This window comes from Bradyrhizobium sp. 18BD (assembly GCF_054185225.1).
The window spans coordinates 222,759-271,902 of sequence record NZ_JAVAYL010000011.1; the positions used below are offsets into that span (position 1 = coordinate 222,759).

General features: G+C 65.1%; 49 protein-coding genes and 1 tRNA gene (1 of these 50 running past the window's edge). 33 read left to right on the top strand and 17 right to left on the bottom strand.

The window, feature by feature from the left end:
* The 4 genes from RAD16_RS21395 to hisC all read left to right on the top strand — a co-directional run.
* Positions 1-709 carry the 3' portion of a c-type cytochrome gene (locus RAD16_RS21395; RefSeq protein WP_458159840.1) on the top strand. Its footprint begins 119 nt before the window's first position, so 709 of the gene's 828 nt are visible here — the last part of the coding sequence; its start codon lies beyond the left edge, outside the window; the stop codon is at positions 707-709.
* A 218-nt stretch (positions 710-927) separates the two neighbouring features.
* A complete protein-coding gene (locus RAD16_RS21400; RefSeq protein WP_458159841.1) occupies positions 928-1,716 on the top strand; it encodes an SDR family NAD(P)-dependent oxidoreductase in 789 nt (262 codons plus the stop codon).
* A gap of 9 nt (positions 1,717-1,725) precedes the next feature.
* Positions 1,726-2,025, top strand: a complete 300-nt coding sequence (locus RAD16_RS21405) for a DUF1330 domain-containing protein (RefSeq protein WP_458159842.1) — start codon at positions 1,726-1,728, stop codon at positions 2,023-2,025.
* Positions 2,026-2,048: 23 nt separating this feature from the next.
* Positions 2,049-3,107, top strand: coding sequence for a histidinol-phosphate transaminase (gene hisC, locus RAD16_RS21410; protein ID WP_458159843.1), 1,059 nt, complete (start codon positions 2,049-2,051; stop codon positions 3,105-3,107).
* Between the two features lie 164 nt (positions 3,108-3,271).
* Here the strand turns inward: hisC and RAD16_RS21415 are convergent, their stop codons facing one another.
* A complete protein-coding gene (locus RAD16_RS21415; RefSeq protein ID WP_458159844.1) occupies positions 3,272-4,285 on the bottom strand; it encodes a zinc-binding alcohol dehydrogenase family protein in 1,014 nt (337 codons plus the stop codon).
* 133 nt (positions 4,286-4,418) lie between these two features.
* On the opposite strand from RAD16_RS21415, the gene RAD16_RS21420 reads away from it, so the two are divergent.
* Positions 4,419-4,793, top strand: a complete 375-nt coding sequence (locus RAD16_RS21420; RefSeq protein ID WP_326900503.1) for a winged helix-turn-helix transcriptional regulator — start codon at positions 4,419-4,421, stop codon at positions 4,791-4,793.
* 38 nt (positions 4,794-4,831) lie between these two features.
* On the opposite strand, the gene RAD16_RS21425 is transcribed toward RAD16_RS21420, so the two are convergent.
* Positions 4,832-6,463: an OprO/OprP family phosphate-selective porin gene (locus RAD16_RS21425; protein WP_458159845.1), complete on the bottom strand. Its 1,632-nt coding sequence runs from the start codon at positions 6,461-6,463 to the stop codon at positions 4,832-4,834.
* A gap of 313 nt (positions 6,464-6,776) precedes the next feature.
* Between RAD16_RS21425 and RAD16_RS21430 the strand changes: the two genes are divergently transcribed.
* The 3 genes from RAD16_RS21430 to RAD16_RS21440 are packed head-to-tail and all read left to right on the top strand — an operon-like array spanning position 6,777 to position 10,813.
* Entirely contained in the window at positions 6,777-8,186 is a 1,410-nt protein-coding gene (locus tag RAD16_RS21430) for a DegQ family serine endoprotease (protein ID WP_458159846.1), read from the top strand.
* A complete protein-coding gene (locus RAD16_RS21435) occupies positions 8,183-9,520 on the top strand; it encodes a replication-associated recombination protein A (RefSeq protein WP_458159847.1) in 1,338 nt (445 codons plus the stop codon). The genes RAD16_RS21430 and RAD16_RS21435 overlap by 4 nt, the downstream gene beginning before the upstream one ends.
* Before the next feature lie 51 nt (positions 9,521-9,571).
* A complete protein-coding gene (locus RAD16_RS21440; protein ID WP_458159848.1) occupies positions 9,572-10,813 on the top strand; it encodes an RluA family pseudouridine synthase in 1,242 nt (413 codons plus the stop codon).
* Between the two features lie 140 nt (positions 10,814-10,953).
* On the opposite strand, the gene RAD16_RS21445 is transcribed toward RAD16_RS21440, so the two are convergent.
* Positions 10,954-11,400 (bottom strand): hypothetical protein, encoded by a 447-nt coding sequence (locus tag RAD16_RS21445; RefSeq protein ID WP_458159849.1) that lies wholly within the window; start codon positions 11,398-11,400, stop codon positions 10,954-10,956.
* 175 nt (positions 11,401-11,575) lie between these two features.
* On the opposite strand from RAD16_RS21445, the gene RAD16_RS21450 reads away from it, so the two are divergent.
* The 4 genes from RAD16_RS21450 to blaOXA all read left to right on the top strand — a co-directional run bounded on the left by RAD16_RS21450 (position 11,576) and on the right by blaOXA (position 15,276).
* Positions 11,576-12,370, top strand: coding sequence for an ATP12 family chaperone protein (locus RAD16_RS21450; protein WP_458159850.1), 795 nt, complete (start codon positions 11,576-11,578; stop codon positions 12,368-12,370).
* A gap of 58 nt (positions 12,371-12,428) precedes the next feature.
* Positions 12,429-14,051 carry a flagellar hook-length control protein FliK gene (gene fliK, locus RAD16_RS21455; RefSeq protein ID WP_458159851.1) on the top strand — a complete coding sequence of 541 codons (1,623 nt, stop codon included), beginning with the start codon at positions 12,429-12,431 and terminating at the stop codon, positions 14,049-14,051.
* Complete coding sequence (locus tag RAD16_RS21460; protein WP_458159852.1) at positions 14,048-14,311, top strand: EscU/YscU/HrcU family type III secretion system export apparatus switch protein; 264 nt, start codon at positions 14,048-14,050, stop codon at positions 14,309-14,311. The genes fliK and RAD16_RS21460 overlap by 4 nt, the downstream gene beginning before the upstream one ends.
* A gap of 107 nt (positions 14,312-14,418) precedes the next feature.
* The gene (gene blaOXA, locus RAD16_RS21465) at positions 14,419-15,276 is read left to right on the top strand and encodes a class D beta-lactamase (RefSeq protein ID WP_458159853.1); all 858 of its coding nucleotides are present in this window, start codon (positions 14,419-14,421) and stop codon (positions 15,274-15,276) included.
* A 297-nt stretch (positions 15,277-15,573) separates the two neighbouring features.
* On the opposite strand, the gene RAD16_RS21470 is transcribed toward blaOXA, so the two are convergent.
* The 3 genes from RAD16_RS21470 to RAD16_RS21480 all read right to left on the bottom strand — a co-directional run bounded on the left by RAD16_RS21470 (position 15,574) and on the right by RAD16_RS21480 (position 17,825).
* Entirely contained in the window at positions 15,574-16,578 is a 1,005-nt protein-coding gene (locus RAD16_RS21470) for a dienelactone hydrolase family protein (RefSeq protein ID WP_458159854.1), read from the bottom strand.
* A 75-nt stretch (positions 16,579-16,653) separates the two neighbouring features.
* A complete protein-coding gene (locus tag RAD16_RS21475; RefSeq protein ID WP_458159855.1) occupies positions 16,654-17,247 on the bottom strand; it encodes a hypothetical protein in 594 nt (197 codons plus the stop codon).
* A 173-nt stretch (positions 17,248-17,420) separates the two neighbouring features.
* Positions 17,421-17,825: a DUF4260 domain-containing protein gene (locus tag RAD16_RS21480; protein ID WP_458159856.1), complete on the bottom strand. Its 405-nt coding sequence runs from the start codon at positions 17,823-17,825 to the stop codon at positions 17,421-17,423.
* Positions 17,826-17,974: 149 nt separating this feature from the next.
* Between RAD16_RS21480 and RAD16_RS21485 the strand changes: the two genes are divergently transcribed.
* Positions 17,975-19,507: an acyl-CoA carboxylase subunit beta gene (locus RAD16_RS21485; RefSeq protein ID WP_458159857.1), complete on the top strand. Its 1,533-nt coding sequence runs from the start codon at positions 17,975-17,977 to the stop codon at positions 19,505-19,507.
* 404 nt (positions 19,508-19,911) lie between these two features.
* On the top strand, positions 19,912-20,259 hold the full coding sequence (locus tag RAD16_RS21490) for a hypothetical protein (RefSeq protein WP_458159858.1): 348 nt from the start codon (positions 19,912-19,914) through the stop codon (positions 20,257-20,259).
* 9 nt (positions 20,260-20,268) lie between these two features.
* Here the strand turns inward: RAD16_RS21490 and RAD16_RS21495 are convergent, their stop codons facing one another.
* From RAD16_RS21495 to RAD16_RS21510, 4 genes are all read right to left on the bottom strand, one after another.
* On the bottom strand, positions 20,269-20,421 hold the full coding sequence (locus RAD16_RS21495) for a hypothetical protein (protein ID WP_458159859.1): 153 nt from the start codon (positions 20,419-20,421) through the stop codon (positions 20,269-20,271).
* A gap of 93 nt (positions 20,422-20,514) precedes the next feature.
* Positions 20,515-21,165: a glutathione S-transferase family protein gene (locus RAD16_RS21500; RefSeq protein WP_458159860.1), complete on the bottom strand. Its 651-nt coding sequence runs from the start codon at positions 21,163-21,165 to the stop codon at positions 20,515-20,517.
* Between the two features lie 201 nt (positions 21,166-21,366).
* Entirely contained in the window at positions 21,367-21,780 is a 414-nt protein-coding gene (locus RAD16_RS21505) for a hypothetical protein (RefSeq protein ID WP_458159861.1), read from the bottom strand.
* A 247-nt stretch (positions 21,781-22,027) separates the two neighbouring features.
* A complete protein-coding gene (locus RAD16_RS21510; RefSeq protein WP_458159862.1) occupies positions 22,028-23,986 on the bottom strand; it encodes an alpha/beta hydrolase domain-containing protein in 1,959 nt (652 codons plus the stop codon).
* Positions 23,987-24,090: 104 nt separating this feature from the next.
* Here RAD16_RS21510 and RAD16_RS21515 point away from each other — a divergent pair, with 104 nt between their 5' ends.
* On the top strand, positions 24,091-24,249 hold the full coding sequence (locus RAD16_RS21515) for a hypothetical protein (protein ID WP_458159863.1): 159 nt from the start codon (positions 24,091-24,093) through the stop codon (positions 24,247-24,249).
* A gap of 212 nt (positions 24,250-24,461) precedes the next feature.
* Entirely contained in the window at positions 24,462-24,755 is a 294-nt protein-coding gene (locus RAD16_RS21520; RefSeq protein WP_458159864.1) for a twin-arginine translocation signal domain-containing protein, read from the top strand.
* Positions 24,756-24,893: 138 nt separating this feature from the next.
* Here RAD16_RS21520 and RAD16_RS21525 read toward each other — a convergent pair whose 3' ends face one another.
* The 3 genes from RAD16_RS21525 to RAD16_RS21535 all read right to left on the bottom strand — a co-directional run bounded on the left by RAD16_RS21525 (position 24,894) and on the right by RAD16_RS21535 (position 27,203).
* Positions 24,894-25,136 carry a GCG_CRPN prefix-to-repeats domain-containing protein gene (locus RAD16_RS21525; protein WP_458159865.1) on the bottom strand — a complete coding sequence of 81 codons (243 nt, stop codon included), beginning with the start codon at positions 25,134-25,136 and terminating at the stop codon, positions 24,894-24,896.
* Positions 25,137-25,328: 192 nt separating this feature from the next.
* On the bottom strand, positions 25,329-26,339 hold the full coding sequence (locus RAD16_RS21530; protein WP_458159866.1) for an alpha/beta fold hydrolase: 1,011 nt from the start codon (positions 26,337-26,339) through the stop codon (positions 25,329-25,331).
* A 165-nt stretch (positions 26,340-26,504) separates the two neighbouring features.
* On the bottom strand, positions 26,505-27,203 hold the full coding sequence (locus RAD16_RS21535; protein ID WP_458159867.1) for a metalloregulator ArsR/SmtB family transcription factor: 699 nt from the start codon (positions 27,201-27,203) through the stop codon (positions 26,505-26,507).
* Positions 27,204-27,369: 166 nt separating this feature from the next.
* On the opposite strand from RAD16_RS21535, the gene RAD16_RS21540 reads away from it, so the two are divergent.
* Genes RAD16_RS21540 through RAD16_RS21550 form a run of 3 tightly spaced genes read left to right on the top strand, consistent with a single transcriptional unit; the run spans position 27,370 to position 28,914 of the window.
* Entirely contained in the window at positions 27,370-27,678 is a 309-nt protein-coding gene (locus tag RAD16_RS21540; protein ID WP_458159868.1) for an NIPSNAP family protein, read from the top strand.
* Between the two features lie 24 nt (positions 27,679-27,702).
* Complete coding sequence (locus RAD16_RS21545; RefSeq protein WP_458159869.1) at positions 27,703-28,053, top strand: antibiotic biosynthesis monooxygenase family protein; 351 nt, start codon at positions 27,703-27,705, stop codon at positions 28,051-28,053.
* A gap of 51 nt (positions 28,054-28,104) precedes the next feature.
* Complete coding sequence (locus RAD16_RS21550; protein WP_458159870.1) at positions 28,105-28,914, top strand: isocitrate lyase/PEP mutase family protein; 810 nt, start codon at positions 28,105-28,107, stop codon at positions 28,912-28,914.
* A 67-nt stretch (positions 28,915-28,981) separates the two neighbouring features.
* On the opposite strand, the gene RAD16_RS21555 is transcribed toward RAD16_RS21550, so the two are convergent.
* Positions 28,982-29,377: a hypothetical protein gene (locus tag RAD16_RS21555; RefSeq protein WP_458159871.1), complete on the bottom strand. Its 396-nt coding sequence runs from the start codon at positions 29,375-29,377 to the stop codon at positions 28,982-28,984.
* Positions 29,378-29,543: 166 nt separating this feature from the next.
* Between RAD16_RS21555 and RAD16_RS21560 the strand changes: the two genes are divergently transcribed.
* Positions 29,544-30,188 (top strand): trimeric intracellular cation channel family protein, encoded by a 645-nt coding sequence (locus tag RAD16_RS21560; RefSeq protein WP_458159872.1) that lies wholly within the window; start codon positions 29,544-29,546, stop codon positions 30,186-30,188.
* A gap of 126 nt (positions 30,189-30,314) precedes the next feature.
* Here RAD16_RS21560 and RAD16_RS21565 read toward each other — a convergent pair whose 3' ends face one another.
* Positions 30,315-31,526 carry a c-type cytochrome gene (locus RAD16_RS21565; protein WP_458159873.1) on the bottom strand — a complete coding sequence of 404 codons (1,212 nt, stop codon included), beginning with the start codon at positions 31,524-31,526 and terminating at the stop codon, positions 30,315-30,317.
* Positions 31,527-31,820: 294 nt separating this feature from the next.
* Here RAD16_RS21565 and RAD16_RS21570 point away from each other — a divergent pair, with 294 nt between their 5' ends.
* From RAD16_RS21570 to RAD16_RS21610, 9 genes are all read left to right on the top strand, one after another.
* Positions 31,821-35,312 carry an indolepyruvate ferredoxin oxidoreductase family protein gene (locus RAD16_RS21570; RefSeq protein ID WP_458159874.1) on the top strand — a complete coding sequence of 1,164 codons (3,492 nt, stop codon included), beginning with the start codon at positions 31,821-31,823 and terminating at the stop codon, positions 35,310-35,312.
* Between the two features lie 1,013 nt (positions 35,313-36,325).
* Positions 36,326-37,483 (top strand): thiolase domain-containing protein, encoded by a 1,158-nt coding sequence (locus tag RAD16_RS21575; protein WP_018322309.1) that lies wholly within the window; start codon positions 36,326-36,328, stop codon positions 37,481-37,483.
* Positions 37,483-37,872: a Zn-ribbon domain-containing OB-fold protein gene (locus tag RAD16_RS21580; RefSeq protein ID WP_028154920.1), complete on the top strand. Its 390-nt coding sequence runs from the start codon at positions 37,483-37,485 to the stop codon at positions 37,870-37,872. Before RAD16_RS21575 ends, RAD16_RS21580 begins: the two co-directional genes overlap by 1 nt.
* A gap of 258 nt (positions 37,873-38,130) precedes the next feature.
* Positions 38,131-38,991 carry a MaoC/PaaZ C-terminal domain-containing protein gene (locus RAD16_RS21585; protein WP_458159875.1) on the top strand — a complete coding sequence of 287 codons (861 nt, stop codon included), beginning with the start codon at positions 38,131-38,133 and terminating at the stop codon, positions 38,989-38,991.
* Between the two features lie 197 nt (positions 38,992-39,188).
* The gene (locus RAD16_RS21590) at positions 39,189-40,067 is read left to right on the top strand and encodes an SDR family oxidoreductase (protein WP_212486467.1); all 879 of its coding nucleotides are present in this window, start codon (positions 39,189-39,191) and stop codon (positions 40,065-40,067) included.
* Positions 40,068-40,195: 128 nt separating this feature from the next.
* Positions 40,196-41,149 carry a dihydrodipicolinate synthase family protein gene (locus tag RAD16_RS21595; RefSeq protein ID WP_458159876.1) on the top strand — a complete coding sequence of 318 codons (954 nt, stop codon included), beginning with the start codon at positions 40,196-40,198 and terminating at the stop codon, positions 41,147-41,149.
* Between the two features lie 4 nt (positions 41,150-41,153).
* Positions 41,154-41,969, top strand: coding sequence for an NUDIX hydrolase (locus tag RAD16_RS21600; RefSeq protein ID WP_458159877.1), 816 nt, complete (start codon positions 41,154-41,156; stop codon positions 41,967-41,969).
* A gap of 79 nt (positions 41,970-42,048) precedes the next feature.
* Positions 42,049-42,963, top strand: a complete 915-nt coding sequence (locus RAD16_RS21605) for a DMT family transporter (protein ID WP_458159878.1) — start codon at positions 42,049-42,051, stop codon at positions 42,961-42,963.
* A 124-nt stretch (positions 42,964-43,087) separates the two neighbouring features.
* Positions 43,088-45,775 carry a PAS domain S-box protein gene (locus RAD16_RS21610; protein WP_458159879.1) on the top strand — a complete coding sequence of 896 codons (2,688 nt, stop codon included), beginning with the start codon at positions 43,088-43,090 and terminating at the stop codon, positions 45,773-45,775.
* 17 nt (positions 45,776-45,792) lie between these two features.
* Here the strand turns inward: RAD16_RS21610 and RAD16_RS21615 are convergent, their stop codons facing one another.
* The gene (locus tag RAD16_RS21615; RefSeq protein ID WP_458159891.1) at positions 45,793-46,146 is read right to left on the bottom strand and encodes a GrlR family regulatory protein; all 354 of its coding nucleotides are present in this window, start codon (positions 46,144-46,146) and stop codon (positions 45,793-45,795) included.
* Positions 46,147-46,405: 259 nt separating this feature from the next.
* On the opposite strand from RAD16_RS21615, the gene RAD16_RS21620 reads away from it, so the two are divergent.
* Entirely contained in the window at positions 46,406-46,903 is a 498-nt protein-coding gene (locus RAD16_RS21620) for a hypothetical protein (RefSeq protein WP_458159880.1), read from the top strand.
* Positions 46,904-46,953: 50 nt separating this feature from the next.
* Here RAD16_RS21620 and RAD16_RS21625 read toward each other — a convergent pair whose 3' ends face one another.
* The gene (locus RAD16_RS21625) at positions 46,954-47,340 is read right to left on the bottom strand and encodes a VOC family protein (protein WP_458159881.1); all 387 of its coding nucleotides are present in this window, start codon (positions 47,338-47,340) and stop codon (positions 46,954-46,956) included.
* Between the two features lie 179 nt (positions 47,341-47,519).
* Between RAD16_RS21625 and RAD16_RS21630 the strand changes: the two genes are divergently transcribed.
* The 3 genes from RAD16_RS21630 to RAD16_RS21640 all read left to right on the top strand — a co-directional run bounded on the left by RAD16_RS21630 (position 47,520) and on the right by RAD16_RS21640 (position 49,007).
* Complete coding sequence (locus tag RAD16_RS21630) at positions 47,520-48,092, top strand: hypothetical protein (protein WP_458159882.1); 573 nt, start codon at positions 47,520-47,522, stop codon at positions 48,090-48,092.
* A 172-nt stretch (positions 48,093-48,264) separates the two neighbouring features.
* Complete coding sequence (locus RAD16_RS21635) at positions 48,265-48,777, top strand: hypothetical protein (protein ID WP_458159883.1); 513 nt, start codon at positions 48,265-48,267, stop codon at positions 48,775-48,777.
* Between the two features lie 153 nt (positions 48,778-48,930).
* Positions 48,931-49,007 (top strand) — tRNA-Arg (locus RAD16_RS21640).
* The last annotated feature ends 137 nt before the right edge of the window (positions 49,008-49,144 follow it).

The following is a 49,144-nucleotide window of genomic DNA, read 5'->3' on the forward strand; positions in this document are numbered from 1 at the left end:
GCCGCGTGGGCCGCAGGGGCTCGATCTCTCGGGCGGTAGTCAGGTTTTTGACGAGCCCGCCTTCAAGGTCTCCGGCTCCAACATCACGCCGGACAAGGACACCGGCATCGGCAACTGGAGCGATGCCGAGCTGAAGCGGTTTCTCGTGAGCGGCGTCAGGCCCAACGGCACCAAGGTCGCGCCGATCATGCCGACCGCGTTCTACACGGTGCTCACCGCCCACGATCTCGAAGCGCTCGCCGCTTACCTGCGCTCGGTGCCGCCGGTGCGTCACGAGACGCCGGCGCCGGAATACAGGATCGCCTTGAAGCAGGAGGTGCCGACCTATGCGGGCAAGCAGGCGAGCGAGGGCGAGCTGTCGGACAAGCTCGCACGCGGCCGTTATCTGCTCACCATCGCGCATTGCCTCGAATGCCACACGCCGGAAGGCCCATCCGTCGTGCATGATTTCACGACCGCGAGCGGCAAGGGCGGCCGCACCTTCAAGGGGCCGTGGGGCGAATCCATTTCCCCCAACATCACCGCGGATCCCGCGGCGGGCCTTGGCCAGTGGAGCGACGACGAAATCAAACGTGCGATTGCGCAAGGCATCGCGCGCGACGGTCGCAAGCTCAAGCCGCCGATGGCTTATGCTGCCTATGCCAGCATGACGCCGCAGGATCTCGATGCCATCGTCGCCTTCGTCCGGACGCTGCCACCCAAGAAATAGGCGCGGTCGTGCCGTAGGGTGGGCAAAGGCGCAAAGCGCCGTGCCCACCATTCCATCCGTGTCCCGCGCTGACATGGTGGGCACGCTTTCGCCTTCGCTCGTCGAGCTCTGGCGGACAAGCCGCTTTGCCCGCCCCACAAACTCACGCATCGGTGAGCGATGATTGCACCCGCCGGCCCGCCGCACGATATCTCCATCAACCTCAATGGAGACGACGTATGAAGATCGACCTTTCCGGTAAGACCGCCCTCGTGACCGGCTCGACCGCCGGCATCGGCCATGCCATCGCCAGAGGCCTTGCCGGCTCAGGCGCCAGCGTGGTCATCAACGGACGCGGCCAGGACAAGGTCGATGCGGCCGTGCGCAAGCTGGAAGCAACGGGCGCCAAGGTGCGCGGCATCGCCGCCGACGTCTCGACCGCTGCGGGTTGCAAGGCCCTCGTTGCAGTGCTGCCCGAGGTCGACATCCTCATCAACAATGCCGGCATCTTCGAGCCCAAGGACTTCTTCGAGATCCCCGATGAGGACTGGAGCCGCTTCTTCGAGGTCAACGTGATGAGCGGCGTGCGGCTGTCGCGCGCGTACATGAAGGGCATGCTGAAGCGCAACTGGGGCCGCATCGTCTTCATCTCCTCGGAGTCCGGGCTGAACATTCCCGTCGAGATGATCCATTACGGCATGAGCAAGACGGCCCAGCTCTCGGTGGCGCGCGGCCTCGCGCAGCTCACCCGCGGCACCGGTGTCACGGTGAACTCGGTGCTGCCTGGCCCGACCATGTCCGAGGGCGTCGAGACCTTTGTGAAAGATCTCGCCAAGCAGAACGGCCAGTCGGTCGATGAAGCCGCCGCCAATTTCGTCAAGCAGCATCGGCCGAGCTCGCTGATCCAGCGTTTCGCCAGCGTCGACGAGATCGCCAATATGGTGGTCTATGTTTCGTCGAAAGAAGCGTCCGCCACCAACGGCGCGGCCCTGCGGGCGGAAGGCGGCATCGTCAATACGATCGCCTGAGGCACGCGCATGCCGGCCTATGTGATCTCCGAAGTCGAGATGCGTGATCCCGACGGATTTGAGGCCTATCGCGTGCTCGCCGCGAAGACGATCGCGCAGTATGACGGCCGCTATCTCGTTCGCGGCGGCAAGGCGGAACTGGCAGAAGGCAATTTGCCGCCGAAGGCCATCGTCATCGTCGAATTTCCGTCGATGGCGAGGCTGAAGCAATGGTACACTTCGCCGGAATATGCCGAGGCGTTGAAGATCCGCGCCGGCGCGCTGGAGCGCCGGCTGCTGTTCGTCGAGGGCGCGGCGCCGACGATGTAGATTGCAGGAGTCCGGGCAGAAACATGAGCCGTTTCTGGAGCAGCTTGACGCATGACTTGAAACCCTACGTGCCGGGTGAACAGCCCCGCATCGCGGACCTGGTCAAGCTCAACACCAACGAGAACCCGCTCGGTCCGTCTCCGCGGGCGCTGGACGCGATCCGCGAGGCGGCAGCCGATACGCTGCGTCTCTATCCGGACCCGCAGGCGACCGCGCTGCGGGCCTCGCTGGCCGCCTATCACGGCGTCAGACCCGAGCAGGTGTTCGTCGGCAACGGCTCGGACGAGGTGCTGGCGTATGCCTTCGTCGCCCTGCTGAAGCAGGATGCGCCGCTGCTGTTTCCCGATATCACCTACAGTTTCTATCCGGTCTATTGCCGTCTGTTCGGCATCGTCTACGAGACCGTGCCGCTCGATCCGGCCATGCGCATCCAACTCGCCGATTATCGCCGGCCGGCCGGCGCGATCGTCGTTCCAAATCCGAACGCGCCGACGGGCATCGCGCTGTCTCGCGCCGAGATCACGACGCTGCTGGAAGAGCATCCTGACGTGCCCGTGGTCGTCGACGAAGCCTATGTCGACTTCGGTGCCGAGACCGCAATTCCGCTGGTTGCTTCCCACCGGAATCTCCTGGTCGTGCAGACCATGTCCAAGTCGCGCGCTCTTGCCGGGCTTCGGGTCGGATATGCGATCGGTGATGCCGATCTGATCGATGGGCTCGTGCGTGTGAAGGACAGCTTCAATTCATATCCGCTCGGCCGGCCTGCTCAGGCCGGCGCGATCGCCTCCCTGGAGGACGAGCCCTATTTCCAGCAGGGCCGCCGTCGCGTGATCGAGGGCAGGGAGCGGCTGACCCGCGGACTGAAGGAAGCCGGCTTCGAGGTGCTGCCGTCTCTGGCCAACTTCGTCTTCGCGCGCCATCCCGCGCATGAGGGGGCCGCGCTCGCGGCGGCGCTGCGGGAGCAGGCGGTGATCGTCCGCCACTTTTCCGCACCTCGCATCTCGGACTATCTGCGGATCACCGTGGGCACGGATGAGCAGATCGATCGTCTGTTGTCGGCCGTGGCCCGGATCGTGAGATAGCGACAGAAACCATAGGGTGGGCAAAGCGGCTTGTCCGCCGGAGCTCGAAGAGCGAAGGCGGAAGCGTGGCCACCATCTCTCGACGCCATTGCGAGATGGTGGGCACGGCGCAAAGTGCGCCTTTGCCCACCCTACGAGACCGTCGCCTACTGCGAAGTCCTGACCTACCACCCCTCCAGCACGATCTTGCCGCGTGACTTGCCGCTCTCGAGCAGCGCATGGGCGCGCTTGAGATTGGCTGCGTTGATCGTGCCAAAGGTCTGGTCGAGCGTGGTGCGCAGCACGCCCTTGTCGATGAGATCGGCGACGTCGTTGAGCAGATGATGCTGCGCGATCATGTCCGCCGTCTGGAACGAGGAGCGCGTGAACATCGATTCCCAGTGCACCGAGATCGCCTTGCCCTTGAAGGTGCTCATGGTGAATTCCGGCGGATCGTCGATCAGGCCGAACCGGCCCTGCGGCGCCATGAACTCGGCGATGCTCTTGTAGTGCTGGTCGGTGAAGGTGAGGCTCGCCACCAGTGCGACCGGCGGCAGCTTCAGCTTCTCGATCTGCTCCTTCATCGGCTTGCCGTGGTCGATCACCGCATGCGCGCCGAGATCGAGGCACCATTTTTGCGATTCCGGTCGCGTCGCGGTGGCGAGCACCGTGAGGCCGGTGAGGCGGCGCGCAAGCTGGATCAGGATCGAGCCGACGCCGCCGGCGCCGCCCGTGATCAGCAGCGTACGCGGATCGACGCTCTTGCCGGGCGCCGCGCCGAGCCGGTCGAACAGCAATTCCCACGCGGTGATGGAGGTGAGGGGGAGGGCGGCGGCCTGCGCGAACGAGAGACTCTTCGGCTTGTTGCCGACGATGCGCTCGTCGACCAGGTGGAATTCGGCGTTGGTGCCCTGGCGCAGGATCGAGCCGGCGTAGAACACCTCATCGCCGGGCTTGAACAGCGTGACCTCGGGGCCGACGGCATCGACCACGCCGGCGGCATCATAGCCGAGAATCTTGGTCTCGCCCTCGGGCGGCGCGGCGCGCTTGCGCACCTTGTAATCGACCGGATTGGCCGAGATTGCCTTCACGGCGACGCGGATGTCGCGCCCCTTGGGCTCGGGTTTCGCGGTCTCGAAATCGATCAGCGCGTCCTGATCTTCGATCGGAAGCGATTTTTTATAGCCGACGGCCTTCATGGCTTGTCTCCATCAGATGGCGCCCAGCTAGTGATGTGCGCCTGACCTGCTAACTGTCCCGCTGGCTCCAATTTGGCAAGTACTGTAAATTCGGGGATATAGTCCCTGTTTGGATACTAATGGGAAAACACGCATGAAACGGCGCGACTTTGCCCGTCGTCCCGGCTGCTCGGTCGAGGCGACGCTAGATCTCATCGACGGCAAGTGGAAGGGCGTGATCCTCTATCACCTGCAAAGCGGCACCCAGCGCTTCGGCGAGTTGCGCCGCAGGATGCCCGGTATTACCCAGCGCATGCTGACCAAGCAGCTTCGCGCGCTGGAGGAGGACGACCTCGTCATCCGCAAGGTCTATGCCGAGGTGCCGCCGCGCGTGGAGTATTGCCTCTCCGAGCTCGGCGAGAGCCTCAAGCCGGTGATCGACATCCTGAAGGCCTGGGGCGAGAGCCATCAGCAGCGGCTATCCTGCGCGCCGCCGCCGGTGGTCGTGAAGAAGAAGCGCGCTGCGTGAATATCCGGGAGCGGCGTGCCGCTCCCGGATGGGAAGTTTTAGAACGCAACCTGCGTGCGCATTGCCACCGCATTGAACGACGAGCCCGTGTTCACCGCGGAGGTCGCGCTCGCCTGCTTGGAGATGTCGCCGTGCAGATAGTCGAGCATGAAGCGGACGTTGTTGTTGACGTACCAGTTCAGCGCGGCGGTGTAGATGGTCTGCCGTCCACCCGCGATGCCGGCCGCGGTCGCAAGCTGATCGTTCAGGTTCATCGTACTCACGCGCCCCGCGATTTCCCATGCGCCCCAGCCGCCACCGGCGAGTGAGAAGGGATTTGCCGGCTTGACGCCGCCGTAGGAGGCGTTCGCCGGATTGTAGGCACGACTCTCGCCGGTCAGCACGTAGCCGACCTGCGCGTAGCCGCCGTCGAATTTCAGGCTCGGCGCGCCAAACGGCGGCAGACCGGTATTCGCACTGCGATCGACATTGAACCAGTAGTATTCGCCCTGCGCGATGAACGAGCCATAGGTCGCGGCCGCCTCGACGCCGTAGACCTGTGCGCCTGATACGTTGGCGATCGCACCCGTCGATATCAGCGTTGTCGGATCGATCCGCAGCTCGGGCCGGTCGCTCAACGTCAGCGTCTGCGCCTGCGTCACCAGATTTCGCGGCGGCTGGATCAGCCATTCCGCATCGGCGCCGATATGGACGGAATAGCCGTTGCCACTGATCGGGTTGCCGGCGACACGGACGACCGCGCCATATTGCTCGCTGGTGCCTGGCGGAGAGACGCTGGAGGCGGAGTGGATCTGGCCCGTGGTCGGTCCGGTGACATAGGCGCCGATCCAGAGCTGGTCGGTCCACCAGCGGGTGCCGATCGCCGAGCGGAAATCGCCGGCTGCGATGTTCTGCGCGATGAGGCCAGACGAGGCGCGCTCCATGAACATGATGTCGTTGGAACTGGTGGATTCGTCGAGAGTCCAGGGCACATCCATGATGCCGGCCTCGATCGACATCTTGCCGCCGAACGGCTTGAGGCCGGTGTAGCTCAGATACGCATTTTCGATGCCCGATGTCCCGCCGCCCGGCAGGAAGCCCACCGCGGTGCCGCCGGCGGCGCCGGTGCCGCCGAAACCGTCGGACGAGCCGCCGAAGTCGTAGATCAGGGAGTAATTCCAGTCGCCGAAGAACTTACCGACGACGCCGATACGCGCGCGGCGGACATTCTCGCCGCTGTCGAGCTTTTGCGGCACGGTGGATGCAGTATCGGGACGATAGCTGTAGCCGCCGACATCCCAGTGCACGCGGCTCGTGATCGCGATGCAGTTCTGCTCGTCAGCCGTGCAGATGGTGGGTCGATTGTTCGGCATCGTGACGACGACGCCGGAGGCGGGCGCCGGCCCCTTGAGCGGGATCGCCGCGTTGGCGTTGGCGACGACGGCTTTCGCCTCCGAACGCGCCTCGGCCTTCGCCTCAGCCTTTGCCTCGGCCTTGGCTTTCGCAGTGGCCGCCGTGTTCGCGGCAGTCTGGCTCTGCAGCTTGTCGAGCTTCTGCTCCAGCAACTTCAATTGCTGCTTCAGCAGTGCGATCTCCTGCTCGCTGCTGCTTGCCGATTGAGCCTGGGCCTGCGAGGCCGCCAGCGCGCCGGCGAGACCAATCGCCGTGGCTGCCATTCTTGTCCTGCTCACGATACGCCTCCATTCTTTGATGAACTTCCCCAAGTCGTGGCGGAGAGCCTAGGTATGATCGATGACTGCCCCGCGACGGCGCACCACGGTTGCGTGGTTCCCACTGGTGCAAATTCGCCGCAACCGAATCCGTCACGGAACAGAATGCTGGATGATGCGCGTCATGCCAATCTATCGCGCCAGGCGACTTGCGATTTTGCACGGAGGCTTGCATTCCGGCGACACCCGGAAGGGGGGTGAATAATGCCGCCCGGCGGCCTTCTATTGGCGGGCGAACGCGCCTATATTCCGGCGTCTTTTCCGAGAGGTAGGAATGTTTCGATCGACCTGGACCGCCGCCATCGTCACGGCATTGTGCATAGCGTTTTCGGCCCACCTCCATCCTGCTGCGGCGCAGGACCGTCGTGTCCCGTCGTCGCAGGCCGAGCTGCGGCTGTCCTATGCGCCGATCGTGCAGCGGGTGCAGCCGGCGGTCGTCAACGTCTATGCCGCCAAGGTGGTGCAGAACCGCAATCCGCTGCTCGACGACCCGTTGTTCCGCCGCTTCTTCGGCGTGCCGGGCCAGCAGCAGGAGCAAGTGCAGCGCTCTCTCGGCTCGGGCGTGATCGTCGATGCTTCAGGTCTTGTCGTGACTAACGTCCACGTGATCGAAGGTGCCGATCAAGTGAGGGTCTCGCTGTCGGACAAGCGTGAGTTCGAGGCCGAGATCGTGCTGAAGGATTCGCGCACGGACCTCGCGGTCCTGCGTCTGAAGGATTCGAAAGAGAAGTTTCCGGCGCTCGAATTCACCAATTCGGACGAGCTGATGGTGGGCGACGTCGTGATGGCGATCGGCAACCCATTCGGCGTCGGTCAGACCGTGACTCACGGCATCATCTCGGCGCTTGCGCGCACGCAGGTCGGCATCACCGATTACCAGTTCTTCATCCAGACCGATGCGGCAATCAATCCCGGCAATTCCGGCGGTGCGCTGGTCGACATGAATGGCCGGCTGGCCGGCATCAACACCGCGATCTATTCGCGCTCCGGCGGCTCGCAGGGCATCGGCTTTGCGATTCCCGCCAACATGGTGCGCGTCGTCGTCGCCTCCGCCAAGAGCGGCGGCAAGGCGGTGAAGCGTCCGTGGCTCGGCGCGAAGCTGCAGGCGGTGACGCCCGAGATCGCCGAGAGCCTCGGCCTGCGCTCGCCGACCGGTGCGCTGGTCGCAAGCGTGGTGCAGAACGGCCCCGCGGCGAAGGCCGGCCTGAAATCATCCGATCTCATTACCGGCATCGACGGCCAGACCGTGGATGATCCCAACGCCTTCGACTACCGCTTCGCAACCCGTCCGCTTGGCGGCACCGCGCAGATCGACGTGCAGCGCGGCAGCAAACCGGTCAAGCTGACGGTGGCGCTGGAGACCGCGCCGGATACGGGGCGCAGCGAGCTTGTGATCACCGCGCGTTCGCCGTTCCAGGGCGCGAAGGTCTCGACCATCACGCCGGCGGTCGCCGACGAGCTGCACCTCGACGCCGACACCGAAGGCGTCGTGATCGCCGACCTCGGCGGCGACAGTGCGGCTGCCAATGTCGGCTTCCAGAAGGGCGACATCATCCTGGCCGTCAACAACCAGAAGATCAGCAAGACCGGCGATCTCGAGAAGGCCGCGGGCGAACGCCCCCGGATCTGGCGCATCACGCTGGTGCGCAACGGTCAGCAGATCAACGTCACGCTGGGCGGATGAGTTCGAAGCGACCACAGGAGACGCCAACTCTCTTTGCCGCGGCGGGGCTCGATCACGAGGCTCCGCATCCGCTGCCGGATCGGCTGCGCCCGCGCGCGCTGTCGGAGGTCGTAGGGCAGGACCACATCCTCGGGCCTGATGGCGCGCTGACGCGCATGCTGGAGACGCGCACGCTGGGCTCGCTGGTGTTCTGGGGCCCGCCCGGCACCGGAAAGACAACGGTGGCGCGGCTGCTGGCGGATGCCACCGACCTCCATTTCGAGCAGATCTCCGCAGTGTTCTCCGGCGTCGCCGATCTCAAGAAGGCGTTCGATGCCGCGCGGGCCCGCCGCGAGATGGGCAAGGGCACGCTGCTGTTCGTCGACGAGGTGCATCGCTTCAACCGTGCGCAGCAGGATTCGTTTCTGCCCGTCATGGAAGACGGCACGGTGGTGATGGTCGGCGCCACCACCGAGAACCCGTCCTTCGAGCTCAACGCGGCGCTTTTGTCGCGCGCGCGGGTGCTGGTGTTTCGCTCGCTCGATGCCGCCGCGATCGAAAAGTTGTTCGCGCACGCCGAAGAGGTCGAAGGCAGGAAGCTGCCGCTCGATGCCGAGGCGCGCGCGGTTCTGGTGCGCATGGCCGATGGTGACGGCCGCGCATCGCTGACGCTCGCCGAAGAGGTCTGGCGTTCGGCGCGCGCGGACGAGATCTTCAATGCCGCGCAGTTGCAGGACATCCTGCAGCGCCGCGCGCCGATCTACGACAAGTCCGCCGATGGCCATTACAACCTGATCTCGGCGCTGCATAAATCGGTACGCGGCTCCGATCCCGATGCGGCGCTGTATTACCTTGCGCGCATGCTCGACGCCGGCGAGGACCCGCTGTTCCTGGCCCGCCGCGTTGTGCGCATGGCGGTCGAGGACATCGGGCTCGCCGATCCGCAGGCGCTCGTCATCGCCAATGCGGCGAAAGACGCCTTCGATTTCCTCGGCCATCCCGAAGGCGAGCTCGCGATCGCGCAGGCCGTCGTCTATCTCGCCACCGCGCCGAAATCGAACGCGGTCTACACCGCCTTCGGCACGGCGATGCAGGTGGCAAAGCAGGCCGGCTCGCTGCTGCCGCCAAAGCACATCCTGAACTCGCCGACCAAGCTGATGAAGTCGGAAGGCTACGGCACCGGCTACGCATACGACCACGATGCCCCCGACGCCTTCTCCGGCCAGGACTACTTTCCGGAAGCCCTGGGTCGCCAGACCTTCTACGACCCGCCCGAGCGGGGCTTTGAGCGCGAGATCCGCAAGCGGCTGGATTACTGGGCCAAGCTGCGCAAGGAGCGGGGTGGCTCACGCTAGAACGGCCATTTCGTCGTGACGAAAGGCCGCTTTTAGGGTAGGCAGGCAACCATGAGCCGCCGCATCAAAAGAACCGATCCCAAGCCCCGTTCGCGCGATGAGCGCAAGGAATCGCGCCCGTTCAAGGCGCGGAGCGCGTCAAAGGCTGGGCCGCGTCCGGGCGGCAAGCCCAGTGATAAGCCCGGCGGCAAGCCGCCACGTTTTGCGGGCGAGCGCGCCGAGCGGCGTCCGCCCAAAGCCAAGCTGGAGAGGGCTGAGCTGGAAAGGGCCGCGCCTGAAAAGTCCGTCGAGGCGCTGCTGCCGACCAAGGTTCAGACCGTCACTGTCACGGCCGACGAGAACAACATGCGCGTCGATCGCTTCCTCGAGGCGCGCTTTCCCGGCCTGTCGTTCTCCCACATCCAGCGCGTCGTCCGCAAAGGCGAGCTGCGCGTCGACGGCAAGCGCGTCGACAGCAAGGACCGCCTGGAGGAGGGGCAGAGCGTCCGCATTCCGCCGCTGAAGCTGGATGCGCCGAAGGTCGTCGGCGAGCTCTCGGAAGCCGCGCAGAAGACGCTCAAGGCGCTGAAGGAGATGACGATCTATGAGGACGACGACGTCCTCGTCCTGAACAAGCCCGCCGGCCTTGCCGTGCAGGGCGGCTCGGGCATGACGCGCCACATCGACCAGATGCTGGAGGTGATGCGCGATTCCAAGGGCCAGAAGCCGCGCCTCGTGCACCGCATCGATCGCGAGACGTCGGGCTGCCTGCTGATCGCCAAGACGCGCTTCGCCGCCTCGCATCTGACCGGCGCGTTCCGCTCGCGCTCGGCGCGAAAGGTCTATTGGGCACTGGTGCCGGGCCTGCCGAAGCCGAAGCAGGGCCGCATCTCGACCTTCCTGGCGAAGGAAGAGAGCGAGGACGACACCATCATGCGCATCGCCCAGCATGGCGACGAGGGCGCGAGCCACGCGGTGACCTATTACGCGGTGGTCGAGACCGCCGGCAACAAGCTGACCTGGGTGTCGCTGAAGCCGGTGACGGGCCGTACCCATCAGCTCCGCGCCCACATGGAGCATATCGGCCACCCCATCGTCGGCGATCCCAAATATTTCAACATCGAGAACTGGCAGCTGCCGGGCGGCCTGCAGAACCGGCTGCATCTGCTCGCGCGCCGCATCGTCATCCCGCATCCGCGCGGCGGCTTTATCGACGCCACCGCGCCGCTGCCGCCGCACATGCAGCAGTCATGGAATCTGCTCGGGCTGGACGCCAGCCGGTTTGATCCGATCGAGAACGCGCCGGAGGAGTAGGGGCTGAGCTCCGCTGCCAGCCCCGTCATTGCGAGGAGCCCTCGCGACGAAGCAATCCAGATTGCCTCCGCGGAGACAGTCTGGATTGCTTCGCTTCGCTCGCAATGACGGCGAGGAAAGAGCGGTGGCCTCCAGCGCCCTCAATTCCGAAACTGCTCCAGAAACATCCGCAAGCTGTCATGCGGGCTCTCGACATCTGTGATCAGCCAGCCCTCGGGGCCGTTGACCAGGACGAAGTTCAGCGCAACCCGGCGGCCGTGATTGTCGAAATTCGCCGCGACATAGGTCTTGTCGAATTGCCTGCGCACGACCGCAATCGCGACGGGACCGAGCTTCCAGCTAGGGCTCTGCACCAGGAAATCGTAGGGCTCGACCTTCGGCGTGCTCCAGGCCTTGCGCAAGGGCAGATCGAAGAATTGCTGGGCAGTGGTGGCATCGCGCGGCAGGCCTTTGGACAGCTCCGGCGCGCCCTCGCCGTAATAGGCATAGACGTTGCGGACCAGCGATTCCGGGGTGCGAAAGCCGGCCTCCGCCGCGGCCAGCCAAAGCCCGGCGAACAGGGCTGCAATGCCCGCAAGTTCCCTCATGCCCGCTGCTCGCTTTATCGGCCGCCGGTCTTATCTTAAAAGCCTAAAGCGCGATGCGATTGGGAGCAATCGCCACCGCGCTTTAGCTTGTTATTTGAGCATGATCCTTTCGGAAAACCGCCACACACTTTTCCGGATCATGCTCACCATCCAGCGACCGGGACCGAAAACTCACATGCGCGAATTGTTCGAAGAAGCAGCCAGCCAACCCCCGCCGGATCCGCGGGAATCGGCGCGTGCGTCCGCGCGTACGCCGCTGCGCAAGCGCTTCTACAAGGAGGCCGGCGTCACCGAGGCCGAGGGCGGCTTTGCCATCACGCTCGACGGCAAGCCGATCCGTACACCCTCCGGCCGGCAGGTGGTGATCCCCTCGCGCGCGCTGGCCGACGCCGTGGCCGCGGAATGGGCCGCCCAGGGCGAGACGATCGACCCGGTGACCATGCCGCTGACGCGGATCGCCAACAGCGTGGTCGAGGGCGTTGTCGACCGCGTCGAGTTGGTCAGCGACGACCTTGCAAAATACTTCGAGTCCGACCTGCTGTTCTATCGCGCCGGTCACCCCGAGGGGCTGGTCGCCCGCGAAGCCGCGCATTGGGACCCCGTGCTGTTCTGGGCCGCGGAGGCGTTGGGCGCGCATTTCATCCTGTCCGAAGGCGTCATGCACGTGAAGCAGCCGGACGAGGCCCTTCAGGCCGCCCGCGGCGCGCTGCCGGGGGATGCCTGGTCGGTCGCAGCCCTCCACATCGTGACGACCCTGACCGGCTCGGCGCTGCTGGCGCTGGCGCTGGCCCATGGCGTGTGCGATGCCGGCCAAGTCTGGGCCGCCGCCCACGTCGACGAGGACTGGAACGCCGAGAAATGGGGCGTGGACGAGGAGGCGGCCGCCCGCCGCGCTGCCCGCCTGAAGGATTTTGAGGCCGCCGTGGCGGTGCTGGCGGCCGTGAACGCGCCGGCAGCCAAAGGTCCTTAACGAGAGGTTTACGAGGGCGGCCTTAGGGTGGGACCAGCGTTCCCCGGGCCCCCTTGAGATGCCGACGCCGATAAGCTCAATCGTCCCCGTCAGTGCCGCCAGCCCCGTGGCTGATGCGACGACGCCCGATCTCGCGCTCCAGGCCGGCAGCGTCGTCGACGCCAGGGTGGTCAGCGTGCTCGCCGACAATCTGGTGCGGATCGCGATCGCCAACCTCTCGATGGACGTGATGTCGGAGGTGTCGCTGACACCGGGGCAGAACCTCCAACTCGCGGTGTCGCAGAATGACGGCACCATCCGGCTCGCCGTCATGAACGGCGCAGGCGAGGCGACCGCCGACCAGATCACGCTGACGCCGCGCGCGGCGTCGCTCATCGACAGCCCGTCGCTCGCACCATCCGCGACCGCGCCCCGCAATCCGCTGACGCCGCTGGAGCAAATTGCCGTCACCGCCGCCTCGGCCGAGGCGGTGACAAAGCAGGGCAGCCAGGCGCCGCTGTTCGCCAATCTTGCCTCCGTTGTCACCGGCAGCGACCTGCCGGCGGGACTGAAGCAGGCGGTGCTGGACGTGCTGGTGCAGCAGACGCCGCTCAACACCGCCCTTGATGGCGGCGATATCGAATCCGCGTTCCAGAAGTCCGGACTGTTCCTCGAGGCTTCGCTTGCCGCCGGCGCAACGCCGTCCTCCGGCACTGTGCCGGATTTGAAGGCCGCGCTGCTGGTGCTGCGCCAGACGCTGGCGACGCTCGAGGCCGCCGCGCCTCAGGCGCAGAGCGGCGCGCTTCCGGCGAACGCCACGGCCACACCGCAGGTCGCCGTCGCGCCGGCTCTGGTCGAGAGCGAGGCCGCGCAATCCGCATTGCCGTCAGCCGGATCTGAGGCCGCCCAAGCGCCGCAATTTCCGCGCAACGTCAATCTTGCCGCAGCCGTGCTGGCCGACATCGCCGGCAACACGTCCCAGGCGGCGGTGCCGCGAACCATGTCGGCCGGTCTTGCCGCGAGCCTGTTGCAGGAGGTGACGCAAAACCTGCCGCGCATGATCGGGAACGTGCCGGGCGCCAACAAGGCCGTTCCTGATGGCCACATCTTCGAGGCCGCGGCGCGCGCGACGACGCCACCGCCATTTCGGGGTGCACTGCCGTCGCCGCAGTCCATCGCCTCGCCATCGCTCGCGCCGGATACACCGCTCTCCGCAACGGTGCATCGTCTGCTCGACGACACCGACGCCGCGATCGCGCGGCAGACGCTGCTGCAGGTCGCTTCGCTCCCTGACCGGACCGATGCCAGCGGTCATCGTATCGACCCAACCGTGCCGCAGTGGAATTTCGAGATTCCGTTTGCGACCCCGCAGGGCACGGCGATGGCGCAGTTCGAGATCTCGCGCGACGGCGGCAATGACTCCGCCGATCCTGCCAAGCGCGCCTGGCGCGCGCGCTTCACGCTCAATGTCGAGCCGGCCGGCCCCGTGCATGCGCTGATCACGCTCAACGGCGACAAGACCTTCGTGCGGATGTGGGCGGAGCGGCCGACCACCGCGCAGCAGCTCCGCGCCGGCATCAACGAGCTCAGCCAGGCGATGACGCGCGCCGAGCTCAAGCCCGGCGACATCGTGGTTCGCGACGGCACGCCGCCGCAGCCAGCACCGGCCCGCGCCGGCCACTTCCTGGACCGCGCCACATGAGCGATGCACCAAAGCTCGCCATTGCGCTGCATTACGAGAAGGGCACCAACGCGCCCGTCGTCGTCGCCAAGGGCAAGGGCACGATCGGCGAGAAGATCGTCGAGATCGCGAAAGCCAACGACATCCCGATCGAGGAGAACGAGATTCTGGCCGGCGCGCTGTCCAAGGTCGAGCTCGGCGAGGAGATTCCGCCGGATCTCTACAAGGCCGTCGCAGAGGTGCTAGTGTTCGTGCTGCGGCTGTCGGGGCGGGGGCGATAGAGCATGATCCCGACCCGAAGGGCCGCGTTAGCGCAAAGTGTGTAGCGGTTTTCCGAGCAGATCATGCTCAAGAGATAACTGTCATCGTTTCACCACGTAGCGGCTTCATGGTCGCGCACGCTTTCATCGTTCAACGGACATCGCCCTTGATCACCCGCCGTTCCACCCTCGGTCTTCTTGCCGCAGCTGCAATCGTGCCGTCGCGCGCGCTCGCTCATGTCGCGCCGCCGCGCAACGAGATCCGCGACAGCCTTGCAAAACGCTTCACTGACCTTGGCACGTCAGGCACTTTCGTCGGCTACAAGGTCGAAGACTATCTGATCGTCGCCAGCGACAAGGAGCGCTCGGGCGAGGGCAAGCTGCCGGCTTCGACGTTCAAGATCCCGAACTCGCTGATTGCGCTCGAAACCGGCGTGGTCGTCGATCCCGACAAGGACGTCTTCCCGTGGGACGGCGTGAAGCGGCCGATCGAGGCCTGGAATAAGGATCACACGCTGCGCAGCGCGATCGCGGTCAGCGCGGTGCCGGTCTATCAGGAGATCGCGCGCCGGATCGGCGAGGCACGGATGCAGAAATATGTCGACATGTTCGACTACGGCAATCGCGACATCGGCGGCGGCATCGACCAGTTCTGGCTGACCGGCAATTTGCGCATCGACCCGATCGAGCAGATCGATTTCGTCGACCAGCTGCGCCGCCGCTCGCTACCGATTTCGAAGCGCAGCCAGGATCTCGTCGCCGACATCCTGCCGGTGACGAAGGTCGGCGACAGCGTCATTCGCGCCAAGTCCGGCCTGCTCGGCGCCGAGCGCGGCGAGCCGTCGCTGGGCTGGATGGTCGGCTGGGCCGAGAAGGGCGAGGCGCACACGGTGTTTGCCCTGAACATGGATTGCAAGGAGCAGCGCCATATCGAGGCGCGCATGACGCTGACGCAAGCCTGCCTTGCCGAGATCGGCGCGATATAGCGTGACCGCGCTCACCAACGTCATTGCGAGGAGCTCTTGCGACGAAGCAATCCAGACTGTCTCTGTTGTGGGATTCTGGATTGCTTCGCGGAGCCTGTCATCGGGCCGCGCTATGCGCGGACCCGTTGGCTCGCAATGACGGACGCCAACGCAGGCCTCACGTGCATCTCATGGCGAGCTGCCGCAGGGTGGGCAAAGGCGCGTGGCTCCGTGCCCACTATTTCTCTGAAACCACGGACGTATCGTGGGCACGCTTCGCTTTGCCCACCCTACGGCAGCGCGTGCGGAGAGGCAGTCTCATCCCAGCTTGAACAGCGCCTGCAGAAACTCCTCCACCGCCTTCCGCGACTCTGCCGCCGTCGTGGGATTGCCGCCGACATGCGGGTTGAGCTCGACGCAGGCATCCTTGTAGGTGAAGGGCGCATTGGTATCGCCGTTCATCAGCACGCTGCCGTCGCCCTCCCTGATCTTGCAGTTGCGCACGGTCTGCGCGTTCGCGGACACCGCGACGGTGTTGACGCCGAGCAGGCCGCTGTCAAAACCGTGGGCGCTGTCGGGATATTCGGTCAGCACAACATCGCGCCCGGCCACCTTGAGCCGTTCGACGAAGGCCTTGCAGCTCCTCACGGGATTGTAGTCATCCGGCGTGCCGTGGAAGATGCGGATCGGGCGCGCAGCGACCTCGCTGTCGCCGACATAGGTCGTCGAACAGTCCGGGTAGAACGGGATGTAGGCCGCGAACTGCACGCCGGACTTGTTCCAGAGCTTGTTGAAGCGCTCGAGGCTTGCATAGAGCGTCGCCTGGCCGCCGCGTGAAAAGCCCATCAGCACGATGCGGTCAGGATCGACGCGCGGATGCTTTGCGAGGATCTCCAGCGAGCGGTAGATGTCGACGATCAGATTGAGCCGGCCGAGCAGGGCCTGGTTCGGCCCGACAACCGTCAGTCCGCGGCCGGTAAAGCCGTCGATGACGAAGGTCGAGATGCCCATGGCGTTGAAGGCGTGCACCCAGGCTTCGGTGGTGGCGCCGACGCCGCTGGAGCCATGCATCAGCACCACGACAGGAAGCTTGCCGCTGCCCTGCGCCACGCGGAATTCGCCGGCGACCGTCACCGGCTTGGCGGCGGCTGCATCGCCGCTGAGGAATTGCTGGTCGGAGAGGGTGAGCGAGGGGATCGGGTAGATCTCGGCGCGGGTCGCGACCTCCCTGGGCAGGGCCTGCGCGACGGCCTCGCCGCTGACGAATGCACTCGAAGCGCACAGCGCGATGAGCGCGGCTACAGCGCGCCAGTTGGTGGCCATCGGATCCTCCCTGATATTTTTGCCGAGTAGACCAACCGGCCCGCGCGCTGTCAATTTGACGCGGGGGCGTCCGCCTCAGGCGCTGTCAGCTTTCTTCACCGCCAACGCCTGGTCGATGGCAAAGCCTCCGATCTCGCTCATCGCTTGCGAGATCACGTCCCCCTTGCGGGCAAAGCCTGCGGAGAGGACATCGAACTGGGTGCGCGCCAGCCGCAGCACCTCGATCGGCACGGAGACGACGGTGTCGTTGAAGCTGTCGACTGAGGTGCGCAACGTATCGAGCTCGGTGGTGAGCTTGCCGATATGGCTCTCGGCGTGCTGCATCAGGCCGAGCAGCTTCTCGCGCTCGGCGTCGAATGCGGCGCGCCCGGCGGCGGCCGCAGCCGTCACTTCGGCAAGCTGGATGCGCAGCGCCGCGATCTGGCCGACCATGGCGTCGGAGGCAAGCTCGGCGGCCTCGCGCAGCTCGACATGACGCGCGTTCTCTTCCTGCGTCTCGTGAAAGAGCCGCTCGGCCGACATCGCCCGCCGCGTCAGCGACTCGATCAGCGCGGCCGCGCGCAGCAGCATGTCGCCGTTCCGTCCCGATACCATGCTGGCCATGCGCCGCAGGAAATCGACGGTTTCGGACGAGGGGCTCGGCGGCAGTGGGACGACCGTCGCGGACATGGGTGATGCCTAACCAGGGCACAATGACCGCCGCCGTACCGACTGGGCTCACGCAACTTTCGGCGCCTGATCGCTGGGCCTGGAGCAAGCCTGAATCGCCCGGCCGGGTCAACTGGCTGGCGCGGCATTCGTAGCCCGGATGGAGCCAACGGAAGCGGCCGCCAAAGCCGGGGTCAGGCGTCCTTCTGCCGGCCGATCCGGCCGAGATGAGTAAAGCCGAACCCGGCCGAATATTTCAGGCCATAGCCGAGCGCGCGGTCGATCCCGATATGGGCGAGCCAGATCAAGGCGATGGAGAGGGTGAGAGGCGAGGCGAGGCCGAAGCCCAGCGTCAGCAGGGCCACCGGCGCCATGTAGCTGTGGGCGGCGTTGTAGACCAGCGCGCCGAACTTGGCGTCGGACAGGTAGGCCAGGAAGCTCAGATCGGGCACGAGGAACAGCAGGGCAAACACCAGCCAGGAGCCGTCCCAGGCCCAGTAGAGCATCACCATGCCAGCGAACAGGGTCAGGCCCTCGAGCCGGAGCAGGATGTTGACGCCGCCTGTCGCGGCGCCGGTCTCGGCAGCTCTCTCGTCCATCGTCGTCTCCCAAGCAAAACTTTGTAATTCCTTGCGCTTTCACGCTGCGGCAGGGCAGCCCTGCGGCGCCGAAAGCCGCTTCCCGGCCCGCAAAATGCCGTGTTAGAACCCCCGGCAATCGCATTTAGGCTAAGAACTGGCGGGAGCAAATGAAACATATCCTGGACGCCCTTGAAGATCGTCGTGCCGGCGCAAAGCTCGGCGGCGGGGAGAAGCGCATCGAGGCGCAGCACGCCCGCGGCAAGCTGACCGCCCGCGAGCGCATCGAGCTGCTGCTCGACAAGGGATCGTTCGAGGAGTTCGACATGTTCGTCGAGCACCGCTCCACCGAGTTCGGCATGGAGAAGAACAAGATCCCCGGCGACGGCGTCGTCACCGGCTGGGGCACCGTTAACGGTCGCAAGACTTTTGTGTTCGCCAAGGACTTTACCGTATTCGGCGGGTCCCTGTCGGAAACGCACGCGCTGAAAATTACAAAACTGCAGGACATGGCGATGAAGGCGCGCGCGCCCATCATCGGCCTCTATGACGCGGGCGGCGCCCGCATCCAGGAGGGCGTCGCCGCGCTCGCCGGCTATTCCTACGTGTTCCGCCGCAACGTGCTCGCCTCGGGCGTGATTCCGCAGATCTCCGTCATCATGGGCCCGTGCGCCGGTGGCGACGTTTATTCGCCCGCCATGACCGACTTCATCTTCATGGTGAAGAACACCAGCTACATGTTCGTCACCGGCCCTGATGTGGTGAAGACCGTGACCAACGAGGTCGTCACCGCGGAAGAGCTCGGCGGTGCCTCGGTGCACGCCACGCGCTCCTCGATCGCTGACGGCGCCTTCGAGAACGACGTCGAGACGCTCTTGCAGATGCGGCGCCTGATCGACTTCCTGCCGTCCAACAACACCGACGGCGTGCCGGAATGGCCGAGCTTCGACGACACCGCCCGTATCGACATGTCGCTCGACACGCTGATTCCCGACAATCCGAACAAGCCCTACGACATGAAGGAGCTGATCCTGAAGGTCGTGGACGAGGGCGATTTCTTCGAGATCGCCGACATGTTTGCCAAGAACATCGTCACCGGCTTCGGCCGCATCGCGGGCCGCACTGTCGGCTTCGTCGCCAACCAGCCGATGGTGCTCGCCGGCGTGCTTGACAGCGACGCCTCGCGCAAGGCCGCGCGCTTCGTGCGCTTCTGCGATGCCTTCAACATCCCGATCGTCACCTTCGTGGACGTGCCGGGCTTCCTGCCGGGCACCGCGCAGGAGTATGGCGGCCTGATCAAGCACGGCGCCAAGCTGCTGTTCGCGTATTCGCAGTGCACGGTGCCGCTGGTGACCATCATCACGCGCAAGGCCTATGGCGGCGCCTTCGACGTCATGGCCTCCAAGGAAATCGGCGCCGACATGAACTACGCCTGGCCGACCGCCCAGATCGCCGTGATGGGCGCCAAGGGCGCGGTCGAGATCATCTTCCGCTCTGATATCGGCGACCCCGACAAGATCGCCGCGCGTACCAAGGAATACGAAGACCGCTTCCTGTCGCCCTTCATCGCCGCCGAGCGCGGCTACATCGACGACGTCATCATGCCGCACTCGACGCGGAAACGGATCGCTCGTGCGCTGGCCATGCTGAAGGACAAGAAGGTGGAAGCGCCGGCGAAGAAGCACGACAATTTGCCGCTGTAGAGGGAAGCGCAGGGCGGGTGAGGCGAAGCCGTAGCCCGCCTTATGTATTGGAAGCAGATGGCCGAAGACGAGCCTGACATGCCGAGTGTCTTCGACTTGCCTGAATCTCATCCTCTGCGCGTCGCGCACAAAAAGTGCATCAATCACCGCGCAGACATCGAACGCAGTCAACTGTGCGGTTGTTTCTATTGCAACGAGACGTTTGGACCAGATCGGATTGTCGATTGAGTTGATAAGGACTCCACAGCTCTATGCCCGGAGTGCGGGGTCGACAGCGTAATTGGGGATGCAGATCACCAAATTGTTTCTAGAGGAAATGCATGCTGCTTGGTTTAGCTGAGCCAGTTCGCTGCTGTCGCTGTGCCACGCCAGTTTTGTCCCGAGTATCGGCGATTTGAGGTCCCATGACCGAAGACGATCTGACCGACGAAATCTCCGACATCGAAGACCGGATCGAGCGTCTCGCCGAGATCGCCGAGCGGTGCCGGAAATACATTCTGGCCTCCAAGATTGCGATCGGCGGCGGGGCTGCGCTGCTGCTGATCACGATCCTCGGGCTGTTCGGGACCGGTCAGACCGCCGCGCTCGGATCGATCGCTTTGATCCTCGGCGGGATCGTATCGCTCGGCTCGAACATCAGTACGCTGCGGCAGACGGATGAGGCAATTGGCGCTGCGGAGGCGCGGCGCGCGGCGTTGATTGGAACGATCGACCTGCGCCTGGTCGCAGATGCGCCGCTGAAGCTGATGTGACGCGTCGCCTCACGTCGCGGCTCTCAGCGTCAGCACCACCAGTTCGGCGCGGCATTCGGCGGCGAAGGTTTGCAGCCGCTTCACGGTTTCCTCGTCGAGGATCGTCTTTGCCAGACGCTCGGCGCGGGCAACCTGCTCCTTGAGATAATCGATGCGGGCCATGTGGCACCTCCCGCCGGAATAATTTGAAGCAAATTGCTTCGTTCCGGCGGTGATGCACGGATGGCTAACAGCGAGTTAATTGTGTGCGGCGGGTCACGCGCGGGCCTTATCCGCCGCGGCGAAATGCGCCATCTGGTCGGCGTGGGCTTTTGCGAAGGCTGGACGGCCGGTGGCGCGCGCGACGTAGGCGCGGCAGGCGGGACTGTCCGCCAGCCCGCCGAAACCACCGACGACGCGCAGCACGTCGGACATGAGGATGTCGGCGACGGAGAAGGAGCCCGCCAGCCATTCGCGTCCTGCCAGCACCGTCTCGAGATGCTTGAGGCGAAGCTTGAGGAAGTCGTCCACGAATTTCCACGCCTGCGTGTCGCTCGGATGGCCCATGAACTTCGACATCGTCCAGGGCAGGCTCGCCATCTCCACCGAGTTGAGCGCGGCGAACAGCCATTCCGTCGCCTCAACGCGGCGGCGCGCATCGGTAGGCAACAGCTTCGCGCTGAGCCCGCCGAGATGCAGCAGGATCGCGCCGCTCTCGAAGATCGAGATATCGCCGTCGGTCAGCCAGGGCACCTGGCCGAACGGCTGGTGCGCGAAATGATCGGGGCCGCGGTCGGCGAACGGCGTGCTGGCGACGCGATAGGGCAAGGCACCTTCTTCGAGCGCCCAGCGCACCCTGAGGTCGCGCACATAGCCGCGCGGCGGCGGGGGAACCCAGTCGTAGGTGATCAAGGTAAGGTCGGCCATGCGGTGTCTCCGTGCTGTCTCAGGCATAGGACGTATGGAGGCACCCCGCTCCGACACGGGGCGCGCGAATTTTTGCAAGGGCCGCGGTGCGTAGGGCGGATTAGCGCAAGCGTAATCCGCCGTCTTTTTGCGGTGACGAAGAACGGCGGATTACGGCAGCGGACTGCGCTTCGCGCAGCCGCGGCCTAATCCGCCTACGGCTCATCGGCAGGCCGGATAGCCGAAGCGCTTGACGATTTCGCGTCCCGAGATCGGATGGAACGCGAGGGTGTCCATGAAATGGTTCTCGGTGACGTATTGGCGCAAGGCGGCATTGTAGGTGCTGGCCATTTGTTGGGTGCGCGAAGGGCTGATGATGCCCTTTCTCATGGAGCCGCCAGCGTGAAACAACAGGGTGGCGCCTGATGTGACGCAGACATTGCGGATCGAAAGGAACATCGTGCAGGCGGATTGACAATGGCCGTCGATGCGAAAGCGCTCGCCCGATGCGTTGTACTGCTGGATCACCGCGAGGAATCGATCAAACTCGTATGGATTGGCCGCGCCGTAGCCCATATGCAGGGACGAGACGGAGCCATCGGCGTATGCCTGATGTCCCGTCAGGCTGCAGAACATGCAAAGAAATCCAAGTGCACTCAACGCGCGCGCCAATCGCTGTGATCTGTTCAAAGTGTTCTCCCAAATAAATTGAGTTGGTATGAACGCGCAACTGCATCACTTTGACAGAGATCGCAGGGCGGGCAAAGGCGCGGTTGCGCCATGCCTACCATTTTTCGCTTGCTGAGAGGTGATGGCACGCTTCCGCCTTCGCTCTGCGAGCTACGGCGGACAAGTCGCTTTGCCTACCCTACGGGGTCGGTGCTTATTGCCCGAGCTTCGCCAGCTTGCCTTGCTTCGCCGCTTCCACCGCACGCTCCGCATCCTCAGGCAGCAGTGTCCGCTCCGCCACCTGCCGCGCGGCCTCGCGTTTCACCGCGGCCACATACGCTCCGTCATCCGCGTATCGCTCCGCGATCGACAGCCTGGGATCGTGCACCTCCTTTCGTGCGGCCTCGGTCGGTCCGAACGGCACGACTGCGCCTTGCAGCGGATACAGCGCCGTCGGCCCAAATCCCTGCGCGCGCGGATTCCACGCGGTGTAGGTCGCGCGCGGCACCGCGAGTGCGAGCTGGCGAATGCCCGCGATCGCCATGCCGTCATCGTCGGCCTTCGGCACGAACACGGGATAGCGGCCGATCTCCTTGGGCGGCAGCACGCTCTGGTCGGAGAAGGCAGCCAGTGTGTAGATGCCGGCATAGGGCAGGCCGGGGATATCCGTCGGCACGGCGCCTTGGGCCGCAACCAGCGTGCCGTGGGCGCGCATGGGGATGCGGCTTGCGGGCGGCCTGGTGCCGTCGCTGATCCAGGCGTTGAGGTCGGTGAGCAGCGCGCGCATCGGCATGCCCGCATGAACAGGGTTTTGCGGCAGCGACATCGCTGGCACACCCTTCTGCATCACGTCGGCGGGGCCGGCGAAATGCGGTGTGCCCGAGATCATGTAGGCGCGAACGTTGTCGGGGAGGTCGAGATGGTTGCCTGAGAGATCGGTGACCAGCAGGGAGGCGTGCGAGGCCCACCATTCATGCTCGCTGTCGGTCTGCATCACCTTTGGACAGGTCGCCGAGAGCGTGCAGCGGCGCAACAGGCCGTCGGTCTTGCCGGAATAGGGATCGCTCAGACTCGCATAGGTGAACGGGAACAGATCGGCCTGCCACGCCGGATCCTGCAGATGGCGCGGGTTGCGGCCGGGCTGGCCGAAGCGGACATTGGTCGCCATTCGCCGCGTGCCCGCGACATGCGGCATCAGGCCCTCGAACACCGTGCGGCCCGACAGATCCTCGTTGAAGCCGAGATAGAGGAAGTCGCGCAGGAAGCGGCCGGATTGCGAGGCGCCGAAGCCGATGGCGCGGGTCACCGACGGATGCAGGCCGTTGAGCAACGGGTTCGCCTGGGTCTCGTCGTGGCGGAGGAAGCTGACGACGTCGCGGACAGCGGCATAGCCCATGCCGAGCGGCACCGGATCGCGTGCGGTGTAGGTGATCTCGTAGAGCGCGCCGGCGTCGAAACCGTCGGGGCGGGTGATCTCGACAATGGTGGGATCGACCAGCTTTGCGGAGAGGCCTGACGGCGTCTGCCGCGCATCGGCCCAGGCCGCGCGCACGGTGACGTTGAGATTGGCGGGATCGGCGGCCGGCCAGGTCAGCGCCGCGCGCGCCGGGCTCGTCGTGTTGTCGAACACGAATTCTTCGCGCGCGGGGCCGCTGACGTTCTTGATCACCGGCGCGCTCAGCGCGAGCTGCCCCGGCTTGGAGGGAATGTCACCCTGCCAGCCGACCCAGACCATCGTAAAGCCCTGGCGGTGAAGGAAGCCGATGCCGGCATCCTCGGCCTTGTCGGCGTCGTTGGCGCCGGGCTGGGTGGAATCGTCGAACAATTGCGGTGCGAGCTTTCGGCCGCGATTGGGCACCTCCAGCAGCAGCGTGCCGTTGCCATGGGTGGGATCGCTCGGTCTGAGGATCACGACGTCGGCGGAGGCCTCGACCTTGCCGTCGGCGCCGCGCGGAGCGAGCGCGAGATCGGTGATGACGGCGTTGCGGTCGTCGGAAGGGTTGAGCGCAAATGTCGCGCGCGCGGTGATGCGCTCATAGGTGCCGACGTTACCAAAGCTGCGGCCGGCGAAGGCGGGCACGCGTTCGGTGATGCCGAAGCGTACGATTTCGGCGGGTGAGGCGGCCGGCCACAGGCATGCGGTCGCAACGAGGCCGGTGATGATCCTGCGCATGGCCATTCCCTGTCTTTTCGGCGCGACCATTGTCCGTCGCGCGGGCTTTTTGTTGCCGCCACTATAACCGTCTATAGTGACGTCAAACAACCGGAGGAAATCCGATGCCCGCCGGATTCTTCGTCGTTCGCGCCACGGTCACCGACGCCAGCAAGCGCGCCCGTGATGCGTTGACCAAGCTCGTCGCCGATTTCAATCGCGACTGGCCCGAGATGAAGCATACGCGCGAGACGCTGGTGCTGGCGCAGGAGTTTGCGAAGTAGCGCACTTGTAGCCCGGATGGAGCGAAGCGTAATCCGGGGGCTGCGCCTTACGGAGAGACTTTCCCGGATTGCGCTGCGCTCCATCCGGGCTACAGCACAACGACTCCTGTCACCGTTGCAATGAAGCTGAACGCGCGATTCAGTCGCAGTTCATGTCGCGAGCCCGACACTTCCTTCGCATCATGCAATGCTGGCCTCAAGAGGAAGATGTCATGGAACGCCGCAATTTTCTCAAACTCGCATTCGGTGTCGCCGCGGGGGCGGCCGCATTCACCGCCGCCGCACAGGCCGCGCCGCTCTCACCGCAGTCGGTCGGTGCTCCCGGCAGCATCAAACAGCCTGATGCCGATGTGCATCCGGCAGTCACCAGCAGCGATGAAGCCGCGCAGCTCAAGCCCAAGCTGGTCCACTGGCACGGCCACGGCCATTGGCATCATCGCCATTGGGGCTGGCGTCACCGCCACTGGGGTTGGCCTCATCGCCATTGGCGTCGTCATCACTGGTAAGCTTCGCGCAAGCCAGACTCTAAACGGGGATCGCGATCGCGGTCCCCGTTTTGATTCGAAAGTCAGCGCGCGGGTGCCCAAAAAGAAATGGCCGCGCAGCGATCCCGCGCGGCCATCTTGCATGACAAAAAGGTCAGATCAGATCGGGCGGCAGCGGCCACCCCACCAGCGGAAGCCATAGGGGCACACGCGCGGGCGCACCACGACGACCGGCGCGGGCGCCGGTGCGACGACGACGACCGGCGGGCGCCCGGCCATCGGACGGCAGCCACCGTACGGGCCGCGATACCAGCCGGGGCCGCAGCCCTGCATGGCGCTGGCCGCTTCGCTGAAACCGACGACCGCGCTGGCGAGCATGACGGCGGCAAAGAGATATTTCATCTGATCTTCCTTCTTGTCCTTGGGGGCAGATTCGTCAGGGAGGGCGCTTGCGGCGCACAATGAATCAAAAGACACGATTCGACATGTTAAATTTTGCGGCACATCGACACGTCGCGATCCAAATCTGCCAATCATGACCTGAATGCGGCATGAACGTTCCCCCGCATGCGGCTTCAGGCGACATGAACGACGCTAGCGGCCGAGAAAGCCCAGCACCAACTCGCGGTACTTCTCCGGCGCCTCCAGGAAGACGAGATGGCCGGTGTCGGGGATCACCTCGGCCCGTGCGTTCGGCATCTTTGCCGCAAACGCCTTCGCCAGTTCCGCGTTCTGTCCCATCTTCGCGCGCAGCGCCTCCGGCGCGAGAGGACGGCCCGGCGCATTGTGATCGTCGGCGCCCATGATGAACAGGGTGGGCTCGGTGATGAGAGCAATCTCATGCGCGACCGGCTCGCGATAGATCATCTGGCCGGAAGAGACGAAGGCGCGCAGCCAGCGCGGGTAATCCGGGCTGCCCTTGATGTTGAAGCGCGCATCGATGAACGGCGTGATGGCGTCCGGCGGCAGCTTGATCGCGTAGTTGGTCTGGAGCTGCTTGCGATAGCCGTCGGCGGTGAGCTTGTCCTCGCTTTCGATGATCTTCTCGGTCGGCGTCGGCGGCACGTAGAGGCGGTAGTCTTCGAGGCCGATCGGCGCGGTCAGCACGAGATGGGCGACGCGATCGGGATAGGCGCGGGCGATGCGCACGCCCAGCATGCCGCCGAGCGAATGCGCGACGATCTCGGCCTTGTCGATCTTGAGATGGTCGAGCAGCGCGATAGTGTTGCGCGCAAGATTGTCGAAATGCAGCTCGCCCGCGGGCTTGGAGGATTTGCCGAAGCCGATCTGGTCCGGCACCACGACACGATAACCCGCATCGCTCAGCATCTTGATGACGGGCGCCCAGTAGCTCGACGGGAAATTGCGCCCGTGCAGCAGCACCACGGTGCGGCCGTTCGGCTGCGCAGGCGCGACGTCCATATAGACCATGCTGAGCTGCTCGCCGTCATTGGTGACCGGCAGCAGATGCACGGGATAGGGATAGGCAAACCCTTCGAGCGCGATGCCGTAGGGCTCGCGTTGGGGCGTGTCGGCGGCATATGCGGAAGCTAGCGGGGCGGCGAGGAGGGCGGCGGCGAGCGCGGCCGAGAAGATGCGGTTCATTGAGGTCTCCGTCATGCCCGGGCGAAAACGCGAAGCGCGTCTTCACAAGATGTCCCGGGCATCCACGTGCCAGTCGCAATAAAGACGTGGATGGCCGGGTCAAGCCCGGCCATGACGGCGGTGAGAGTTCACACGCAAACGTGTGCCGTCACGCGAGCCGCGTGATCAGTCCTTCCCGCTGCCGAACAGCGCCGCAAACTGCTTCTCGCCGGCGCGGGTGAAGTTCACCACGCGGCTGCCGGGCGTGGCGTCGCGTGCGGCCCATTTCAGCTCGGCGAAACGCTGCATCATGGCGGCGCCCAGCGTGCCGGCGAGATGATGGCGCCGCTCGCTCCAGTCGAGGCAGGCCTTGCAGACCGGACGGCGCGGATGGCTGAGCATGTCCGGCGAAATCTGCAGATGCTTTGCGAGGAAGCGCTCGCCTTCAGTCGTCAGCTCGATCTCCTGCTTCTTCTGCCTGATCAGGTTTCGCGTGCGCAAGGAGTCGAGCATCTGCACGCCGAGATCGCCGGCGAGATGATCGTAGCAGATCCGCGCGCGCCTAAGCGCCGGATCCTTTGGGCCCGTGCGCACACGCATGTGGCCGGTGCGGGCGGCAAGGCCTGCAAGGCCTTCGAGCACGCCGGCGACGTCATCGTCGGTCAGGCGGTAGTAGCGGTGGCGGCCCTGCTTCTCCGGCTCGACCAGCCCGCCGGCCTCGAGCTTCGAAAGATGCGAGCTCGCGGTCTGCGGCGTGATGCCGGCCTCCTGCGCGAGTTCGCTCGCGGTGAGCGCGCGGCCGTTCATCAGCGCCGTGAGCATGTTGGCGCGGGCGGGATCGCCGACCAGCGAGGCGACCATGGCGATGTCGGGGCCTGATTTCATGCTTCGATGGTAGCCGAAGCATTGTGGTCGGGCAAGAGCGTAGCCTCTCACCAGGTCGTCATTGCGAGGAGCGCAGCGACGAAGCAATCCTGACTCTCCCCGCGGAGGGATTCCTGGATTGCTTCGCTGCGCTCGCAATGACGGTGTGGAAACAGGAGAGCCCATCATGTCCGTCACCGTCTTCATCCGCTACCAGCTCGATCCCTTCAAGCGCGTACAGTTCGAGGAGTACTCAAAACGCTGGCTCACCATCATCCCGAAATGCGGCGGCGACCTGATCGGCTATTTCATGCCGCATGAGGGCACCAATAACATCGCGTTCGCGCTGATCACGTTCGAGAGTCTCGCCGCCTATGAGGCCTATCGCGCACGGCTGCGGCAGGATAGCGGGGGCATGGCCAATTTCCATTTCGCCGAGGAGCACAAATTCATTCTCGCGGAAGAGCGCACCTTCCTGCGCAAGGTGGTATTGTAGGCCACCAACGCGAAGGAGATGCCCATGATCGCCGTGATTTTCGAAGTCTGGCCCAAGCCGGAACATCGCCAGGACTACTTCGACCTCGCGGCAGATCTGAAGCCGATCCTGCAGACCATCGACGGCTTCATCTCGGTCGAGCGCTTCGAGAGCCTGACCGAGAAGGGCAAGATATTGTCGGTGTCGTTCTGGCGCGATGAGGCTGCGGTGCAGGCGTGGCGCAACACGATGGAACATCGCCGCACCCAGGCCAAGGGCAGGGCGCAGATTTTTGCGGACTACCATCTGCGCATCGCCAGCGTCATCCGCGACTACGGCATGAATGATCGCGAGCAGGCGCCGAAGGACAGCCGTGCGGTACACGACGCGCACTAGCGGCGTCGAATGCGCGTGCCTATGTCTCCGCGGCCAACAAGGGAGAGAAACATGCATGTGACAACCGCTGACAAGCGCGCGACGTTCAGGAAGATGCACGAGAGCGGCTGCTTCATTCTGCCCAATCCGGTCGACGTCGGCAGCGCCAAGGCGTTGCAGCATCTCGGTTTCAAGGCGCTGGCCTCGTCGAGTGCGGGCTTTGCCTGGACCATCGGCAAGGCCGACAACCACGTCACCGTCGAGGATGTCTGTCAGCATCTGGCAGCATTGAGCTCGTCCGTCGATATCCCCGTGAACGCGGATTTCGAGGGTGGGTTCGCGGTCGAGCCGGACAAGGTTGCCGACAATGTCGAGCGCGGTGTGCGCACCGGCGTTGCCGGCCTGTCGATCGAGGATTCCACCGGCGACAAGGACACGCCGCTCTATGATCGTGCGCTCGCGGTCGAGCGCATCAAGGCCTCGCGCAAGGCCATCGGCGACAGCGGCACGCTGCTGGTCGGCCGCTGCGAGGCTTATCTGTGGGGCGTGACCGATCTCAAGCTCGTCATCGACCGGCTCACCGCCTACGCGGAGGCCGGCGCCGACTGCCTCTACGCGCCGGGCCTGAAGAGCCGCGAGGACATTGCCGCGGTGGTGAAGGCTGTCGCACCAAAGCCGTTCAACCTGCTGATCGGTGCGTCCGGCCTGTCGCTGAGGGAGGCCGAAGATCTCGGCGTGCGCCGCATCAGCGTCGGCGGCTCGCTCGCCCGCGCCGCCTGGGGCGGCTTCATGCGCGCGGCGAAGGAGATGGCGGAGAAGGGCACGTTCACGGAGCTCGGTAGCGGCTATCCCTGCGGCGAGCTCAACAAGATGTTCAGCTAGACTGCCGGAGCTAAGGGACAGCGGCAGGACCTTTCGATCCCGCCGCTGTCGCATAATGCTGCAGTCTTTACTTCGCGCCGTCAGACGGGGTCTGCGTATCCGGAGCCGGCTTGCTCGGCGCGGCACCGGTGGTCGTGCCCGGCTCGGTGTTGCTGCGCGGCGTCACGTCACGCATGCCGGGAGGCGCCGCCGGATTGGTGGACGGAGCCTGCTGCGCGGTCTGCGTGGCCGGTGTGTTGCCGGCCTGGTTGCCCGTGCTTGAGTTGTTCAGGCCATAGAACACGGCGCCCAGCACCAGGGCGACAGCTACGGCAAACAGCGCGACCTTGCCGCTGGAGGCGGGGCCTTCGCCCAATTCAGGGTCGGCCTGGAGGTTGGCATCCTGCTGGCGCGCCATGCGAAGATACTCTTCGTCGCTGAGGTTCGGGCGATACGGATCGTTGGGAAAACGGTCGTCAGCCATCGATTGGATCTCCTCGTTGATTGCACCCTGACAACCCTCAGGTGCGAGATTCCGTTCCGCGCGCGTTATGCTTTCGTCTCATGTTGCCGTCAGGCGGGGAATCGGGAACCTGTTCCGTTGGGAACCCCGCGCATAAGTTCCATCACGGGGAGGAGGGGACAAGACGATGTGGAGCCTGCCGCCGAGCGATAGTGTGCTGCATTTCCTGTCGCTGGTTGCCATCGCAGCGCAAGGCATGACCGCTGCGCTCGCCGCGGGCCGGCGCAGCATGGACTGGCTCGGGGTCTGCTTCCTCGGCTGCATCACCGCGCTCGGCGGCGGCACGCTGCGCGATCTCTTCCTCGGGCATTATCCGCTGGCCTGGGTCGCCAATCCGATCTATCTCGCGCTGGCCGGCGGCGCGGCCTTTCTCACCATCCTGATGGCGCGGCTCGTGCATCGGCTCAAGGTCGCCTTCATCGTGCTCGATGCCATCGGCCTCGTCGTCTTCACCATGGCCGGCTGCGACGTCGCCTGGCAGATGGATGCCACGCTCCCGATCGTCATCGTCTCCGGCATGGTGACGGGCTGCGCCGGCGGCGTCCTCCGCGACGTGCTCTGCAACGACGTGCCGCTGCTGTTTCGCTCCGAGCTCTACGCCAGCGTCTCGGTCGTGACCGGCCTGTTCTACGCCACCGCGTTCGGCCTCAAGCTCAATGCCGAGCTCTGGACCATTTTGACCTTCATCCTCGGCATCAGCTTCCGCCTGTTGGCGGTGCGCTACAAATGGGAGATGCCGAAATTCGTGTTCACGGGGGATGAGGAGAGGTAGAGGTTACATCGTCTCACTCTATCCACGTCATTGCGAGCGCAGCGAAGCAATCCAGGACCTTTCCGCGGAGGGATTCTGGATTGCTTCGTCGCTTCGCTCCTCGCAATGACGGGGAGAGAGCGCCAGCTACGGCTCCTGCCGACGCGCCCTTGCCACCTGCGACGGCGTCACCAGCGGGGCGGCATTGCCCCAGGAATTGCGGATGTAGTTCGTCACCGCGGCGATCTCCGCATCGGACAATTGCCTGGCATATCCCGGCATCTCGCCGGTGTTGGGCGCGCGCGGCGTCGTCACGGTGTGGGCGCCGTCGAGGATGATGCGCAAGGTCGAGGCCGGATTGACCGATTGCAGCAGCGCGTTGCCGGGCAGCGGCGGATAGATCCTTGGCGCGCCCGAGCCGTCGGCCTCATGGCAGGCGATGCAGAGCTTTGCGTAGACCGCCTGGCCGGCCTTCATCTCGGCATCCTCGAGCGGTGTCACGATGGTCTCGCGCCGCGACGGCGGCAGGTCCTTCAGGTACTCCGCGATCGCGCGCACATCGGCATCGCTCATCTTCGCCGTCGAATTGACGATCACCTCGGCCATCGGCCCGCCGGCATGGCTTTTCGCGTTGCGCCCGTTCTGCAGATATTCGGCGATGTCCTCGGCGCTCCACGATTTCAGCCCGGTGCGCGCCGCGCCATCGAGCCTTGGCGCGTACCAGCCGCCGACCTCGTTGCCGGAGAACGCCTGCGCGGTCTTGTCCGCGCCAAAATAGTTCTTCGGCGTGTGGCAGGCGCCGCAATGGCCGAGCCCGGTGACGAGATAGCCGCCTCTGTTCCACGCCGCGCTCTGGCTCTGGTCCGGCTCGAACAGGCCGGGGTTGAAATACGCGGCATTCCAGATCCGCATCAGGCCGCGATGGCCGAACGGCCAGCGCAGCTCCGGCGGCTTGTTGCGGTTCGCGACCGGCGCCAGCGTGCCGAGATAGGCGCGGATCGCCAGCGTGTCGTCCTTGGTCATCTTGGTGAAGTAGGGATAGGGGAACGCCGGGTAATAGTTGGAGCCGTCAGGCGCGATGCCGTAGCGCAGCGCGCGGGTGAAATCGGCGTCCGCCCAGGCGCCGATCCCGGTGTCGCGGTCCGGCGTCAAGTTCGGCGAATAGATCGCACCGAACGGCGTGTCGATCCGCTTGCCGCCTGCGAACGGCTTGGCCGGATCGGCGGTGTGGCAGCCCGCACAGCCGCCGGCCTCGACCAGCGTCTTGCCATAGGCGATCAGCTCAGGCGACGGCTCGGCGGCCAGGGCCGCGTTCGCAATCGCACTGCACAACGCGATCACAGCCAGAATCGTCCGCATGCTCGGTCTCTCCTGCGACCAATCGCCCGCATCCTGCGCGATCGGGACGTCACGTCATTTCGCGACGGCGGGGGTATGGTGACACAAATTGAAAAAGCCCGGCGCCTTTCAGGCCACGAAATTGCGATTTTTACCCGGCGCTCGCTTTGGTCCAGATTTGTGATGCGCCGCGTTAAATATCCGACATAGAGTGGCGCAGGTGGTCGGCGCGCCCTAGCTAAAAACAACGGGCAGGCAACGGCTTAAGCGATCTTAAGTGACAAAGACCTGAACAGGGCGTGGAAAGAGGACAGCATGGGCATCAACCAGGGTCCGATCAGTCTCGATCAAAAATATACCCAGGAAACCGGACACGTCTTCACCACGGGCATCCAGGCCCTGGTCCGGTTGCCGATGGCCCAGATCCGGCGCGACCGCGCCAACGGCCTCAACACTGCAGGCTTCATCTCAGGCTATCGCGGCTCGCCGCTCGGTGGCTACGACCAGCAGCTCTTCGCCGCGCGCAAGCATCTCGAGCAGTACAACATCAAGTTCCAGCCCGGCGTGAACGAGGACCTCGCGGCGACCGCCGTCTGGGGCTCGCAGCAGCTCAACCTCTCGCCCGGCGCCAAATACGACGGCGTGGTCGGCATCTGGTACGGCAAGGGCCCCGGCGTCGACCGCTGCGGCGACGTGTTCCGCCACGGCAATGCCGCGGGCTCCGCCAAGAACGGCGGCGTGCTGTGCCTGGCCGGCGACGACCATGGCGCGAAGTCCTCGACCGTCCCGCATCAGTCCGACCATGCCTTCATGTCGGCCCTGATGCCGTATCTCTATCCGTCGAGCATCCACGAGATGATCGAGATGGGCCTGCTCGGCATCGCGATGTCGCGCTATTCGGGCTGCTGGGTCGGCATGAAGGTGATCACGGAGACGGTGGAGACCACCGCCGAGATCGATCTCACCGACGAGATGAAACCCTTCATCATCCCGACCGATTTCGAGCTGCCGCCGGACGGCCTCAATCTGCGCTGGCCCGACGACCGTTTCGAGCAGGACCGCCGCCTGCAGGACTACAAGGGCTTTGCCGCGATCGCCTTTGCCCGCGCCAACAAGGTCAACCGCGTCACTATGGATTCGCCGAACGCGCGCTTCGGCATCATGGCCTCGGGCAAGAGCTACGAGGACGTGCGGCAGGCGCTGCGCGAGCTCGGGATCACCGAACAGGTCGCCGCCAAGATCGGCCTTCGTCTCTACAAGATCGGCATGCCCTGGCCGCTGGAGCCGGAAGGCGTCCGCCAGTTCGCCGTCGGGCTCGAAGAGATCTTCATCATCGAAGAGCGCCGCGAGATCGTCGAGAACCAGGTCAAGCAGGAGCTGTTCAACTGGCGCGACGACGTCCGCCCGCGCATCGTCGGCAAGATGGACGAGCACGACAAGCGCTTCCTGACCTTCTCCGCCGAGCTCAGCGTTGCCTCGCTTGCGACCTCGCTCACCGAGCGGCTGCTTCGACTTAATCTCAACCCTGAGATCGCGGAGATGCTCCGCGCCAAGGCCGACTGGTTCAACGGCCGTCAGGCCTCGCAGATGCAGGCGGTCGCGCCTGTCTCCCGCACCCCGTATTTCTGCTCCGGCTGTCCCCACAACACCTCGACAAAGGTCCCCGAAGGCAGCCGCGCGCTCGCCGGCATCGGCTGCCACTTCATGGCGCTGTGGATGGACCGCTCGACCGAGACCTTCACGCATATGGGCGGCGAGGGCGTGCCGTGGGTCGGCATCGCGCCCTTCACCAACGAGAACCACATTTTCGCGAACCTCGGCGACGGCACCTACTTCCACTCGGGCAGTCTCGCCATCCGCCAGTCGATCGCCTCCAAGGCCAACATCACCTACAAGATCCTCTACAACGACGCGGTCGCGATGACCGGCGGCCAGCGCCATGACGGCGATCTTTCGCCGCAGAAGATCATGGCCCAGCTTCACGCCGAAGGCATCAGCGAGATCTATCTCGTCTCGGAATCGCCCGACGCCTATCCGGCCGACACTATCGCGCCGGGCGTGAAGAAATATCACCGCGACGAGCTGCAAGACGTCATGAAGATGTGCCGGGAGTACAAGGGCACCTCGGCCATCGTCTTCGTGCAGACCTGCGCCGCCGAGAAGCGCCGCCGCCGCAAGCGCGGCCTGATGGAAGATCCGGCGCGCCGCGTCATGATCAACCCGGCCGTCTGCGAAGGCTGCGGCGACTGCTCGGTGCAGTCGAACTGCATCTCGGTCGAGCCGCTGGAAACCGAGTTCGGCCGCAAGCGCGCCATCAACCAGTCCGCCTGCAACAAGGACTATTCGTGCCTGAAGGGCTTCTGTCCGTCCTTCGTCACCGTGGACGGCGGCAAGCCGCGCCACCGCGCGCCGGCTGATCTCTCCGACATCGGCGCGATTGCCGAGCCGGCCTCGCGTCCCACGCTCGACAAGCCCTACAACATCGCGGTCGGCGGCGTCGGCGGCACCGGTGTGCTCACCATCGGCGCGCTGCTCGGCATGGCCGCCCATATCGAGGGCAAGGCCTCGATGATCCTCGACATGTCGGGTCTGGCGCAAAAAGGCGGCGCGGTGCTCAGCCACGTGCGGCTATCGGACCATCCGGCCGAGGTGACGTGTTCGCGCATCGTCACCGGCACGGCCGACGTCGTGCTCGCCGCCGACGAAGTGGTCGCGGTCGCCAAGGACACGATCTCGCTGTGCGACACCAGCCGCACCCGCGGCATCATCAACAGCCACATCATCCCGACCGCCGATTTCGTCCTCAACCGCGACTTCAACTTCCAGACCCGCAAGCTGAACGGATTGCTGGAGACGGCGCTGCATAAGGACTCCGTCTTCTTCGACTTCACCAAGCCCGCCGAGCTGCTGCTCGGCGATAGCATCGCCACCAACATGATGATGATGGGCTACGCCTATCAGAAGGGGCTCTTGCCCTTGTCGGCGGAATCGATCGAGCAAGCGATCGAGGTCAACGGCGTCTCGATCAAGATGAACAAGGAAGCCTTCCGTCTCGGCCGCCTTGCGGTCGCCGAGCCCCAGCGCCTTGCGGAGATGCTGAAGGGCACGGGCGAGGTCGCCGCGCCGAAGACGCTGGATGCGATGACTCTCGACGAGGTCATCGAGCACCGTGCCAAGCATCTGACCGCCTACCAGAACGGCCGTCTCGCCAAGCGCTATCGCAAGCTGATCGATCAGGTCCGCGATGCCGCCAAGCAGGGCGGTTATGGCGATGCGCTGCCGCGCGCGGTCGCGGTGAACTACGCCAAGCTCCTGGCCTACAAGGACGAATACGAGGTCGCGCGCCTGTTCTCGGACGGCGCTTTCGAGCAGCAGCTCCGCGACCAGTTCGAGGGCGACTTCAAGTTCAACTTCAACCTTGCCCCGCCGATCCTCAGCCGCGGCGTCGATGCGCTGGGACGTCCGAAGAAGCGCGCCTTCGGCCCGTGGACGCTGAACGGCTTCCGCGTGCTGGCGAAATTCAAGTTCCTGCGCGGCACCCCGCTCGACATCTTCGGCGGCAGCGCCGACCGCAAGCTCGAGCGCGATCTCATCGTCGGCTACGAAAAGGACGTCGCCACTGTGCTCGGCCTGCTGTCGCCCGTCACGCACGACACCGCGGTCGAAATCCTGTCGCTGCCCGACCGCATCCGCGGCTACGGTCCGGTGAAGGAGAAGGCCGTCGCCGATGCCAAGGCCCGCTACGCCCAGCTCGCCGCCGATTTGGCGAACCCGCCGCCCGCGCCACGGCAGATCGCGGCGGAGTAGGGAGGTCCCGTCGAGCGGATTACGCCTTCGGCTAATCCGCTCTACGAACCCATCCGGCTGGCACCATCCCTTGCGCTGCCCGTCGGGCAAGACACCCATGCCGTGGGTCAATGCGTATTCGCAAAAACATTCCACTTTACCGAAATTCGGAATTGTCGTATCCATCCGTCACCTTATCCCAGTCAGAGGGGCGTATCGCGATCGTCACGAAACGCGGGGTGAGTGGCGGTGGACGCGGGCTGCGTCGCACGAGCGATTGTCTCGTGCACGACGGGCGCAGTCTCGCGTACGGCAAAATCGTGTGGTCCTGACGCCCGGGGTCTGTGCGTCAAGTCTTGCGATCGCTCGCAAGGCGACGGGGGCAATATTGCATCGCTCCCCGGGGAGAGCACGGCATAAGCCGTAAAACCACTGCGCAGGGAAGGCCGGTTGTTCGGCCGCACCTGTATGCCGCCGTGCATCTGTTCTTCGCGCATTCTCAGCACAGCGGACCGTGGGTGCCCAGCCGGCACCCGGTCTTCCCTGCGCCCTCTGTTCAAGGAGGGGAGCCGGACGGAAGCAAAGCTCGGGCGAGATACGCCGCGAGGATGCGGGGGTGTGTCTGGTCGTCATTGCGAGCGCAGCGAAGCAATCCAGAAATGTATCCGCGGAGAGACTCCAGGATTGCTTCGCTGCGCTCGCAATGACGGTGGAGAGACTGGCGCATGATGTGGGACCGTCATCCTGAGGTGCGAGCCTCTTCGGCGAGCCTCGAAGGACGACGGCCCGACTGTCGCGGCAAGGGTATCGAGGCATCTCGGCCGTTCATCCTTCGAGGCTCCCGATGGGGCGCTCTGCGCCCCATCACTCGCACCTCCAGCGACGACGGCTTCGCCGTCGCGCAGGGATGACGGAAGGGGGAGTTGCGCCAAGCCGCTGCCCTCTCGCCCGACGGAATATTTCCGCGCTTGCCAATCAGGCCGGTGCGGTTCAGAAAAAAGAGCCAAGAAGAAACGCGAGCGGAGACTTCTGTTTTGACCATCAAGGGCAAGGCCTACATTGCCGGGATCTACGAGCACCCGACCCGGCATGCGCCGGACAAATCCACCGCCCAGCTCCATGCCGAGGTCGCCAAGGGCGCGATCGAGGATGCCGGGATCAGCAAGGACGATGTCGACGGCTATTTCTGCGCGGGCGACGCGCCCGGCGGCGCCTGGCCGATGGTCGATTATCTCGGCCTGAACACCAAGAAGCTCCGCCACGTCGATTCCACCGAGACCGGCGGCTGTTCCTACATCATCCATCTCGGCCATGCTGCCGAGGCGATCGCCGCGGGCAAGTGCTCGATCGCGCTGATCACGCTGGCCGGCAAGCCGCGCACCGGCGTGATGCCGCCGCGTGCAGCCGGCGCCGAGGTCGATTTCGAGTCCGCTTACGGCGCGACCACGCACAATGCCTATGGCATGTGTGCCATGCGCCATATGCACGACTATGGCACCACGAGCGAGCAGCTCGCCTGGATCAAGGTCGCGGCCTCGCATCATGCGCAATACAATCCGCATGCGATGCTCAAAGACGTCGTCACCGTCGAGGACGTCCTGAACTCGCCGATGATCTCCGATCCCTTGCATCGCATGGATTGCTGCGTCGTCTCCGACGGCGGCGGTGCACTGATCGTGACGACGCCCGAGATCGCCAGGAGCCTGAAGAAGCCGCTGGTCAAGCTGATCGGCCATGGCGAGGCGATGAAGGGCCCGCGCGGCGGCAAGGATCTCGATCTCACATACTCCGCCGGAATCTGGTCCGGCCCGCGTGCGTTCGAGGAAGCCGGCATCACGCCCAAGGACATCAAATACGCCTCGATCTATGACAGCTTCACCATCACCGTGCTGATGCAGCTCGAGGACCTCGGCTTCTGCAAGAAGGGCGAGGGCGGCAAGTTCGTCGCCGACGGCAATCTGATCTCGGGCGTCGGCAAGCTGCCGTTCAACACCGACGGCGGCGGCCTCTGCAGCAACCATCCCGTCAACCGCGGCGGCATGACCAAGATCATCGAGGCCGTCAGGCAGTTGCGCGGCGAGGCGCATCCGAAGGTGCAGGTGAAAAATTGCGATCTCGCCATCGCCCACGGTACCGGCGGCCTTTTGGGCGTCCGCCACGCCGCCTCGACGGCCATTCTGGAGCGCGTGTGATGAGCGAAGCAAAAAAGTACCCGGCGCCGGTGACCAATCCGGAGACCGCCGCGTTCTGGGACGCCGCCAAGCAGGGCAAGTTCATGATCAAGCGCTGCACGGCGTGCGGCGAAGCGCATTACTTCCCGCGCTCGATCTGCCCGTTCTGCTACTCCGACAAGACGGTGTGGGAGGAGGCCTCGGGCGAGGGCACGATCTACACCTGGAGCCTGATGCGGAAGTCGCCGACCGGTCCTTATGCGATCGGTTACGTGACTCTGAAGGAGGGACCGTCGGTGCAGACCAATTTCGTCGACTGCGATCTCGAGAAGCTGAAGATCGGCCAGAAGGTGAAGGTGGTGTTCAAGCCGACCGACGGCGCCCCGCTGCCCTTCTTCACGCCGGCCTAGTTTTTTCCTTCCCCCCTTGCGGGGGAAGGTGGCGTAGGCCGCCTTTGGCGGCCGTCCTTAAAAAGGGCGCCGAAGCGACGCTTCGGCTTTGGCGCCGGATGAGGGGTTCTCTCCACAGAGAGACTTTTGCTGAGGAGGCAACCCCTCACCCAAACGAGTTTGCCGCACGGCTCTCGCGGCCCTCTCCCGCAAGGGGAGAGGGCACATTAACGAGCGCCGCTGCTCGTCGAGAGAAATGCCGGGAGGAAGACAAACAAAATGTCCGCCAGATACGAAGAACTCAAAGGCCTGAAAAACATCGGCCAGAAATATGCCTATGGCGATCGCGAGGTCATGCTCTACGCCTATGGCATCGGCCTTGGCGCTGATCCCATGGACGAGAACGAGCTCGCCTTCGTCAACGAGGGTACGTTCACGCCGCGGCCGCTGAAGGTGGTGCCGACGTTTGCCTCCGTCGCCGCGTGGGGCTCGGGGCCGGGCGAGATGAACCTCAACCGCGTCATGGTGGTCGATGGCGAGCGCGACATCACCTTCCATCAGCCGCTGCCGGTCGCCGCCAACATCACGGCCGATTCCTCCGTGCTCGAGGTCTACGACAAGGGCAAGGACAAGGGCGTCGTCATCGCGCACCAGACCGTGCTCAAGAACGAGAAGGGCGAGAAGCTCGCAACGCTGGTCGCCTCGCGCTTCGCCCGGGGCGATGGCGGCTTTGGCGGACCGAACCTGACCCAGCCCGATCCGCACAAGATCCCCTCGCGCGCGCCCGACAAGACCATCGACATCGTCACGCGCCCGGATCAGGCGCTGGTCTATCGGCTCTGCGGCGACCGCAACCCGCTGCACTCGGATCCGGAGTTCGCCAAGAAGGCCGGATTCCCGCGTCCGATCCTGCACGGCATGTGCACCTACGGCATCACCTGCCGCGGCGTGCTGCAGACCTATGCCGACTACGATGCCAGCGCCTTCCGCCAGCACGTCGCGCGGTTCTCTTCGCCCGTCTATCCCGGCGAGACCGTGACCATGGACCTCTGGAAGGACGGCAACACGATCTCGTTCGAAGCCAAGGTGAAGTCGCGCGGCGTCACCGTGATCAAGAACGGCAAGACGGTGCTGGGTTAGGAACGCACGGGCCTTTCACTCCCTCGCCCCGCTCTTGCGGGGAGAGGGTGGGGTGAGGGGGAGTCTCCTCGAGGACGGCGATAGTTGAGTTCGCGGAGACTCCCCCTCACCCTGAAATCAAGCTGTGTTTGATTTCAGGCCTCTCCCCGCACGCGGGGAGGGGCGAAGCAAGAAAACAAAAACAGGGAGAAGCCACCATGGGACTACTCGACGGCAAGGTTGCGCTGATCACCGGCGCGGGCGGGGGGCTCGGTGAGGCCTATGCAAAGCTGTTTGCGCGGGAAGGGGCCTCGGTCGTCGTCAACGATCTCGGCGGCCCCCGTGACGGCTCCGGCGCGGACAAATCCATGGCGCAGCTTGTGGTGGACGCGATCAAGGCCGAGGGCGGCAAGGCGGTCGCCAACGGTGCCGACATCTCCACCATGGAGGGCGGCCAGTCGGTGTTCGACGACGCCATCAAGCATTTCGGCCGCGCCGACATCCTGGTCAACAACGCCGGCATCTTGCGCGACCAGACCTTCGCCAAGGCCTCGGAATCCGACTGGGACAAGGTCATCAAGGTCCATTTGAAGGGTACCTTTTGTTGCACCATGCCGGTGTTTCGCTGGATGCGGGAAAACGGCGGCGGCGTCATCGTCAACACCTCCTCGACATCAGGCCTGATCGGCAATTTCGGCCAGACCAATTACGGCGCGGCCAAGGGCGGCATCTGGGGCCTGTCCAACGTGCTGGCGATCGAGGGCCGCAAGTACAACATCCGGATCTGGACGCTGGCCCCGGGCGCCCTGACCCGCATGACCGCAGACCTGCCCCGCTATAAGGAGAACCCCTCAGCGGCGCTGGGGCCGGACGGCATCGCGCCGGCCGTGCTATACATGGTCAGCGATTTGTCGGGCGACCAGACCGGCAAGGTGCTGGGCGTGTCCGGGCCCCGCGGCGTGCGCGAAATGCGGATGATGGAAATGGAAGGCTGGAAACCGCCGCACTCGGGCTGGAAGGCCCAGGACGTCGTTGAGCATGCCAAGGAGATCTTCTTCTCCGAGGAGCAGATCAAGATGGGGGCGCGGAGGTTTTAGAAGGCCGTCATCCCGGGGCACGCGAAGCGTGAGCCCGGGATCCATACTCCGGATCGTGGTTATGGATTCCGGGCCTGGCCCTGCGGGCCATCCCGGAATGACGACAAAGAGAGAGACAAGGAAAGACGATGAAACTCACCGCCGACGCCAAGGGCACCTTCGCAATCGCGCCGACGCCGTTCCACGATGACGGAAGGATCGACGAGCGCTCGATCGACCGCCTGACTGATTTCTACGAGGAGGTCGGCTGCGACGGCGTCACGGTGCTGGGCATCCTCGGCGAGGCGCCGAAGCTCGATGCCGCCGAGGCCGAGCAGGTCGCGGTGCGCTTCGTCAAGCGCGCCAAGAAGATGCAGGTGATCGTCGGCGTCTCCGCGCCGGGTTTTGCCACCATGCGCTCGCTGGCGAAGGCCTCGATGGACGCGGGCGCCGCCGGCGTCATGATTGCGCCGCCGCCCTCGCTGCGCACCGACGACCAGATCATCGGCTATTTCAAGCAGGCGGCCGAGGCGATCGGCCCGGATGTGCCCTGGGTACTGCAGGACTATCCGCTGACGCTCTCGGTGATTTTCACCTCCGCGGTGATCCGCAAGATCGTCATGGACAATCCGAATTGCGTGATGCTCAAGCACGAGGACTGGCCGGGCCTCGAAAAGATCTCGACGCTGCGCAACTTCCAGAAGGACGGCTCGCTCCGTCCGCTCTCGATCCTCTGCGGCAATGGCGGCATGTTCCTCGATTTCGAGATGGAGCGCGGCGCCGACGGTGCCATGACCGGCTACGCCTTCCCGGAGCTTCTGATCGACGTCGTGAACCTCTCCAAGGCCGGCAAGCGCGATGCCGCGCATGATCTGTTCGACGCGCATCTGCCGCTGATCCGCTACGAGCAACAGCCGGGCGCCGGCCTTGCCGTGCGCAAGCACGTGCTGCAGAAGCGCGGCATCATCGCCTCCAGCGCTCAGCGCAAGCCCGGCGCGACCATCACGCCGGCCGCGAAGGCCGAAGTCGACTATCTGCTGTCGCGCGTCGCCCGCGTCGACAAGCGCGCCAATCTCGGCCCGCAATCCAGCGCTGCAGGTTAACTGAATGCCCGAGACATCAGCATCACGCCCGGCTTCGACGATCCTCCTGTTGCGCGACGGCGCCAAGGTCGACGGCAAGGGCCGCGACGAGGTCGAGGTCTTCATGATGGTTCGCCATCATCAGATCGAGTTCAACTCGGGCGCGCTGGTGTTTCCGGGCGGCAGTGTCGATGCCGGGGATCAGGAGATCGTCAAGCGGTCCGACCTGTATTCCGGCGGCGATGGCTTAAGCGAAGCGGACCGCGGTTTTCGGATCGCCGCGATCCGCGAGACGTTTGAGGAGAGCGGCATTTTGCTGGCGCGCGCGAAGGATTCGGGCGCGCCTGTCGATGCCAGGCGCGCCGGCGAGATCGCCGACAAGCACCGCGTTGCGCTCAACGAGCACAAGATCAGCTTTCTGAGCATTCTGGCCGACAACGGCCTCCAGCTCGCGCTCGATACGCTCGTGCCTTACGCGCACTGGATCACGCCGGAGGGCATGCCCAAACGTTTCGATACCTGGTTCTTCTTGGCGGCCGCACCGCCCGACCAGCTCGGTGCGCATGATGGCCGCGAGTCCACCGACTCGATCTGGGTCTCGCCGCGCGAGGCGGTGGAGGGCGGTGAGAGCGGCCGCTTCAAGCTGCCATTCCCGACCACGCGCAATCTGATCCGGCTTGCGAAGCAGGGCAGCGTGAGCGCTGCGCTCGATCATGCCAGGGGCCTGTCGATCGTCACGGTGATGCCTGTGATGACCAAGACCGATACCGGCCGCCAGCTCCGCATTCCCCGCGAGGCGGGCTATGACGGCGAGGTGTTCGAGGTCGGCGCGGTTGGCTAGGACACTTCGACATCCAGCGAAGTATTGGCGAGCGCGGACGCGCTAGATTCCGCCCCTGACAACGGGACGGAGCGCGCGCATGGACAACCGGCAGGATACCACCATTGCCGTCGAGCTGGCGCTGCTGGTCGCGCTCGCAACGCTCTGGGGCGGCTCCTACACTTTCATCAAGCTCGGCGTCGCCACCATCCCGCCGATCACGCTGATCGCGGCCCGCACGGCGATCGCAGGCGTGCTGCTGGTGGTCGTGATGTGGGCGCGGGGCATCAGCATGCCGACCGATGCCGCGACCTGGCAACGCTTCGCCTTCCAGGCCGTGCTCAACAGCGTGATCCCCTGGACGCTGATCGCCTGGGGCGAGCGCCATGTCGATGCGGCCCTCGCCACCATCCTCAACTCGGCCGGCCCGATCTTCACGTTCCTGCTCACGGCGGCAGTCACGCGCCACGAGGCCACGACCCCGCGAAAACTGTTCGGCGTGGTCGCGGGCATGGCCGGCATCCTGCTGATCGTCGGCGTCGATGCCTTCCGCGACATCGGCGGCGGCCTCGTCGCGGAGGCCGCCATCGTCGCCGCCACGATCTGCTACGCCTGCGCCGCGATCTTCGGCCGCAGTTTTAAAGGTCTCGATCCCATGGCGCCTGCGGCGGGTTCGCTGCTCGCGGGTGCGGCGGTGCTGATCCCTGCCTCGCTTGTGGTCGAGCAGCCCTGGACGCTGTCGCCGTCGCTGAGTTCCGTGCTGGCGCTGCTCGCGCTGGCGATATTTTCGACCGCAGCGGCGTTCGCGATCTACTTCCGCCTGATCCAGAGCCTCGGCTCGGTCGGCACCACCGCGCAGGCGTATTTGCGCGTCCCCATCGGGGTCGCCATCAGCGTCGCCTTCCTCGGCGAGACCTTGAGCCGGACCGCCTGGATCGGGCTTGCCTGCGTCGTCCTCGGCGTTGCCGCCATGACGATCCCGGCCCGGCAGGCCGCAAGCGTCAAAACGTCATAAATCCTGTGACGAGGGCGGGCAGCCGCCTACGATATTAAGGATATTCCGAGGCGGGAGGCATGTTCCCCCCAGCGTGCAATACGTCGTATATTGGGCTTCCAGTAGCCCGGTCCTCAACGCACCTATGTCCGCCGAATTGACGCCGCCCCCCGAGAAAAAGCGAATTTTTTCGCTGTCCATCGGCCAGTTGACGTTCGGGGGCTTCCTCTTGGTGCTGGCGGTGATCCTCGTCACCTCGACCGTGAGCGTTTTCGCGATCCGGCACATCGACACCACCTTCGCCGAACTGCAGCGGCTGCAGAGCGTCGGCGACCTCGCCGAGGACATCGACCGCCGCATGAACGAGCTGCGGCTCGCCGCGCGCGACTTCGTCACCGACCCCGGCGCCGGCATCCAGTTCAAGCAGGTGGGCGAGGCGGCCTCGACGCTCAGCGACATCCTGAAGAAGACCCGCATCGAGCTCGCGCCCGAGCAGCAGGACATGATCGACGGGGTCACCGAGCGCCTTGCGACCTACCGCAATGGCCTAGAGCGGATCTCGACCCTGATCGACCGCCGTGCCCAGCTGCTCGCGGGCCTGCCGCCGCTGCGCGACCGGTTCGACGCGGCCGTCTCCGGCACCGCGGACCGCGAGCTTGCCTCCCGCCTGTCCGAGGCACAGAGCCGGATTGCGCTCGGATTGCTGGCGCGCAACCCGTCCGCGGCGGAGCAGGCGGCGCAGAACATGCGGACGATGGATGTTGCCGACCCCGCTCTCAAAGCGGCGGTGAACGACTACGCCGAGGCGATCATCGCGGTGGCAGTCCGGGAACGGCAGATCGCCGACATCGACCGCGAGGTGCTGGGCACCGAGGGCCGGCTGATCGGCCGCGTCACCGAGTTGCTGCGCGAGGTCAGCGCCAGACGCGGCCACGTGCTGTCGCGCGATTTCGCCCGCACGCTGACCGAGGCACGCTGGCAGAGCATCGTGTTCGGGACCATCGGCGTGCTGATCGGCATGGTCGCGGCCGCCTTCGTGGTGCGCCGGACGGTTCGCCCGCTGGCCAAGATCGCAAGGTCGATCCGCGCGCTCGCCGCCGGCGAGAAGGACACCTCGATCCCGTCCGCCGACCTCGACAACGAGATCGGCGACATCGCGCGCGCCGCCGAAGTCTTCCGCCGCGCGCTGGAGGAGGCCGACACCGCGCGCGAGGCGGCAGTGCGCGCGCTCACGGAGCAGCGTCTCGCTGAAGAGAGCTACCGAAAGCTGTTCGAGGGCTCGGTTGACGGCATCTACGTCACGACGCCCGCAGGCGACCTCCTCAACGCCAATCCGGCGCTGGCGCGGATGATGGGCTATGACAGCCCGCAGCAGCTGATCGACAGCATCAACGACATCGCCCACACCATCTACGTCCATCCCGAGGCACGCGACGAATATCAGCGGCTGATGGCGCGCGACGGCATGGTGCGCGAGTTCGAGTACCAGGTGCGCCAGCGCAGCGGCAACATCCTGTGGCTCTCCGACAGCGCCACCGGCGTGCGGGACGAGGCCGGCAACATCGTCCGCTACGAGGGCACGCTGCGCGACATCACCGACCAGAAGCGGGCGGAAGACGCCATCGCTGAAGGCCGGCGCCTGCTCCAGCAGGTCATCGACACTGTGCCCGCGGTCATCAACGTCAAGGACCGCGACCTGCGCTACGTGCTGATGAACCGCTACATGGCCGGCATCTTCGGCATCGAGCCCGGCGACGCGCTCGGCCGCACCACCGCGGACCTGATGTCGCGCTATGGCGCGGCCAAGACCGACGAGAACGACAAGCGCGTGCTCAAGCTCCGCAAGGGCCTCGGCTTCTACGAGGAGGAGTACAAGGACGTCGCCGGCAACATGCGGCAATGGCTGGTCAACAAGCTGCCGCTGCTCGACGCCGAGGGCGAGATCGAGCGGATCGTTACCGTGGCGCTCGACATCGGCGAGCGCAAGCGTGGCGAGCAGGAGATGCGGAAGGCCAAGGAATCCGCCGAGACCGCGTTGCGCAATCTGCGCGAGACCCAGGCCTCGCTGATCGAGGCGGAGAAGCTCGCCGCGCTCGGACGGCTCGTCGCCGGCGTCGCGCACGAGGTCAACAATCCCGTCGGCATCAGCCTTACGGTCGCCTCCGCGCTGGAGCGCAAGACTGCGACCTTCACATCGGAAGTCGAGCGCGGCGAGCTGCGCCGCTCCACGCTCAACGACTTCCTCAACACCAGCCGCGATGCGTCCTCGCAGCTCGTGTCCAACCTCAACCGCGCCGCCGAGCTGATCCAGTCGTTCAAGCAGGTCGCCGCCGACCGCAACTATTCGGACCAGCGCTCATTCGATCTCGGCGATCTCACCGAGCAGGTGGTGATGAGTCTGCGGCCCGGCCTGCGCAAGCACAATCTGACGCTCAACGTGGAGTGCCAGCCGGAGCTGACCATGAACAGCTATCCCGGCCCGTACGGGCAGGTGCTGACCAATCTGTTCCTCAACTCGGTGGCGCACGCTTTCCCGGACGGCCGTCCCGGGACGATCGACATCCAGGTGCGCGAGTCCGGCAAGGACAATGTCGAGATCATCTTTTCCGACAATGGCTGCGGCATGTCGCTCGACGTCCGCCGCCGTGCCTTCGATCCATTCTTCACGACGCGGCGCGATCAGGGCGGCACCGGTCTCGGCCTGCACATCGTCTACAGCATCGTCACCAACCGGCTCGGCGGCCGGCTCGATCTCGATTCCGAGCCGGGCGAGGGCACGCGTATCCAGATAATCCTGCCGCGCACGGCGCCGTTGGAGCAGGCGGCGGAGTAATCTAATAGGCTGGTGACTTAATCGGCTTCTGCGAGCTTGTGCAGGGTGGCGCCGAAAATGAGGCTGGCCTTGCCGACGAGCGCCGTGCCCGTCATCTCCGCGCGCGTATCGGTGTAGGTCCCGCTGACGCCGATGCCGACCGGAGCAGGGCCGCCGAACAGCGGATTGTCATCGCCCCGCGGCGAGGTGTGCCGTTGCACCAGCACCTCGCCTTTGAAGGTGTGGCTGTCCTTCACCACGTAGCTGCCGGTGTAATAGAGGTAGGCATCGCCGCCAAGGATCTTGCCGTCGCGGAAAAGAATCACGCCGCTGCCCTTGCCGACTCGACCATCGAGCAGGTTGACGTGGATTGAATAGAGGCCGTTCTTCATCACGTCCCGCGGCCGGCCGCCATCGCCCAATGGCGTAACCGGTAGAGCTTTTATGCCAAAGCACACTCCCTCGCGCAACGCGGCAGTTTGCCGGCCGGAAACAAGAGCCGCGCACCGCAAGCCGTAGTTGTCCCGGCTTGTCTGTGACAGCGCGATGACTGTCTCATTGCCGGGCGAGGCCAGTCGTAGCGAATCAAGTTGGCCCGCGAAATGCATAACCATTGTTGCACTGGCCGCGGGGTGCTGGAGCAAGACAAACGTGAGCAACTGGATCGATTCCGGCGGCGATGAGCCGCGTCTGTACAGTGCGCGTTCCACGAATTGCAAAAGCGAAAAATGGAGGACAGGAAGCACGACGCGCTGGCGAAGCGTGGCGAGGCTGGCTTGCGCCATGGCTCTGATCGCGCTCGCAGCCCCCTTCGGGCACGCGCGCGACCGGGGCCAGTTCGTCAACACCAATGCCGATTTGAAGGCGTGGTTCGACGGCCTGCGCAGCGGCAAGGGGCCATGTTGCTCCGATGCCGACGGCTCGGCGCTCTCCGATACCGACTGGGAGAGCAAGGACGGGCACTACCGCGTCCGCGTCCCGCGGCTTGGCTTTGCGCATGAGGGCCAGCAGCAGGAGTTCGTCTGGGTCGACGTTCCCGAGGAGGCCGTGATCTCGGAGCCGAACCGGGTGGGGCGCACCATGGTGTGGCCGATCTACGGCTACATGGGCGTCACCATCCGCTGCTTTATGCCCGGTAGCATGACTTAGCCGGGCGACAGCGCGCCCGGCGTCACTTCGATCGGATGTGGCGCGCCGCGTCAGGTGTATTTTTTGTCGCGCTCGAGCAGCTCGATCGAGATGCCTTCGGGGCCGCGGATGAAGCAGATGCGCACGCCGGGGCGGATCGTGGTCGGCTCGCGCGTGAAGGTGACGCCCTTGGCCTTGATCTCCGCGGCGACGGCGTCGATGTCCTTCACCGTGAGACCGAAATGGTCGAGGCCCTGATGCGGGTGCGGGGGCGGTGGGTTGACGGCGTTGTCGCCCTCGAGCGCGGCGATGAAGATTTTTGCGCCGCCAAGATTGACGTCGATCCGTCCGGGCGCCTTCACGACCTCGCCGCCGAGGATGTCCCGCAGCCAGTTCGCCGTGGCCTCCGGATCGGGGCTGCGCAGATGGACGTGATCCCAGGTGACGGCGATTGGCATTTCATGTTCTCCCAACGGGGGCTTTGATGTTTGCAGCGCATGTTAGCGGCCTGAGGCAGTGATCGCCACCGTCCTTGCCGACTCGCATGAAGCGCGGGAACCTTAGTTCGTCTGCCGAATTAAGGTAAGCAGTGACCGGGGCCGGGTTCGAACGTGCCCAGGCCGCGATCGGTGATGCCATGAACGCGAGGTTTGACCGGATCGGGATCGGACGTTTCGCCGGAAGTGGTGAGCGACTGGCGCGGGCGGTGACGATCGCGAGCGTCTCATTCGGCCGCAGCCTGCTGTGGTTGCTGGCGGCCATCATCGTCGGCTGCGGCATCTGGATGCTGCTGCCGCTGTCCAAAGGCAACGGCACCGAGCCGGCGAAGTCCGACGTGGCGACGGTCGCGCCAGCTGCACCAAGCGATGCAGGCACGGCGATCTCGCCGGTCACCCAGGCTCAGGCTCCCGCATCCGCCGAGCTCGATCGTCTCAAGATCTCCTCCCAGACGTGGCGCCGCGGCGGCCTCGGCTCGAAGGCGCTGGTGACGTTCACGCTGCGAAACGACAATGACTATGCCGTAAAGGATCTGGAGATCGTTTGCGCATTCGCACGACGCGATGGCAGTCATCTCACCGACCGCAGCCGCGTGCTCGCCGATACCGTCAACATGAAGAGCCGCAAAACCTTTGCGCGCGTGGCTGTCGGCTTCATCAACGTTAATGCCGATCAGGCGAAATGCGCGCTGGTCGCCGCGCGGCGCGCGTGAAGGACGGCGTCTTCCGGTAGCGGAAAAGTTACCGTGCGCGGCTCCCTTCAACTCTTGGCCGAAAAACTTGGCGTTGCCATTTGAACCAAAGGCTGGGTGCAGGAACCAACTAGAGTATCGCCTGTTAAGGCGAAGAGCCCACGCGGGGATTGCGGGGGGCGGAGTGCGGCCCATGCCCATCTTTCGGTATTTCGTCTATGTCGGTGGAGCTTTGCTCGCACTGTTGTTCGCGGTGAACTTCGTCGCGCCGGCTTCGCCCGTTGTGGAGGCGGTTGCGACCGCAGGCAACGATCAGCCGCTGATCCGGATCCGGTCCGACCGGCATCTGCCCGAGCGCGTCGTGCTCGACACCAGCCAGCCGACGATCGCAGCGCCCGTGGTGAAGACCGCAGCCGTTGCGCCGCAGCCGCCGGATACCGCCTCGGCAGCGGCGCTTGCGGAGATGTCGGCCAAGGCGCGGGTGCGCGAGACGTTCGCCCAGTTCACCCCCAGCGTGAAGACCGACGCCGCCGCCCGGAAGGGCGAGGTGAAGCCGCAGGCCCAGGCGGCCCCAGCTCAGCCCAAGCGGAAGGTCGCCAGGGCGCATCCGGCCCCGCAGTATGGTGGGCCGCAGTATGGGCAGTATGGCCGGCCGATGATGGTGGCGCAGCGGCCGCAGTTCGGCTTCTTCAACAGCACCTGGTAACAACGGCTCTGACCCGCCTCGATTCGAGGCGGGAAGGGCTTTTTATTGGCCAGCCTCTCTGCTAATTCGAATCCGTCCGAACGCCGTCAGGTGTGCTGACTTGTCAGCCCCCGGTGCGGCGTTTCTCGGTTGTGGCCCTTACCTCGGGCCAGAGCGCTCGTAGCTCAGCTGGATAGAGCATCGGATTTCGATTCCGAGGGTCGGAGGTTCGAATCCTTCCGAGCGCGCCACTTATTAGGCTGTCCAGCCCGGAGACATAGGTAACGGATCGTACCTAAGAGATGGGTGACAACCTCGTGCCGAACGGGTTGTCGAGGGGTTGCAGGGTCTTCTGCTCCAGGTCGAAATATCCAAGATCATAGTGCAT

Coding starts and splice junctions, on each gene's coding strand:
- RAD16_RS21400 (WP_458159841.1), top strand. CDS start 928: ATGAAGATCGACCTTTCCGGTAAGACCGCCCTCGTGACCGGCTCGACC.
- RAD16_RS21405 (WP_458159842.1), top strand. CDS start 1,726: ATGCCGGCCTATGTGATCTCCGAAGTCGAGATGCGTGATCCCGACGGA.
- hisC (WP_458159843.1), top strand. CDS start 2,049: ATGAGCCGTTTCTGGAGCAGCTTGACGCATGACTTGAAACCCTACGTG.
- RAD16_RS21415 (WP_458159844.1), bottom strand. CDS start 4,285: ATGAAGGCCGTCGGCTATAAAAAATCGCTTCCGATCGAAGATCAGGAC.
- RAD16_RS21420 (WP_326900503.1), top strand. CDS start 4,419: ATGAAACGGCGCGACTTTGCCCGTCGTCCCGGCTGCTCGGTCGAGGCG.
- RAD16_RS21430 (WP_458159846.1), top strand. CDS start 6,777: ATGTTTCGATCGACCTGGACCGCCGCCATCGTCACGGCATTGTGCATA.
- RAD16_RS21435 (WP_458159847.1), top strand. CDS start 8,183: ATGAGTTCGAAGCGACCACAGGAGACGCCAACTCTCTTTGCCGCGGCG.
- RAD16_RS21440 (WP_458159848.1), top strand. CDS start 9,572: ATGAGCCGCCGCATCAAAAGAACCGATCCCAAGCCCCGTTCGCGCGAT.
- RAD16_RS21445 (WP_458159849.1), bottom strand. CDS start 11,400: ATGAGGGAACTTGCGGGCATTGCAGCCCTGTTCGCCGGGCTTTGGCTG.
- RAD16_RS21450 (WP_458159850.1), top strand. CDS start 11,576: ATGCGCGAATTGTTCGAAGAAGCAGCCAGCCAACCCCCGCCGGATCCG.
- fliK (WP_458159851.1), top strand. CDS start 12,429: ATGCCGACGCCGATAAGCTCAATCGTCCCCGTCAGTGCCGCCAGCCCC.
- RAD16_RS21460 (WP_458159852.1), top strand. CDS start 14,048: ATGAGCGATGCACCAAAGCTCGCCATTGCGCTGCATTACGAGAAGGGC.
- blaOXA (WP_458159853.1), top strand. CDS start 14,419: ATGGTCGCGCACGCTTTCATCGTTCAACGGACATCGCCCTTGATCACC.
- RAD16_RS21470 (WP_458159854.1), bottom strand. CDS start 16,578: ATGGCCACCAACTGGCGCGCTGTAGCCGCGCTCATCGCGCTGTGCGCT.
- RAD16_RS21475 (WP_458159855.1), bottom strand. CDS start 17,247: ATGTCCGCGACGGTCGTCCCACTGCCGCCGAGCCCCTCGTCCGAAACC.
- RAD16_RS21480 (WP_458159856.1), bottom strand. CDS start 17,825: ATGGACGAGAGAGCTGCCGAGACCGGCGCCGCGACAGGCGGCGTCAAC.
- RAD16_RS21485 (WP_458159857.1), top strand. CDS start 17,975: ATGAAACATATCCTGGACGCCCTTGAAGATCGTCGTGCCGGCGCAAAG.
- RAD16_RS21490 (WP_458159858.1), top strand. CDS start 19,912: ATGACCGAAGACGATCTGACCGACGAAATCTCCGACATCGAAGACCGG.
- RAD16_RS21495 (WP_458159859.1), bottom strand. CDS start 20,421: ATGGCCCGCATCGATTATCTCAAGGAGCAGGTTGCCCGCGCCGAGCGT.
- RAD16_RS21500 (WP_458159860.1), bottom strand. CDS start 21,165: ATGGCCGACCTTACCTTGATCACCTACGACTGGGTTCCCCCGCCGCCG.
- RAD16_RS21505 (WP_458159861.1), bottom strand. CDS start 21,780: ATGTTCTGCAGCCTGACGGGACATCAGGCATACGCCGATGGCTCCGTC.
- RAD16_RS21510 (WP_458159862.1), bottom strand. CDS start 23,986: ATGCGCAGGATCATCACCGGCCTCGTTGCGACCGCATGCCTGTGGCCG.
- RAD16_RS21515 (WP_458159863.1), top strand. CDS start 24,091: ATGCCCGCCGGATTCTTCGTCGTTCGCGCCACGGTCACCGACGCCAGC.
- RAD16_RS21520 (WP_458159864.1), top strand. CDS start 24,462: ATGGAACGCCGCAATTTTCTCAAACTCGCATTCGGTGTCGCCGCGGGG.
- RAD16_RS21525 (WP_458159865.1), bottom strand. CDS start 25,136: ATGAAATATCTCTTTGCCGCCGTCATGCTCGCCAGCGCGGTCGTCGGT.
- RAD16_RS21530 (WP_458159866.1), bottom strand. CDS start 26,339: ATGAACCGCATCTTCTCGGCCGCGCTCGCCGCCGCCCTCCTCGCCGCC.
- RAD16_RS21535 (WP_458159867.1), bottom strand. CDS start 27,203: ATGAAATCAGGCCCCGACATCGCCATGGTCGCCTCGCTGGTCGGCGAT.
- RAD16_RS21540 (WP_458159868.1), top strand. CDS start 27,370: ATGTCCGTCACCGTCTTCATCCGCTACCAGCTCGATCCCTTCAAGCGC.
- RAD16_RS21545 (WP_458159869.1), top strand. CDS start 27,703: ATGATCGCCGTGATTTTCGAAGTCTGGCCCAAGCCGGAACATCGCCAG.
- RAD16_RS21550 (WP_458159870.1), top strand. CDS start 28,105: ATGCATGTGACAACCGCTGACAAGCGCGCGACGTTCAGGAAGATGCAC.
- RAD16_RS21555 (WP_458159871.1), bottom strand. CDS start 29,377: ATGGCTGACGACCGTTTTCCCAACGATCCGTATCGCCCGAACCTCAGC.
- RAD16_RS21560 (WP_458159872.1), top strand. CDS start 29,544: ATGTGGAGCCTGCCGCCGAGCGATAGTGTGCTGCATTTCCTGTCGCTG.
- RAD16_RS21565 (WP_458159873.1), bottom strand. CDS start 31,526: ATGCGGACGATTCTGGCTGTGATCGCGTTGTGCAGTGCGATTGCGAAC.
- RAD16_RS21570 (WP_458159874.1), top strand. CDS start 31,821: ATGGGCATCAACCAGGGTCCGATCAGTCTCGATCAAAAATATACCCAG.
- RAD16_RS21580 (WP_028154920.1), top strand. CDS start 37,483: ATGAGCGAAGCAAAAAAGTACCCGGCGCCGGTGACCAATCCGGAGACC.
- RAD16_RS21585 (WP_458159875.1), top strand. CDS start 38,131: ATGTCCGCCAGATACGAAGAACTCAAAGGCCTGAAAAACATCGGCCAG.
- RAD16_RS21590 (WP_212486467.1), top strand. CDS start 39,189: ATGGGACTACTCGACGGCAAGGTTGCGCTGATCACCGGCGCGGGCGGG.
- RAD16_RS21595 (WP_458159876.1), top strand. CDS start 40,196: ATGAAACTCACCGCCGACGCCAAGGGCACCTTCGCAATCGCGCCGACG.
- RAD16_RS21600 (WP_458159877.1), top strand. CDS start 41,154: ATGCCCGAGACATCAGCATCACGCCCGGCTTCGACGATCCTCCTGTTG.
- RAD16_RS21605 (WP_458159878.1), top strand. CDS start 42,049: ATGGACAACCGGCAGGATACCACCATTGCCGTCGAGCTGGCGCTGCTG.
- RAD16_RS21610 (WP_458159879.1), top strand. CDS start 43,088: ATGTCCGCCGAATTGACGCCGCCCCCCGAGAAAAAGCGAATTTTTTCG.
- RAD16_RS21615 (WP_458159891.1), bottom strand. CDS start 46,146: ATGAAGAACGGCCTCTATTCAATCCACGTCAACCTGCTCGATGGTCGA.
- RAD16_RS21625 (WP_458159881.1), bottom strand. CDS start 47,340: ATGCCAATCGCCGTCACCTGGGATCACGTCCATCTGCGCAGCCCCGAT.
- RAD16_RS21630 (WP_458159882.1), top strand. CDS start 47,520: ATGAACGCGAGGTTTGACCGGATCGGGATCGGACGTTTCGCCGGAAGT.
- RAD16_RS21635 (WP_458159883.1), top strand. CDS start 48,265: ATGCCCATCTTTCGGTATTTCGTCTATGTCGGTGGAGCTTTGCTCGCA.